This is a genomic window from Mesorhizobium sp. P2_A8 (assembly GCF_056404935.1).
This window is the reverse complement of record NZ_JBFUDB010000008.1, coordinates 227,603-284,565: the sequence shown is the minus strand read 5'-3', so window position 1 is coordinate 284,565 and position 56,963 is coordinate 227,603. Positions and strand designations below refer to the sequence as shown.

Annotated in this window: 53 protein-coding genes (1 of these 53 cut by a window edge); 29 read left to right on the top strand and 24 right to left on the bottom strand. The window is 62.7% G+C overall.

What is annotated here, in order from left to right; all coding sequences use genetic code 11:
- On the bottom strand, positions 1–1,833 hold the 5' portion of the coding sequence (locus tag AC1D10_RS24145) for a glycosyltransferase family 2 protein (protein WP_477276279.1). 48 nt of this gene lie to the left of the window's left edge; the window shows 1,833 of its 1,881 coding nt (coding positions 1–1,833); the start codon lies at positions 1,831–1,833; its stop codon lies beyond the left edge, outside the window.
- 623 nt (positions 1,834–2,456) lie between these two features.
- On the opposite strand from AC1D10_RS24145, the gene AC1D10_RS24140 reads away from it, so the two are divergent.
- Positions 2,457–3,380 (top strand): glycoside hydrolase family 26 protein, encoded by a 924-nt coding sequence (locus AC1D10_RS24140; RefSeq protein ID WP_379106304.1) that lies wholly within the window; start codon positions 2,457–2,459, stop codon positions 3,378–3,380.
- 59 nt (positions 3,381–3,439) lie between these two features.
- Positions 3,440–3,958 (top strand): DUF995 domain-containing protein, encoded by a 519-nt coding sequence (locus AC1D10_RS24135; RefSeq protein WP_477276277.1) that lies wholly within the window; start codon positions 3,440–3,442, stop codon positions 3,956–3,958.
- 126 nt (positions 3,959–4,084) lie between these two features.
- On the opposite strand, the gene AC1D10_RS24130 is transcribed toward AC1D10_RS24135, so the two are convergent.
- Together AC1D10_RS24130 and AC1D10_RS24125 are read right to left on the bottom strand one after the other, a co-directional pair.
- A complete protein-coding gene (locus tag AC1D10_RS24130; RefSeq protein ID WP_477276275.1) occupies positions 4,085–4,534 on the bottom strand; it encodes a DNA polymerase III subunit chi in 450 nt (149 codons plus the stop codon).
- Positions 4,535–4,562: 28 nt separating this feature from the next.
- On the bottom strand, positions 4,563–6,053 hold the full coding sequence (locus AC1D10_RS24125) for a leucyl aminopeptidase (RefSeq protein WP_477276632.1): 1,491 nt from the start codon (positions 6,051–6,053) through the stop codon (positions 4,563–4,565).
- A 352-nt stretch (positions 6,054–6,405) separates the two neighbouring features.
- Between AC1D10_RS24125 and lptF the strand changes: the two genes are divergently transcribed.
- The 7 genes from lptF to AC1D10_RS24090 all read left to right on the top strand — a co-directional run bounded on the left by lptF (position 6,406) and on the right by AC1D10_RS24090 (position 14,404).
- On the top strand, positions 6,406–7,608 hold the full coding sequence (gene lptF / locus AC1D10_RS24120; protein WP_477276273.1) for an LPS export ABC transporter permease LptF: 1,203 nt from the start codon (positions 6,406–6,408) through the stop codon (positions 7,606–7,608).
- The gene (lptG, locus tag AC1D10_RS24115) at positions 7,605–8,690 is read left to right on the top strand and encodes an LPS export ABC transporter permease LptG (protein WP_379106642.1); all 1,086 of its coding nucleotides are present in this window, start codon (positions 7,605–7,607) and stop codon (positions 8,688–8,690) included. The genes lptF and lptG overlap by 4 nt, the downstream gene beginning before the upstream one ends.
- Positions 8,690–11,131: an LPS-assembly protein LptD gene (locus AC1D10_RS24110; RefSeq protein WP_477276271.1), complete on the top strand. Its 2,442-nt coding sequence runs from the start codon at positions 8,690–8,692 to the stop codon at positions 11,129–11,131. Before lptG ends, AC1D10_RS24110 begins: the two co-directional genes overlap by 1 nt.
- Before the next feature lie 99 nt (positions 11,132–11,230).
- The gene (locus AC1D10_RS24105; protein ID WP_477276269.1) at positions 11,231–12,157 is read left to right on the top strand and encodes a SurA N-terminal domain-containing protein; all 927 of its coding nucleotides are present in this window, start codon (positions 11,231–11,233) and stop codon (positions 12,155–12,157) included.
- Between the two features lies 1 nt (position 12,158).
- Positions 12,159–13,187: a 4-hydroxythreonine-4-phosphate dehydrogenase PdxA gene (pdxA, locus tag AC1D10_RS24100; RefSeq protein ID WP_477276267.1), complete on the top strand. Its 1,029-nt coding sequence runs from the start codon at positions 12,159–12,161 to the stop codon at positions 13,185–13,187.
- Between the two features lie 25 nt (positions 13,188–13,212).
- Positions 13,213–14,046 carry a 16S rRNA (adenine(1518)-N(6)/adenine(1519)-N(6))-dimethyltransferase RsmA gene (rsmA, locus tag AC1D10_RS24095; RefSeq protein ID WP_477276265.1) on the top strand — a complete coding sequence of 278 codons (834 nt, stop codon included), beginning with the start codon at positions 13,213–13,215 and terminating at the stop codon, positions 14,044–14,046.
- Between the two features lie 67 nt (positions 14,047–14,113).
- Positions 14,114–14,404, top strand: a complete 291-nt coding sequence (locus AC1D10_RS24090; protein ID WP_477276263.1) for a DUF1330 domain-containing protein — start codon at positions 14,114–14,116, stop codon at positions 14,402–14,404.
- A gap of 6 nt (positions 14,405–14,410) precedes the next feature.
- On the opposite strand, the gene gmk is transcribed toward AC1D10_RS24090, so the two are convergent.
- The 7 genes from gmk to fabD all read right to left on the bottom strand — a co-directional run bounded on the left by gmk (position 14,411) and on the right by fabD (position 20,971).
- A complete protein-coding gene (gene gmk / locus AC1D10_RS24085; RefSeq protein WP_095086392.1) occupies positions 14,411–15,067 on the bottom strand; it encodes a guanylate kinase in 657 nt (218 codons plus the stop codon).
- A 3-nt stretch (positions 15,068–15,070) separates the two neighbouring features.
- Positions 15,071–15,961, bottom strand: coding sequence for a YicC/YloC family endoribonuclease (locus AC1D10_RS24080; RefSeq protein ID WP_477276260.1), 891 nt, complete (start codon positions 15,959–15,961; stop codon positions 15,071–15,073).
- Positions 15,962–16,115: 154 nt separating this feature from the next.
- Positions 16,116–17,378 carry an endolytic transglycosylase MltG gene (gene mltG, locus AC1D10_RS24075; protein ID WP_477276258.1) on the bottom strand — a complete coding sequence of 421 codons (1,263 nt, stop codon included), beginning with the start codon at positions 17,376–17,378 and terminating at the stop codon, positions 16,116–16,118.
- Between the two features lie 96 nt (positions 17,379–17,474).
- On the bottom strand, positions 17,475–18,737 hold the full coding sequence (gene fabF / locus AC1D10_RS24070) for a beta-ketoacyl-ACP synthase II (RefSeq protein ID WP_477276256.1): 1,263 nt from the start codon (positions 18,735–18,737) through the stop codon (positions 17,475–17,477).
- Between the two features lie 34 nt (positions 18,738–18,771).
- Positions 18,772–19,008, bottom strand: coding sequence for an acyl carrier protein (locus AC1D10_RS24065; protein ID WP_006203723.1), 237 nt, complete (start codon positions 19,006–19,008; stop codon positions 18,772–18,774).
- Between the two features lie 211 nt (positions 19,009–19,219).
- Positions 19,220–19,957, bottom strand: a complete 738-nt coding sequence (gene fabG, locus AC1D10_RS24060; protein ID WP_477276254.1) for a 3-oxoacyl-[acyl-carrier-protein] reductase — start codon at positions 19,955–19,957, stop codon at positions 19,220–19,222.
- A gap of 60 nt (positions 19,958–20,017) precedes the next feature.
- Positions 20,018–20,971 carry an ACP S-malonyltransferase gene (gene fabD, locus AC1D10_RS24055; RefSeq protein ID WP_477276252.1) on the bottom strand — a complete coding sequence of 318 codons (954 nt, stop codon included), beginning with the start codon at positions 20,969–20,971 and terminating at the stop codon, positions 20,018–20,020.
- A 253-nt stretch (positions 20,972–21,224) separates the two neighbouring features.
- Here fabD and AC1D10_RS24050 point away from each other — a divergent pair, with 253 nt between their 5' ends.
- A complete protein-coding gene (locus tag AC1D10_RS24050; RefSeq protein WP_477276629.1) occupies positions 21,225–23,177 on the top strand; it encodes an LTA synthase family protein in 1,953 nt (650 codons plus the stop codon).
- Between the two features lie 48 nt (positions 23,178–23,225).
- Here AC1D10_RS24050 and AC1D10_RS24045 read toward each other — a convergent pair whose 3' ends face one another.
- Positions 23,226–24,872 carry a pilus assembly protein TadG-related protein gene (locus tag AC1D10_RS24045; protein ID WP_477276251.1) on the bottom strand — a complete coding sequence of 549 codons (1,647 nt, stop codon included), beginning with the start codon at positions 24,870–24,872 and terminating at the stop codon, positions 23,226–23,228.
- Positions 24,873–25,326: 454 nt separating this feature from the next.
- Between AC1D10_RS24045 and rpsF the strand changes: the two genes are divergently transcribed.
- The 12 genes from rpsF to AC1D10_RS23985 all read left to right on the top strand — a co-directional run bounded on the left by rpsF (position 25,327) and on the right by AC1D10_RS23985 (position 37,052).
- Positions 25,327–25,818 (top strand): 30S ribosomal protein S6, encoded by a 492-nt coding sequence (gene rpsF, locus AC1D10_RS24040; protein WP_477276249.1) that lies wholly within the window; start codon positions 25,327–25,329, stop codon positions 25,816–25,818.
- A complete protein-coding gene (gene rpsR, locus AC1D10_RS24035; protein ID WP_006203718.1) occupies positions 25,818–26,066 on the top strand; it encodes a 30S ribosomal protein S18 in 249 nt (82 codons plus the stop codon). Before rpsF ends, rpsR begins: the two co-directional genes overlap by 1 nt.
- A gap of 219 nt (positions 26,067–26,285) precedes the next feature.
- Positions 26,286–26,870 (top strand): 50S ribosomal protein L9, encoded by a 585-nt coding sequence (gene rplI / locus AC1D10_RS24030; protein ID WP_477276247.1) that lies wholly within the window; start codon positions 26,286–26,288, stop codon positions 26,868–26,870.
- Positions 26,871–27,155: 285 nt separating this feature from the next.
- Positions 27,156–28,454, top strand: a complete 1,299-nt coding sequence (locus AC1D10_RS24025; protein WP_477276245.1) for a class I SAM-dependent methyltransferase — start codon at positions 27,156–27,158, stop codon at positions 28,452–28,454.
- Between the two features lie 245 nt (positions 28,455–28,699).
- Positions 28,700–29,668 (top strand): small ribosomal subunit Rsm22 family protein, encoded by a 969-nt coding sequence (locus AC1D10_RS24020; RefSeq protein ID WP_477276243.1) that lies wholly within the window; start codon positions 28,700–28,702, stop codon positions 29,666–29,668.
- A 215-nt stretch (positions 29,669–29,883) separates the two neighbouring features.
- On the top strand, positions 29,884–31,374 hold the full coding sequence (locus tag AC1D10_RS24015; RefSeq protein ID WP_258592706.1) for a replicative DNA helicase: 1,491 nt from the start codon (positions 29,884–29,886) through the stop codon (positions 31,372–31,374).
- Positions 31,375–31,431: 57 nt separating this feature from the next.
- Positions 31,432–32,835, top strand: a complete 1,404-nt coding sequence (gene radA / locus AC1D10_RS24010) for a DNA repair protein RadA (protein WP_477276240.1) — start codon at positions 31,432–31,434, stop codon at positions 32,833–32,835.
- A gap of 85 nt (positions 32,836–32,920) precedes the next feature.
- Complete coding sequence (locus tag AC1D10_RS24005) at positions 32,921–33,592, top strand: CvpA family protein (RefSeq protein ID WP_477276238.1); 672 nt, start codon at positions 32,921–32,923, stop codon at positions 33,590–33,592.
- Positions 33,593–33,696: 104 nt separating this feature from the next.
- The gene (gene purF, locus AC1D10_RS24000; RefSeq protein ID WP_477276236.1) at positions 33,697–35,166 is read left to right on the top strand and encodes an amidophosphoribosyltransferase; all 1,470 of its coding nucleotides are present in this window, start codon (positions 33,697–33,699) and stop codon (positions 35,164–35,166) included.
- Positions 35,167–35,214: 48 nt separating this feature from the next.
- A complete protein-coding gene (locus AC1D10_RS23995; RefSeq protein WP_477276234.1) occupies positions 35,215–35,955 on the top strand; it encodes an SDR family NAD(P)-dependent oxidoreductase in 741 nt (246 codons plus the stop codon).
- A 79-nt stretch (positions 35,956–36,034) separates the two neighbouring features.
- A complete protein-coding gene (locus AC1D10_RS23990; protein ID WP_477276232.1) occupies positions 36,035–36,664 on the top strand; it encodes a hypothetical protein in 630 nt (209 codons plus the stop codon).
- A gap of 169 nt (positions 36,665–36,833) precedes the next feature.
- Positions 36,834–37,052, top strand: coding sequence for a hypothetical protein (locus AC1D10_RS23985; protein ID WP_111549227.1), 219 nt, complete (start codon positions 36,834–36,836; stop codon positions 37,050–37,052).
- A gap of 51 nt (positions 37,053–37,103) precedes the next feature.
- On the opposite strand, the gene AC1D10_RS23980 is transcribed toward AC1D10_RS23985, so the two are convergent.
- Positions 37,104–37,610 (bottom strand): OsmC family protein, encoded by a 507-nt coding sequence (locus tag AC1D10_RS23980; protein WP_477276230.1) that lies wholly within the window; start codon positions 37,608–37,610, stop codon positions 37,104–37,106.
- A gap of 480 nt (positions 37,611–38,090) precedes the next feature.
- On the opposite strand from AC1D10_RS23980, the gene AC1D10_RS23975 reads away from it, so the two are divergent.
- From AC1D10_RS23975 to AC1D10_RS23965, 3 genes are all read left to right on the top strand, one after another.
- Complete coding sequence (locus AC1D10_RS23975; protein ID WP_477276228.1) at positions 38,091–39,602, top strand: S10 family peptidase; 1,512 nt, start codon at positions 38,091–38,093, stop codon at positions 39,600–39,602.
- Positions 39,603–39,776: 174 nt separating this feature from the next.
- Positions 39,777–40,664 carry a DMT family transporter gene (locus tag AC1D10_RS23970; RefSeq protein WP_477276226.1) on the top strand — a complete coding sequence of 296 codons (888 nt, stop codon included), beginning with the start codon at positions 39,777–39,779 and terminating at the stop codon, positions 40,662–40,664.
- A gap of 60 nt (positions 40,665–40,724) precedes the next feature.
- The gene (locus AC1D10_RS23965) at positions 40,725–41,633 is read left to right on the top strand and encodes a DMT family transporter (protein WP_477276224.1); all 909 of its coding nucleotides are present in this window, start codon (positions 40,725–40,727) and stop codon (positions 41,631–41,633) included.
- Between the two features lie 166 nt (positions 41,634–41,799).
- Here AC1D10_RS23965 and AC1D10_RS23960 read toward each other — a convergent pair whose 3' ends face one another.
- Complete coding sequence (locus AC1D10_RS23960; protein ID WP_477276222.1) at positions 41,800–42,663, bottom strand: LysR substrate-binding domain-containing protein; 864 nt, start codon at positions 42,661–42,663, stop codon at positions 41,800–41,802.
- A gap of 112 nt (positions 42,664–42,775) precedes the next feature.
- Here AC1D10_RS23960 and AC1D10_RS23955 point away from each other — a divergent pair, with 112 nt between their 5' ends.
- Both AC1D10_RS23955 and AC1D10_RS23950 read left to right on the top strand, forming a co-directional pair.
- Complete coding sequence (locus tag AC1D10_RS23955) at positions 42,776–43,183, top strand: tautomerase family protein (RefSeq protein WP_477276220.1); 408 nt, start codon at positions 42,776–42,778, stop codon at positions 43,181–43,183.
- 344 nt (positions 43,184–43,527) lie between these two features.
- Positions 43,528–45,750, top strand: coding sequence for an AMP-binding protein (locus AC1D10_RS23950; RefSeq protein ID WP_477276218.1), 2,223 nt, complete (start codon positions 43,528–43,530; stop codon positions 45,748–45,750).
- Positions 45,751–45,900: 150 nt separating this feature from the next.
- On the opposite strand, the gene AC1D10_RS23945 is transcribed toward AC1D10_RS23950, so the two are convergent.
- Positions 45,901–46,719 carry a CDP-alcohol phosphatidyltransferase family protein gene (locus AC1D10_RS23945; protein ID WP_477276217.1) on the bottom strand — a complete coding sequence of 273 codons (819 nt, stop codon included), beginning with the start codon at positions 46,717–46,719 and terminating at the stop codon, positions 45,901–45,903.
- Positions 46,720–46,722: 3 nt separating this feature from the next.
- Entirely contained in the window at positions 46,723–47,421 is a 699-nt protein-coding gene (locus AC1D10_RS23940) for a phosphatidylserine decarboxylase (protein ID WP_477276215.1), read from the bottom strand.
- Positions 47,422–47,659: 238 nt separating this feature from the next.
- Here AC1D10_RS23940 and AC1D10_RS23935 point away from each other — a divergent pair, with 238 nt between their 5' ends.
- Positions 47,660–48,346, top strand: a complete 687-nt coding sequence (locus AC1D10_RS23935; protein ID WP_477276213.1) for a lysozyme inhibitor LprI family protein — start codon at positions 47,660–47,662, stop codon at positions 48,344–48,346.
- A 52-nt stretch (positions 48,347–48,398) separates the two neighbouring features.
- On the opposite strand, the gene AC1D10_RS23930 is transcribed toward AC1D10_RS23935, so the two are convergent.
- The gene (locus AC1D10_RS23930) at positions 48,399–49,190 is read right to left on the bottom strand and encodes a hypothetical protein (protein ID WP_477276211.1); all 792 of its coding nucleotides are present in this window, start codon (positions 49,188–49,190) and stop codon (positions 48,399–48,401) included.
- Positions 49,191–49,259: 69 nt separating this feature from the next.
- The gene (locus AC1D10_RS23925) at positions 49,260–49,670 is read right to left on the bottom strand and encodes a DMP19 family protein (RefSeq protein ID WP_477276209.1); all 411 of its coding nucleotides are present in this window, start codon (positions 49,668–49,670) and stop codon (positions 49,260–49,262) included.
- Positions 49,671–49,866: 196 nt separating this feature from the next.
- Here AC1D10_RS23925 and AC1D10_RS23920 point away from each other — a divergent pair, with 196 nt between their 5' ends.
- Positions 49,867–50,736 carry an SMP-30/gluconolactonase/LRE family protein gene (locus AC1D10_RS23920; protein ID WP_477276207.1) on the top strand — a complete coding sequence of 290 codons (870 nt, stop codon included), beginning with the start codon at positions 49,867–49,869 and terminating at the stop codon, positions 50,734–50,736.
- 9 nt (positions 50,737–50,745) lie between these two features.
- Here AC1D10_RS23920 and AC1D10_RS23915 read toward each other — a convergent pair whose 3' ends face one another.
- From AC1D10_RS23915 to AC1D10_RS23885, 7 genes are all read right to left on the bottom strand, one after another.
- Positions 50,746–51,093, bottom strand: a complete 348-nt coding sequence (locus AC1D10_RS23915) for an antibiotic biosynthesis monooxygenase (protein ID WP_477276205.1) — start codon at positions 51,091–51,093, stop codon at positions 50,746–50,748.
- A 100-nt stretch (positions 51,094–51,193) separates the two neighbouring features.
- Positions 51,194–53,074, bottom strand: coding sequence for an ABCB family ABC transporter ATP-binding protein/permease (locus AC1D10_RS23910; RefSeq protein ID WP_477276203.1), 1,881 nt, complete (start codon positions 53,072–53,074; stop codon positions 51,194–51,196).
- A gap of 22 nt (positions 53,075–53,096) precedes the next feature.
- Positions 53,097–53,444 carry an ArsR/SmtB family transcription factor gene (locus tag AC1D10_RS23905; protein WP_477276201.1) on the bottom strand — a complete coding sequence of 116 codons (348 nt, stop codon included), beginning with the start codon at positions 53,442–53,444 and terminating at the stop codon, positions 53,097–53,099.
- 68 nt (positions 53,445–53,512) lie between these two features.
- Positions 53,513–54,577: an alpha/beta hydrolase family protein gene (locus tag AC1D10_RS23900; RefSeq protein WP_477276199.1), complete on the bottom strand. Its 1,065-nt coding sequence runs from the start codon at positions 54,575–54,577 to the stop codon at positions 53,513–53,515.
- Between the two features lie 88 nt (positions 54,578–54,665).
- Positions 54,666–55,049, bottom strand: coding sequence for a DUF1330 domain-containing protein (locus tag AC1D10_RS23895; RefSeq protein WP_477276197.1), 384 nt, complete (start codon positions 55,047–55,049; stop codon positions 54,666–54,668).
- A gap of 24 nt (positions 55,050–55,073) precedes the next feature.
- Positions 55,074–55,910 (bottom strand): SDR family oxidoreductase, encoded by an 837-nt coding sequence (locus AC1D10_RS23890; RefSeq protein ID WP_477276195.1) that lies wholly within the window; start codon positions 55,908–55,910, stop codon positions 55,074–55,076.
- A gap of 135 nt (positions 55,911–56,045) precedes the next feature.
- Positions 56,046–56,939, bottom strand: a complete 894-nt coding sequence (locus AC1D10_RS23885) for a LysR family transcriptional regulator (protein WP_477276193.1) — start codon at positions 56,937–56,939, stop codon at positions 56,046–56,048.
- Positions 56,940–56,963 lie beyond the last annotated feature (24 nt).

Here is a 56,963-nt window from a genome sequence, read left to right as displayed (position 1 = left end):
TGCCTCGCCCTGACCAGCGCCGGAAACCACATAGGCGATCCTGACGATGCGGAGGCGACCGGCGCCCTGCTGCAGGCCGTATATGCCTTCCAATCCGCGGTCGTAAAATCCCGCCACCGGAACCGAGAGCGCGACACAGGCGAGCGATGCCTGCCAGGCAAGTTTCACAGCATTGGCTCGCAGCGAAATCCTGTTCTCGATGAGGTGCCTGGTGACGATCACAACCACAAGCAGCCCGTAGAGCAGCGCATTGAATGCGGCCAGCCAGTAGAAGCCGGTGGCGTTCGAAGGACGATCCACGAGAAGAACCGGCAAAGACGCGCCAATCGCAAGCACCACATAGGGAACGATGACGCGGGCGGGCAGAAGGTCTTTGGGGCCGCTGCCCTTGGGAGTAACACGGAAATCGACGAACGATTTGGTCAGATAATCGCGGATCGACGACAGCGTGCCGGCGAGCACCCACGGCCAACGCGCGAAGAACAGGAATAGCGTCCCTTCCCAGCTGAGCGTCTTGGCGGTGATCGGGCGCGAAAGACCGAACGCCTTCAGCATCATCACGAGGAGAACCAGGGCAATCGAGTTCGGCGCGTAGTAGAACAGGAAGTCGGCATACATCACGTTGGCAAAGTTCTGGCCCGAACAAAGCGCGTAGATCGGCATGACGAACATCAGAAGCGCAAAAACGGCGAACAGCGGATACCAAAGCTGGCAAAACAGGAACTGAAATTGCAACCGTCGCGGTAGCTTGGGAAGGTAGCTCGGCGAGTATTCGAGCAAGATCGTCATCAGGCTCCGTGACCACTGGAATTCTTGCGTGACAAGATCGGCAAAAGTTTGCGGGCCATCGCCATGCGCGATGGCGTCGATGGCATGTACGCCGCGCCATCCGGCCGCATTGATCAGCATCGACGTTGAATGGTCCTCGGCCAGTTCCGGGCCAAGACCACCGGCTTGCCTCAGCGCGATGGTTCGCACGGCATAGTGCGAGCCGATGCAAAGTGGAGCCCCGCCGCCGGTATGGCCGGACTGCAACGGCCCGTGAAACATCCCTTCCGGAAACAGCCTGCCACGCGCCGACCAGCTCTCGTCGGCGTTGTTGTCGCAAATGCTGGGCGCCGAGACGTAGCCGACCGAGGGGTCGGCGAAGGGTACCAGGATTTCCCTGAGATAGGTTGGCGTCGGGACGTGGTCCGCATCCATCTGAGCGACGAAATCATAGCGCTCGTAGCCATAGTGATCGTAGAAAAATGCCAGGTTTCCCTCTTTGCAGCGCGTCCGGCGCGGCCACACCTTGCGATGATAATCTTCGCGGCCGCGCCGTGTGGAAATCATGACGTTGCGGGCATGGCACCAGGCGATCGTCTCCTCGGACGGGTCCTCGTCTGCCAGCCAGGTATCATGCGGATAATCCTGCGCCAGCATCGCTTCGAGCGTGCGCGCAACCACGGCAAACGGTTCGGACGGGGCCTTGGTGACCACCATCGCGACCCGCGAACGCTTCGGGATCATGTGAAGCTTGGACGGCTTTTTCGACGCGTGCACGTTCAAGAGGAAGTACAACGGCATGAGGGTGAGCCATACCAGAATGAGTGTCGCGAATGCGTATGGCACGACATGCTCGACATGCTCGGGCTTCAGCCACCAGAACCAGAAGAATCCGAGCGTGACGAACCAGAATGCCAGGGCCAGTCTCAAGACCCATTGCTGCCTAGTCGACAGCACGGGCACCAGAAAGGGCCCCTTCCGCGCAGCGGCGGCCAAAGCCGTATCGGACCGACGCGTCCGTCTGCTCGCATAGCCGACTATGCCTGCTCGCACAGAAGTACTCATACACTTACTCGCCGCCACTTTGGGCTTCCGCCGACAGATGGCTGAAAGCTCTCAAATCCCGGCGATAGAATCGGTCCACGCTTCTTAGAGTCAACTAAATTAAGCGTTCGCTAACCATGATTCTTGAGATCTGGTTAACCTAACGCCTTGAATCGGGAGAGGAATAACCGCCCCCTACCAACCTCGAAATGACAAGCCGGCAAATCTCTCAGCATTGGAAGTTCGCTGACGGGTCAAGGCTGTTCGGTGGGGATCCGGCTCGAGAGCAGCGTTAACCATGTTTCGAATGACAGGGTTAAGCAACCGTTAATTGTACTTGACTCCTGGCCGCGACCGGCTCTTAATTTAGCGAGGGATGATATATCGGGATATTGGCGCGAATTTGTGAGTATCGCGGCGAACCTTCTCTCTCTGTAGCTCCTTTGTGTTGGCGCCTTGAGAGAGATAGATAATCGTTTGGTGGGGTCCGTGCGAAGGTTCGCACGCCCGCCAAAAGTCGCTCAGAAATCCCGCAGATTCCACCAATAGAGCCGATTGGTTTTGGGCAATCGTGTCGATCAAGCATCGACGCGCACGGGCGAAGCTTCAACTTCCGCAGATGTTGAAGCCATGGGAGATCAAACATGAAACACTCCGCAGCAAATGCACTTGCAATCGCGCTGGTATTGGGCGGAAGCGCCGCGTTCCCCACTGCGGGAAGCGCCGGCTCGGTTGCCGCGACGGACCCCGTTCAGACGAGCAGTGCCGCTTCGGCGTTCGGATCCTATGATCCATACGGGGACTTCAGTGCCGACAAGAGTGCCAGCATCGAGGAGCTCTTCCTGCCCTGGGAAGACGTCGATCTGGCGAGCCTTCCCTTGGCCGACGCCTATGCCCTTCAGCGAGGCAGGTCGCTGTTGATCACCGTCGAGCCGTGGACCTGGTCGAAGGACTGGCGCGTCACCCCGACCGAACTGCGCAATGGCATATTGAGCGGCAAGTATGACGCCAACATGCAGGCAATCTGCAACCTGGTGGGGGCCATGAAGAGCCCTGTAACCATTCGCTGGGCGCAAGAAATGGAGGACAATAACGGCCGCTTCACCTGGGCCAACTGGGCTCCCAAGGACTGGATCGCCGCTTACAAGCGCGAGGTCGATATCTGCCGCAAGGCAGCCCCCGCCGCCAAATACATGTGGTCACCCAAGGGCGAAGCGGGTCTGGAAAAATATTACCCTGGCGACGACTATGTCGACGTCATCGGTCTGTCGGTGTTCGGCCTGCAGAAAAAGGACAATGACGAGACGGGCCACGATCGTACGTTCGCTGAAGCGCTGAAGCCCGGCTATGACCGCGTCGCTGGCTTCAACAAGCCGGTCGTGGTGGCGGAGCTCGGCTATGTCGGGAAGCAGGAATATGTTTCGAAATGGGAAATCGACACCCGCAAGTCCTATTCGGAGTTTCCGGCTCTGACCTCGGTCGTCTACTTCAACCAGAAGGAAGTGTGGCCGTGGTTGGGTGGCTATGGGCTGCCTGATTGGAGGATTACCCAGCATATCTTGCCCTAGGGGTGCTGTACCGGGTGAGGTGCAGAAGTGGGCGTGGCGTAAAATAGTGGGGTAGGGTTGTGAAACGAGTATTGGGGAATTGTGTCGGAACGGCGCTTGCCTGTTCCATTGGTGTCCTTGCCTTCCAGCTTCCCGCGACAGCCAAGACTGCGGCGCAGGTCGCTGAACTGGCCAAGCAGGCCGAGGCGGTGCCCGATGAGGGTCTCTACCAGATGTACCAGAACCGTTCGTGGCTCTGGGGTGGAAACGGCGCTGGATATTTTGCCGTGCAGCGCCGTCAGTTCAGCGCCTGGACCTCGGACAAGGGCAAGCTGGGTTACGGTGAAGGCATCTGGTTCATCCCTGGAGGCGGAAAGCTTTGCTTCCGCGCAAAATGGCACGGAGCAGGAGGCGACGCCGACGCCCTCACCTGTTTCGAGCATCGCCAGGCCGGCAGGGTGGTTTACCAACGCAAGATTCCGGATGGCGACTGGTACGTTTTCAGGAGCTCGCATCGCAACATGACGGACGAGTTCATGAAAATAAAATACGGCGACTACGCCACCCCCAAACAAAACCGGATCAAGGCAAAGCCGTAGAGCGCGTGATCCGCGACAAGCCGATAATGGCGTCGCTATAGCGGTCGCCGATATTCTTCCTGTCGGCGTTCTTGGAATCGATCCGCTTCCCGTACGGGCGCCGAGCGGTGCGCCACAGGCGCGCTCCTACGCCTTGCGCTCCCAGCGGCGGTCTGACGTCTGCTGCCAGTAGGTGACGGCATGGCCAGCGTCCTTCATCGTCTTCCAGTGCCCCCGGGCCGCCTCGACCTGGGTGGCATCGTGGCCGTCGAACAGAAACACGGCACGCTCGTAACCGCCGAGCTCGGGCGGCATGGCGCCGTCGACCAGGAAGCGGATCTTTGCCTCGTTGGGATTGCCGTCGCCGGTGGTCAGAAGGATCGGCTGGTCACCGGGATAAGCCTCACGGTCGGTCGCGTGCGCCAGGAACGAATCGTCACGGAAGGTCCACAGATGCTGGTCGAGCGCATCGCGGCGCTCCTCTGTGCCGGTCTGCACCACGGCGCGCCAGCCGCGGTCGACGCTGCGCTCCAAGAGGCCAGGCAGGGCATCCTCCAGCGTCGATTCGGTCAGGTGGTAGAACAGGACGTCGGCCATCGCTTCAGCCTATACCGGATGAACCCGCTCACTGCTCGTAATTGTCTCTTACCAGCCGATCGAGCAGCCTGACGCCGAAACCGGAACCCCAGGACTGGTTGATCTCGTTCGACGGCGAGCCGATCGCCGTGCCGGCAATGTCGAGATGCGCCCAAGGTGTCTCCTTGACGAAGCGCTGCAGGAATTGCGCAGCGATAATGGCGCCGCCATAGCGACCGCCGATGTTCTTCATGTCGGCGTTCTTGGAATCGATCAGCTTGTCGTACTCGGCACCGAGCGGCATGCGCCACAACCGCTCCTGCGTCGCCTGCCCCGCCGCCGTTAGCCTTTCGGCCAGTTCGTCATTGTTGGAAAACAGGCCGGCATAGTGCTGGCCGAGCGCGACCATGACGGCGCCGGTCAACGTCGCCAAATTGACCATGAATTTCGGCTGGAAGCGGTCGTTGCAGTACCACAGCGCGTCGGCCAGCACGAGGCGTCCTTCCGCGTCGGTGTTGAGCACCTCGATGGTCTGGCCGGACATCGAGGTGACGATGTCGCCGGGGCGCTGGGCATGACCGTCGACGGCGTTTTCGACCAGACCGATGACGCCGACGACATTGGCCTTCGCCTTGCGCGCGGCCAGCGCATGCATCAGACCGGTGACGGCGGCGGCACCACCCATGTCGCCCTTCATGTCCTCCATGCCGGAGGCCGGCTTCATCGAATTGCCGCCGGTGTCGAACGTGACGCCCTTGCCGACGAAGGCAACCGGGCTGTCCTTTGGCTTGCCGCCGTTCCACTGCATGATCGCCATGCGGGCGCCGCGCGGCGAGCCCTGGGCGACACCGAGCAGTGAGCCCATGCCGAGCTTCTTCATCTCCTTCTCGGCCAGGATCTCGACCTTGACGCCGAGCGCCTCGAGTTCCTTGGCGCGGGCGGCGAACTCAACCGGCCCAAGCACGTTTGCCGGTTCGTTGACAAGGTCGCGCGCTAGAAGCACGCCGTCGATCACCGCCTCCGCGTCAGTGAAGGCCTTTTTCGCAGCGGCCGGAGCGGCGGTGTGGATGGTGACCTTGACCGGCTTTTTCGGTTCGGCGTCGTCCTTGTCCTTGCGGGTCTTGTATTTGTCGAAGGAATAGCTGCGCAGAAGAATGCCTGCCGCTAGGCTTGCCGCGTCCTTGCCGCTCGGCGAGGCGCCAACCGCGTCGAGCACCACGGCCACCTCAGTCGCCTTGCGCAGCGACGCGGCGATGGTGCCGCCAAGCCTAAGCCAGGCATATTCGTCGAGCCCCGACACCTTGCCGACGCCGATCGCCACCAGCCGGTCGAGCGACGTTCCTTCCGGCGCCAGAATTTCGACGGCGCTGGCGAACTTGCCGGTGAACTCGGCCACCGGAAAGGCCCGTCCCAATGTCTTGCCCGGATCGCAAGCCTTTGCGGTATCGCTCAGGCCGCCCTCATCCGCCGACAGCACGAAGACTGTGCCATTCCTGGGTGCGGAAAATTTGGCGAAGGCGATCGACGGTCGTTGAGTCATCATGTCCTGCTTTCGGGGAATGCGTAGCTTTTGGGGAAGCGGTTCGAAGCGATGCGCGACATTTGGTCGTTTTCCGGCATTTGGCAAGACTTTGCCGAATTCGCATCCCATATGACCAACGGAATCGATGGTGATTCCTCGCGGCACGGCCCCGCTTTTTGCCGCAACCTGTTGTTAACCATCGATGTTCGCCCTTTCTTATCCATTCGCAACGACACTCCGGCGCACCGAGACGGGTGACTTGGGACGGGACCGGGCCGATCACCTGATGGAGCCAGTTGTGCAGGCGCCGCCGGACCGCTACCCTTGCGTGGTGGCATGATGCCGTTCGAAAAGATCGAGAAAAGCCTTCATGAAGGTCATTGAACGCTACATCATGCGCCGCGCTTTCGTGGTCTTCCTGGCCGCGCTTGTGTGGACGCTGGCCATCGTGTGGACGACGCAGGTGCTGGCCAAGATCGACCTGGTCACCGACAGCGGCCAGTCGTCGCTGACCTTCTTCGAGGTCGCCGCTCTCATCCTTCCCTCCATCATCCCGATCGTCGTGCCCTTCGCGCTGGTGGTGGCGGTGGCACAGACACTGTCCGTCATGAATTCGGATTCCGAGCTTGCCGTCGTCAACGCCGCCGGCGCCTCGCGTTGGACGATCGTGCGGCCGATCATGCTTCTGGCGCTCGCGGCAAGCGTCTTTTCCTTTGCCGTCGATAACGGCATCGACCCCTATGCACGGCAGAAAAACCGCGCCCTGGTGGCGGCGTCGCACGCGGATCTGTTGTCGCTGATCATCCAGGAAGGCACCTTCCGCAAGATCGAGGACGGGCTGTTCCTGCAGATCGGCGAGCGGCTTCCCGACAATCGGCTGGGCGGCATCTTCGTCGCGGATTCACGCGAAGAAGGGGTCAACCTCGTCTACTACGCCAAGACCGGCAACATCATCGAACGCGGCGGCGAAAAGGTGCTGATGATGAATGACGGCGTCATCCATCGCAAAACGCTGACCGGCGACCTGTCGGTCATCCGGTTCACATCCTATGCCTTCGATATGTCGGCCTTCATGGCGGCGGCTTCGGAGGTGAACCTGCTGCCGAAGGACCAGACGACCCAGTACCTGCTCAATCCAAACCCCAACGACAAGAACTACCAGCAAATTCCGCTTGAATACCGGGCCGAGCTCAACCAGCGGTTTTCGGAATGGACCTATTCCATCGTCTTCGCGCTGATCGCGCTCGCGGTCGCGGGGGACGCGCGCTCGCACCGCGAGGCGCGCGTCAATCCGCTGATCACGGCGATTTCGATATCGCTGTTCGTGCGTTGGCTGGGCTTCTTTGCCGCTAGCAAGGCCGATGAGATCCCGCAATACGCCTATATGGTCTATGGCGTGCCTATTGTGGCTTCGGCGGTGGCGATCTGGTTCATCGTCTCCAACCGGACCATGGAACTGCCGATAGCCTGGGCGGACTGGATGACAAACTTCGCCACCCGCATCGGTGACAGCTGGAACGCGCTGAAGCTGCGTCTGTCCGGGCGCGGCGCTTCTGGGCAAGGGGTCAGCTGATGGGCTGGACGCTGGGCCGCTATTTCTTCTTTCGTTACGTGACGATCACCTTCTGGTTCTTCATCGGCCTCCTGGCGCTGGTGTTCCTGATCGATTTCACCGAGCTCTCCGGTCGCACCACCGGCCTGCCGGGCTTCACCTATGGGACGGCAGTGGCCATTTCCGGGCTGCGGATGCCGATGATCATGCTGCAGACGGTGCCGTTTGTCGGCCTCTTCTCGGCTATGGCGACGCTGGTGTCGCTCAACCGGCGCTACGAGCTGGTGATCGCACGTTCCGCCGGCGTTTCCGCCTGGCAATTCCTGTTGCCGTGCTGCATCGGAGCGTTGCTGTTCGGCGTCCTGTCGGTCGGCGTCATCAATCCGCTCGCCGCGCACGCCTTTTCCTGGTCCGAGCAGATCGAAACCCAGCTGCGCAGCGGCAAATCGAACACGGTTTCTGCCGATGCGGCACCCTGGATCCGGCAGAAAACCAGTTCCGGGGACACCATCATCGGCGCACGGGCCATCCTCGACCAAGGCCTCGAGATGGCCGATGTCGTCTTTTTCATTCTCGATCCGCAAGGCAACATCGTCGAGCGCAAGGACGCCGCGCGCGCCTTCCTGCGCGACGGCTATTGGGAATTGCGGGACGTCAAAACATTCCAGAACGGCACGATCCAGGCATCGGAAAGCGATCGCGTGCCGACCAATTTGAAGCCTGAATTCGTGCAGGAGCGACTGGCGCGTCCCGAAACCATCCCTTTCTATGACCTGCCCGGAAAAATCGAGGTTGCCCGCTCCTTCGGCCTCAAGGCAAATGCCTTTGCCATGCAGTTTGATTCGCTGGTGGCGTTGCCGTTCCTTCTCGTCGCGATGACGCTGATTGCGGCAACAGTTTCAATGCGATTTGCTAGGATGGGGCAGTCGGCAACGATGATTCTGGGTGGCATCGTCGCCGGGTTTCTGCTTTATGTCGTTTCGGTGCTGGTGAAGGCATTCGGCGTGGCGGGGTTCGTGCCGACTGTCATAGCCGCCTGGGTACCGGTCGTGGTGGCTATGTTCTTCGGGGTGACTTTCCTGCTATACAAGGAAGACGGCTAGTGAGGGAGGCGTTTTTGCCCAGCAACAGGCAGGCCGGTTTGGCGCGCCTCTATGCGGCCAGCGCCTTGGCGTGCCTGCTTGCCTGCGCCGTGCCGATGCCCGCGCTTGCGCAGGACGTCGGCGACATGGCGACGACGGTTCCATCCGGCTCGCAGATGCTGCTGGCCGCCGACACGCTGGTCTACAACAACGACAACCAGACGGTGACTGCCGTCGGTGGCGTGCAGATCGACTATGGCGGCAATCGCCTTGTCGCCCAGCGGGTCGAGTACAACCGCAATACCAAGCGGATGGTCGCGAGCGGCAATGTCGAAGTCGTCAACAGCGACGGCACCAAGATCAATTCGGACCACATCGACATCACCGATGACTTCGCCGACGGCTTCGTCAACGCACTACGGGTCGAAACCATCGACAAGGCCTATTTCGCCGCCGAAAGCGCCGAGCGCATGGGCGGCGTGCTGACGACGTTCCACAACGGCGTCTATACCGCCTGCGAACCGTGCGAGGACAAGCCCGACAAGGCGCCGACATGGCGCGTCAAGGCCAGGAAGATCATCTGGAACGGCGAAAAGAAGACGGTTCGCTTCGAGAACGCGAATTTCGAATTCTTCGGCTTCCCGCTCGCCTATCTGCCTGCGTTCGAGATTGCCGACCCGACAGTGAAGCGCAAGAGCGGCTTCCTGATCCCCAGCATCGTCTACAAGAGCGATCTCGGCGTCGGCGTCAAAGTTCCCTATTATTTCGCATTGTCACCGACCTACGACCTGACCGTCACCGGCACCGGCTACACCAAGCAGGGCTTCCTCGGTGAGGCCGAGTGGCGCCAGCGCTTCAACAATGGCCAGTACAGTTTGAAGATCGCCGGAATTCATCAGCAAGATCCCGATGCCTTTCTCGACGCGTCCGGCTTTCCCGCCACCTCTGGCCACAACGTCGATTCGGGCGAAGTTGGCGATCCGAACAAATTCCGCGGCATGATGGGCACCCAAGGACAGTTCGCCATCAATCCGCGCTGGAATTTCGGCTGGGACGTATTGCTGCAGACCGACAAGAACTTCTCGAACACCTATAATATCGACAAGTATAGTTCCAGCGTCCACCAGTCGTCGGTCTACCTGACCGGTCTCAACGACCGCAATTATTTCGACCTGCGCGCCATGCATTTCGAGGTGCAGGAAGATACGCCCAACGGCAATATCGCGGCGCGCGCCAACCAGCAGCCCTGGGTGCTGCCGTCGCTCGACTATGCCTATATTCCCGACATGTCGGTGGCCGGCGGCCAGCTGTCGCTCAATGTCAACTCCCGCATCATCCGCCGCGACGATCTCGATCAAGCCTTTTCGACCCCGTATAACTCGGCCACTCCAACCGAGCGTGTCCGTGGCATCGAAGGCGAATCCGGACGTCTCACCGCCGAAGCCGAGTGGAAGCGGACATTCGTCACCGATGGCGGGCTGGTGCTGACGCCATTGCTCGCCCTGCAGGCGGACGCCGACTACCTGAACGCCTCGTCGGCCTCGCTTGCCGCCATCAACGAGATGGCGATGAACCCTGAGATAAATACCAGCGCCGACATGCGCTCGTCGTTTGCCCGCTACATGGCGACCGCCGGGCTCGAAATGCGTTGGCCTGTGCTGTTTTCGGCGACCAATTCAAGCCACGTGTTCGAGCCGATGGCGCAGGTCTTCATGCGCCCGAACGAGCAGTATGTCGGCGGTCTCGCCATTCCCAACGAAGACGCCCAAAGCATGGTCTTCGACGCGACCACCCTGTTCGAACGCGACAAGTTTTCCGGCTACGACCGTGTCGAAGGCGGTTCGCGTGCCAATGTCGGCCTGCGCTATTCCGGCTCCTACAACAACGGTTGGGGCACCAATGCCATTTTCGGCCAGTCCTATCAGATTGGCGGCGAGAACTCCTTCGCCGCGCCGGATCTGGTCAATGTCGGCGCCTATTCGGGCCTCGAAAACACCAAGTCGGACTATGTCGGCCTGGTTGGCTTCAACAGCCCCAATGGCTTCGCGGCCTCGCTCAGCGGCCGTTTCGACGAACAGAGCTTTGAAGTTCGCCGCGCCGAGGTGAAAGCCGCCTACTCCGGCCTGCCGGTGGCGCTGAGTGCCAAATACGCCTTCATCCAGGCCCAGCCACTGTATGGTTTCACGACCGACCGCCATGAGGTCACGCTTGGTGCATCGACGCATCTGGCCGAGAACTGGCGCGTCTTCGGAACCGGAACCTACGATCTGCAGGAAGCCCTGCTGGTCAAGGATGGCGTCGGCTTCGCCTACAACGATTCCTGCTTTACCTATCTGATGTCGTACTCGCAGTCGCGCGACCTGAACACCAGGGAGGTGACGCAGAGCATCGGCTTCAACCTGTCGTTCCGCACCCTCGGCGACTTTGGCTCGTCGAGCAATACCCTCGGCACGATCCAGTAACAGTCGGCGACATCGTTTCGCCGCATAGGGCTGGCACGGATTTCGCGCACCGGAAAAGATAAAATTGGGCGGGACCGGGATAGAATTGGGATACCAACGATGAGGAAATACCTCTTTTCAGCAGGGTTCGCATTGCTTGTGGCGGCGACTTCCCTGTCGATCGCCGTGATGACGCCGCCGGCTTTCGCCAGCGAGATCAAGTACGTCGTCAACGACATTCCGGTCACCACCGGCGACATCGCACATCGCGCCGCCTTTCTGAAGCTGCAGCGCAAGAAGGGCGACGCCGCCCAGGAAATGATCGACCAGACGCTGCGCATGGCCGAGGCCAAGCGGCTTGGCATCCGCATCAGCGACGCGCAGGTCGAGGCCGCCTACCAGCGCTTTGCCTCGAGCAACAAGATGCAGCTCAGCCAGCTCGACGGCGTCATGGCGAAGTCCGGGGTCAGCAAGGAACACTTCAAGGAATTCATCCGCGCCCAGATGGCCTGGAACCAGGCCTTGAGCGCGCGTTACCGTTCCGGCGACGGCACCGGCGCTGTCAGCGAACAGGACCTTGTCAGGAAGATGCTCGAAAAAGGCGGCGCCAAGCCGAGCGCCACCGAGTACATGCTGCAGCAGGTCATCTTCGTGGTGCCGGCGGCAGAGCGCAGCGCGACGCTGGCCAAGCGCAAGCGCGAGGCCGACGCCATGCGTACCCGCTTCAACGGTTGCAACACGACGCGCGAATTCGCCAAGGGCCTGATCGACGTCACCGTTCGCGATCTGGGCCGCGTGCTGGCGCCGCAACTGCCGGCGGACTGGGCCGAACAGGTCAAGGCTACCAAGGTCGGCGGCGCCACCCCCACGCGCGAGACCGACCGCGGCGTCGAATTCATCGGCATCTGCTCGTCGCGCGAAGTGTCCGACGACAAGGTCGCCCAGATGGTGTTCCAGGGCGAAAGCTCCGGTGACAAGAATGCCGACGAGCTCAGCAAGAAATATGTCGACGAGTTGAAGGCGAAAGCCCGCATCGTCAAGCGCTGACGTGGGCAGCACGGTGATTGCGCTCGCGTTGAGCGCCGGCGATCCGTCCGGCATCGGGCCGGAGATCGCGATTGCAGCCTTCATGGCGCGCGAGGCTGCCGCCTTGCCGCCCTTCTATCTGCTCGCCGATCCGGCGCTGATCGCATCCCGGGCGCGCCTCCTTGGCATTTCGCTGCCGATCGTCGAAACGACGCCAGCGCAAGCGGCGCAAGTGTTTGCACGCGCCCTGCCGATCGTTCCACTGGCCGCTCGCTGCATCGACAGCCCCGGCCGGCCGGACCAGGCCAACGCGGCCGCCACCATCGAGGCCATCGATCGTGCCGTCGCCGACTGCCTTGCCGGCGAAGCCGCAGCCGTCGTCACCTGCCCGATCGCCAAGAAACCGCTCTACGATGCCGGCTTCCGCTTTCCCGGCCACACCGAGTATCTGGCGCATCTGGCGGCCCGATACAGCGGCGTCGAGGCGATGCCGGTGATGATGCTGGCCGGCCCCGACCTGCGCACCGTGCCCGTCACCATCCACATCGCCCTGGCGGAGGTGCCGAAGACGCTGACCACCGCATTGATCGTCGCGACCGCGCGCATCACCGCCGCCGATCTGACCCAGCGCTTCGGCATAGCCCGGCCGCGGCTGGCCATTGCCGGACTCAATCCGCATGCGGGTGAAGGCGGCGCCATGGGCCTCGAGGACGAGCGTATCGTGCGCCCGGCAATCGACATCCTGCGGGCAGAAGGCATCGACGCCTTCGGGCCCTTGCCCGCCGACACGTTGTTCCACGCCCGGGCGCGGGCCGGCTACGACGCAGCCCTGTGCATGTATCACGACCAGGCGCTGATCCCGACCAAGGCACTGGCCTTCGACGAGGCGGTCAATGTCACGCTCGGCCTGCCCTTCATCCGCACCTCGCCCGACCACGGCACCGCCTTCGACATCGCCGGCAAAGGCGTGGCGCGGCCCGACAGCCTGATGGCGGCGCTGAAGCTTGCCAGGCGATTGGCCGACACCGGCACAAAGGCGGCCGCCGCATGAGCGCTTCCTGCCTGAGCCTGTGCACATGAGCATCGACGGGCTGCCGCCGCTGCGCGAGGTGATTGAGCGTCATGGGCTGCAGGCAAAGAAGGCGCTCGGCCAGAATTTCCTGTTCGACCTCAACCTCACCGGCAAGATAGCCCGCACCGCCGGCGACTTGTCCAATGCGACCGTGATCGAGGTCGGTCCCGGCCCCGGCGGGCTTACTCGCGCATTGCTCTCCAACGGCGCGCGTCACGTCATTGCCATCGAGCGCGACGAACGCTGTCTGGCTGCGCTCGCCGAAGTATCGGATCATTATCCCGGCCGGCTGGAGATTGTATCCGGCGATGCGCTGAAGACGGATTTCGCAGCACTGGCCAGTGAAGGAGCCGGCCGACCGGTGAAGATCATCGCCAACCTGCCCTACAACATCGGCACGGAGCTGCTGGTGCGCTGGTTGACGGTCGGCGAATGGCCACCCTTCTACGCATCGATGACGCTGATGTTCCAGCGCGAGGTGGCCCAACGCATCGTCGCCGCACCCGGTAGCGATGCCTATGGCAGGCTTGGCGTGCTGGCCGGCTGGCGCACGCAGGCCAGGATCGCCTTCGACGTGCCGCCACAGGCTTTCACGCCGCCGCCCAAGGTCACCTCTTCAGTGGTGCATCTGGAGCCGCGCGCGACACCCCTGCCCACCGATGTGAAAAAACTCGGCCGCGTCACCGAAGCCGCCTTTGGCCAACGCCGCAAGATGCTGCGGCAGAGCGTGAAAAGCCTCGGCGGCGAAGCCTTGCTCGAGCGCGCCGGCATCGATCCGACACGCCGCGCCGAAACGCTCAGTGTCGAGGAATTCGTACGCCTGACCAACACGGTGTAGCGCCGGCAGGTCTGGAATCGCCTCGGTCAGGGCATAGATAATCTGGCGAACATGCCGGAGAACCAAAATGCCTGCCTATGTCATTTCCGATGTCACGATCCGCGACGAAGAGGCGATCGAGATCTACCGATCCCGCGCCGCTGCCTCCATCGCCCAGCATGGCGGGCGCTATCTGCGTGGCGGCCAGGTGGAGACGCTGGAAGGCAAGTGGCATCCCGGACCGCTGATCGTCGTCGAATTTCCTGACATGGAACGAGCCAGGCGTTGGTACGCCTCCGCTGAGTATGCGGCGGCGCTGGACGTGCGCGATGCCGCGCTCAGCCGCAATCTGATCCTGGTCGACGGCATGGCGCCCTGAAGCCAGTCAGCCCGTCTTCTCGTCCAACAATCCCGAGACGAAATCGAACAGGCCGGGCCGGCGGTCGCGCCTTAGCCGCTCGGCGACGACGATGCCGCGCACTTCGGCGAAGGCGCGGTCGAGGTCGTCATTGACGATGACGAAATCATATTCCTTCCAGTGCTCGATCTCGTTGCGGGCATTCTTCAGCCGCGTCTCTATCACCGCCTCCTGATCTTCGGCGCGGCGCTTCAGCCGCGCTTTCAATTCCTTCATCGACGGCGGCAGGATGAAGATCGAGACAATGTCGGCGCGCATCTTCTCCTTGAGCTGCTGTGCGCCTTGCCAGTCGATGTCGAACAGCATATCGCGTCCTTCAGCCAGCGCCAGTTCGGCCGGCTCGCGCGGTGTCGCGTAGCAATTGCCGTGCACCTCGGCCCATTCCAGCAACGCGTCGGAATCGCGCAGCCGCTCGAAATCGCGCATGGTCCGGAAATGGTAGTGAACACCTTCGATCTCGCTGCCGCGGCGCGGTCTGGTCGTGACCGACACCGACAGTTCGAGGCTGGAATCGCTTTCAAGAAGGTTGCGCGCGATCGTCGACTTGCCAGCCCCCGATGGCGACGACAAGACGAGCATCAGGCCCCGGCGGCGAATGCGGGACCCTAAATCCTTGGCAACCATTGGCTACTCCAGATTCTGGATCTGTTCACGAAACTGGTCGACCACGGCCTTCAGCTCCAGCCCGATCGCGGTGACCGTAGCGGCGTTCGACTTCGAGCACAGCGTATTCGATTCGCGGTTAAATTCCTGTGCCAGAAAATCGAGCTTGCGGCCGACCGCACCGCCACCCTCAAGCAGTGCCCGGCCAGATGCGACATGCGTTTTCAGGCGGTCGATCTCTTCGCGGATATCGGCTTTGGTGGCGAGGAAAGCCGCCTCCATGTGCAACCGGGTGACGTCCAGATTGGCGGAAGCATCCATCAGCAGCCTGACCTGCTCGGCGAGGCGTTCGCGGATCGCTACCGTCTCGCGTGACGGATCCGCCTCGGCTTGCTGCGTCAGCGCCTCGATTGCGTCGATGTGGCCCGCCAGCAATAAGGCCAGTGCGGCACCTTCGCCCTGTCGTGCCTGTTCCAGTCCTTTGAGGGCCACCTCGAGCGCGGCCATGATCGCGATGTCGAGCGCGGCGCGCACTTCTTCGGTTTCGACAGTTTCGGGAATATCAAGCACGCCGCGCAGCGAAAGCAATCCGTCTGCCGTCGCGGGGGCAACGCCGAACTGCTCCTGCAACCGCTTGGCAAGCCCCGCCAGGTCCTTCAGGAAGGATTCGTTGACGACTGGCTGCGCCTGCGCGCCGGCGGCACGGCCGATGGTCAGTGTCGCCTGGAAATTGCCGCGCGCAAAACGCTTCTGAAGCGTCTGCCTGACGGCCGGTTCCAGTCGCTCGAAGCCTTGCGGCAGCCGCAGCCGCACCTCGACGCTCTTGCCGTTGACGGACTTGACCTCCCAGGCGATCGCGGTGCCTTCATGCTCGGCGACGGCACGTGCAAAACCGGTCATGCTCTGCAAATTCATATCGCCCACAAGTCCCTGGCGCATCAGCCCGAAACCGGTTGTCCGGAGAGGAGCACGTGCGGTTGAAATGACTGCGCCGCAGGTGCGTCGAAATCGGACGCGCGGCTCTTCCAAATGTCAGGGCGTCGCCTGTTGGGCAACGCCTTTCTTCATCCTACTGGGCAGCACCCGCATCGCCGCCGCCATCACCGCTGTCGTCGCCAGCGTCAGCCGGCTTGTCGGCATTGGTGCCGTCAGCCGGCTTGTCGGCATTGGTGTCACCGGCGCCCGCAGCCTTGGCGGCGTCATCGGCCTGCTTCTTCTGCAACGCGCGATAGCGGGCGACGTTCTCGTTGTGCTCTTCCAGCGTCGCGGCAAAGACGTGCCCGCCGGTGCCATCGGCGACGAAGTAAAGGTCGTCGGTCTTCGACGGATTGGCCACCGCCTCCAGCGCCGCACGACCCGGATTGGCAATCGGCGTCGGTGGCAAGCCGTTGATCACATAGGTGTTGTAGGGCGTCTGCTTCTGGATGTCCGACTGGTAGATCGGCCGCTCCGCTGGCTTGCCCTTGCCGCCGAACAGGCCGTAGATGATGGTCGGGTCAGATTGCAGGCGCATGCCCTTGGCCAGCCGGTTCAGAAAGACGGCGGCAACCCGCGAACGCTCGTCACCCTTGCCGGTTTCCTTCTCGACGATCGAGGCCAGCGTAACGAACTCTTCGACGTTGGCCAGCGGCAGGTCCGGCGCGCGCCGCTGCCAGACATCCTCGACCAGCTTCTTCTGATCCGCCAGCAGCTTGTCGACCATCTGCTGGCGCGTCGCGCCGCGGGTGAAGCGCAGCGTGTCGGTGGCGAGGCTGCCCTCGGGCGGAGTGGTCGCCGGCATGTCGCCGCTCAGGGCAGGCTCGTCGGCGATGCGCTGCAGCGCCTGCTCGACCGTCAGCCCTTCTGGAACGGTCAGCGAATACATCACCGACTTGCCACTCTTCAAAAGCTCCATGATGTCGCGCATGGAGGCCCTGGGCTTGATCTCGTACTCGCCGGCCTTCAGTGCTGAATCATTGCCGAAGGCGCGCACGCCAAGGCGGAAGATCCGCGCGTCGCTGATCAATCCGCGGCGTTCGAGCTGGTCGGCAATATCCTGGACGCCGGTGTTCGGCTTGACCAGGAAGGTGTCGCCATTGGCCGAGGGGCCAGCTTCAGTGAATTCCTGCTTGCCAAAATAGAGCGCGACGCCCGCCGTCAGAACCATCAGCATCACCAAGGAGATGACGAAGTTCATAAACACGACGATCTGGCTGCGCGAGGCCCGCGAGCGCTTCGGCGGTGGCGTGCCGGCCTCTGGCCGCAGCGCTTCGTTTGCAGTCTTCGGCATGATCGGACCTGATGTTGCCGGCCGTTGCCCGAATTCTCCGTTGCCCGCCGGATTTGTGTTCATTTCGCCCTACCGTTTGATCGCTCAACGAATCCCCTGCGGCAGAGTAGGGGCGAATATGGCAAAATTGACGACAAGCGTCGCCCGGCAGCCGGGCGGTCAGCCATTGTAGCGCTGGAAGACGAGCGAAGCGTTGGTGCCGCCAAAGCCGAAGGAATTGGACAGCGCCACGTCGATCTGGCGGGCGCGCGGCTTGTTGGGCACCAAGTCGATCGCGGTTTCGCGCTCCGGGTTGTCGAGGTTGATGGTCGCCGGCGCGACATTGTCGCGAATGGCAAGGATCGAAAAGATCGCTTCGGCAGCACCCGCCGCCCCCAGCAGATGACCGATCGACGACTTGGTCGACGACATCGAAATCTTGGACGCGGCATTGCCGACAAGCCGCTCGACGGCACCGAGCTCAATGGTATCGGCCATGGTCGAGGTGCCGTGCGCGTTGATGTAGTCGACATCGGCGGGCGTCAGCTTGGCCCGGTTCAACGCCGCCGTCATGCAGCGAAAGGCGCCGTCGCCGTCTTCAGCCGGCGCGGTGATGTGATAGGCGTCACCGGTGAGACCGTAACCGGTCACCTCCGCGTAGATCTTCGCGCCGCGCGCCTTGGCATGTTCGAGTTCTTCAAGCACGACGACGCCGGCGCCCTCGCCCATGACGAAGCCGTCGCGGTCGCGGTCATAGGGGCGCGACGCTGTTTGGGGCGCATCGTTGCGATCGGTCGACAGCGCCCGGCATGCCGCGAAGCCGGCAATCGACAGCCGCGTTACCGGCGCCTCGGCGCCACCGGCGACCATCACGTCGGCATCGCCCCACATGATCAGCCGGGCAGCATCGCCAATGGCGTGCGCGCCGGTCGAACAGGCCGTGACGACGGCATGGTTCGGACCTTTCAACCCGTGCCGGATCGAAACCTGTCCGGAGACGAGATTGATGATCTGGCCCGGGATGAAGAAAGGGCTGATGCGGCGCGGGCCGCGTTCTTTGAGGATCATCGCGTTTTCGGCGATGCCTTCGATGCCACCGATGCCGGAGCCGATCAGCACGCCGGTGGCGCACTGCTCGGCATGGGTCTTGGGTTCCCAGCCGGAATCCTTCAGCGCCTCGTCGGCAGCGGCAATCCCGTACAGGATGAAGTCGCCGATCTTGCGCAATTCCTTCGGCTCGAGCACGGCCTCGGGATTGAAGGTGGCATTGCTGCCGTCACCACGCGGAATGACGTGGGCGATCTTGCAGGCAAGATCCTCCACCTCGAATTCGGTGATGCGCTTTGCTGCGCTGCGGCCGGTCAGAAGTTCCTTCCAGCTGTGCTCGAAGCCCATGCCGAACGGCGACAGCAAACCAAGGCCCGTGACGACGACACGCCTCATCGCAGGTCCTCCCCGGTGATGACTGCGGAAAGCGTCAGGCCGATGCCTTGTCGATATACTTCACAGCATCGCCAACGGTCAGGATGGTCTCGGCCGCGTCGTCGGGGATCTCGACGCCGAATTCTTCTTCGAACGCCATGACGAGTTCGACCGTGTCGAGGCTGTCGGCGCCCAGATCATCGATGAAGCTCGCCTGCTCCGTCACTTTGTCGGCATCGACGCCAAGGTGCTCGATGACGATCTTCTTGACGCGCTCTGCGGTGTCACTCATTTGGGGCATCCTCGTCTTTTGTTTGTCTGTCTTCGTTAGCGGGCAGAATGCCGCTAATCAAGCTGAAAGATGGTCCTGCCGGAAACGCAACGGCCACGGACCGGTTTTTGCCCGAACCGCCGGGTTGCGGGCCGCATTACACGAAAAATAGCTGAGGTCCAAGCCGAAATGGTCTCTTTTCACAAGCCGGCAACAACTCCGCCGGACTCGTTCAAATCATCGCCATGCCGCCATTCACATGGATGGTCTGGCCGGTGACGTAGCCGGCTTCGTTGGAGGCGAGATAGGCAACGGCGGATGCGACTTCAACGCTGGTGCCCATGCGGCGCGTCGGGATCGCCGCCATGATCGCCTCCTTCTGCTTGTCGTTGAGCTTGCCGGTCATCGCCGATTCGATGAAGCCCGGAGCGACGCAGTTGACGGTGATGTTGCGGGTGGCGATCTCCTGCGCCAGCGACTTGGAAAAACCGATCATGCCGGCCTTGGAGGCGCAGTAGTTGGTCTGGCCGGGATTGCCGGTGACGCCGACCACCGAGGTGATGTTGATGATGCGGCCGTGGCGGCGGCGCATCATTGGATGGGTGAGTTCCCGCGTCAGCCTGAACACGGCGGTCAGATTGACCTCGAGCACGGTGTCCCAGTCGGCGTCAGACATGCGCACGAACAGGCCATCCTTGGTGATGCCAGCGTTGTTGACCAGGATGTCGACACCTTCCAGATCGGCCTCCGCCTTCTGGCCGAGCGCCTTGACCTCGTCGCGGTTCGAGAGGTTGGCCGGGAACAGCTTGACCCGGTCGCCAAGCTCGGCAGCCAGCGTCTCCAACTTCTCGACGCGGGTGCCATGCAGGCCGACGATGGCGCCTTGCGCATGCAGCACCCTGGCGATGGCCTCGCCGATGCCTCCCGACGCGCCGGTGACGAGTGCCTTGCGGCCAGTCAATTCGAACATTTTTGTCTCCTGATTGAGAAGAGAACACCCTTCGCACGGATGGGGTCAAATCGCATCCTATTAAGCATTCGTCGCCAGCGCCGCCTCGACCTCTGCCGCGGAGCCGACCGACGCGGTGGCGATCTCGCGGTTGATGCGCCGCGCCAGGCCTGAAAGCACCTTTCCGGCGCCAATCTCGTAAAGCGTGGTGATGCCGTTTGCGCCGAACCATTCCACCGTCTCGCGCCAGCGCACGCGGCCAGTAATCTGTTCAACCAGACGCCGCGCAATCTCGTCGGGGTCGATCGAGGTCGTCACCGACACGTTGGAGACGACTGGGACGACCGGCACATTCTTGGCCACGCCAGCCAGGGCTTCCCGCATGACGTTCGCGGCCGGCGCCATCAGCGCCGAATGGAAAGGCGCAGAGACCTGCAGCATCAGCGCGCGCTTGGCGCCCTTGTCCGTGCAGAGCCTTGCCGCCAGTTCGACCGCTGCCTTGGCGCCGGAAATCACCAGTTGGCCGCCGCCATTGTCGTTGGCGATCTGGCAGACAGAGCCGTTGCCAGCCCCTTGGGCCGCCTCGGCGCAGGCGGCCTCGACGTCAGCCTGGTCCAGTCCGATGATCGCCGCCATGGCGCCCTCGCCGGCCGGCACCGCCGCCTGCATGGCATTGCCCCGGATGCGCAGCAGCCGGGCGGCATCGGCAACCGAAACGAAGCCGGCGGCCGCGAGCGCCGAATACTCGCCCAGCGAATGGCCGGCAACATAGGCAACCTTGCCCTTCAGCGAGAAGCCGCGCGATTCCAGCGCCCTGATCGCGGCCAGCGACACCGCCATCAGGGCAGGCTGCGCATTGGCGGTCAGCGTCAACGTCTCCTCCGGCCCTTCCCAGATCAGCTTCGACAGGTTCTCGCCGAGCGCGTCGTCAACTTCCTGGAAGACCCTGCGCGCTTCGGGAAACGCTTCGGCGAGATCCTTGCCCATGCCAACAGCCTGGCTGCCTTGTCCGGGGAAAGTGAGTGCAACGGCCATGCGAGGGCTCCCAAGGGCTGGTTTTGCTTGCCTGATAGACGGGTTTTTCTTGCCTGTGACGCAAGGCAGGCCGCCAAGTCAAGCCCAGTTCGACCCCGCCGGGCGGCATCATCGCCGTCCGAATGCCTGCTCCAAAAGGCTTCCTGGCGATCACTCCTGATGAAAACCGCTCACGAATCGTTTGCTGGCTCTTCTTATTTCCGCCACAGGCGCTAGCTTTCGGTGACAATAATATGACAATCGAGTGACGTGTTTGTCGCTGGGTGGGGAAGTTAAGGTGACAAAGAGTTCGAAACGCGCCGCCAAGGCGGCGCCACAGTTCCTTGAAGACGATCCGTCCACCGGCTACCTGCCGGGCAGGACATGGCCGGTTGTGCGCTATGGACTGATCAGCCTGGCAATCGCGGCCGTCCTGGTGTTTGCCATCGAATTGATTGTGCGTGGCGACTTTGCCGGCACAGTCTCCTTCTTCCTGCAGCCGCTCAAGCCGGGCTGGACCACCATCGTCGTGTTTGCGCTGATCCTGATCGGCCTCGATGCCGTGCTCGGCCGCAGCCACCAGAGCCTGATGATCGTCGCACCGCTGACCCTTTCCCTTGCCTTCGTCGGCCACCAGAAGTCACACTATCTCGGCGATCCGCTCTATCCCACCGATTTCCTCTATGCCCGCCAGATCTTCGCGCTGCTGCCTCTTCTGGTGCGCGACCGGCCGATGACCGCGCTCGCCATGGTGGTAGGCATCGTCGCCGGCCTGTCGCTGCTCGTCTATGGCTGGCGGCTGTGGCGCCGCAAGGTTCCGGCGCTCAGCCGCAAGGGTCGCCTTGCGCGGTTGACGCTGGCTGTGCCGCTGCTCGCCTTCTTCGTTTCGATCATGGATTACGCCACCTTCTCCTGGACCAGGGACCGGCTGCAGATCATCCCGATCATGTGGGACCAGAAGGAAAACTATGCCTCCAACGGCTTTGCCCTGGCCTTTGCCCTCAACGTGCCGATGGCGCATGTCTCGGCGCCGCCGGGCTATTCCGACAAGGCAGTCGCGGCGATCGACCGAAGCGATGTGACCGCCTCGGTGCCGGCCGAGAAGCCCGACATCATCATCGTCATGAGCGAATCCTTCTGGGATCCGACCAAGCTGCCCGGCGTCACCATCACCCCCGACCCGATCCCCAATGTGCGGGCGCTGCGCTCCGGCTCGATGTTCTCGCCCGAATTCGGCGGCATGACCGCCAACATCGAGTTTGAGGCGCTGACCGGTTTCTTCAACGCATTCCTGCCGGCCGGCAGCATTCCCTATCAGCAATATGTGCGCACACCGACGCCTTCGCTCGCGACTTTCCTCAAGAGCGAGGGTTACCGGGCGCGCGCCATCCACCCCGGCACCAACTGGTTCTGGAACCGCGGCGCGGTCTATGCCGATTTCGGCTTCAACGATTTCAAATCCGAAGAGACGCTGCCGCCCATGCAAAAGCGCGGTCCGCTGGCATCCGACGCAGCGATGACCGACGAGATCATCAGCGAGGCCGACGCCAGCGACGAACCGGTGTTCTTCTTTGCCGTCAGCCTGCAAAACCACGGCCCCTACGAGCCGAACCGCTATTACAATCCGACACACACGGTGCAGGCACCGATCAGCCAGTGGGCGCGCGAATCGCTGCTCAGCTATGCCGAAGGCTCAGCCGACGCCGATCGCGGCCTTGAACGCCTTGTCGAATGGGCGAAGAAACGCTCCCGTCCCACCGTGATTGCCTTCTTCGGCGATCATCTGCCTCCGCTGGGGCCGGTCTATGTCGAGACTGGTTTCCTGAAGGACAATGTCGCGCCGCGCAAGGAACCGACGCCGGAAGCCGCACTTGAGCATCACCAGACGCCGCTGATCATCTGGTCGAACCGATCCGGTCCGGTCGAGAACCTGGGCGCGGTGAGCCCGGCGTTCCTGCCCTACCACATCCTCACCACCGCCGGCATCACCCACCCTTACTACACTGGCTTCCTGGGCGAGATGCGCGAGCGCTACCGCGTCGTCGACCGCAACCTGTTGCTGACGCCGGCGGGCGAGGCCACGCCCGACTGGGCGCGGCAGAAGGAGATCGACCCTCAGATCCGCGATTTCCGCCTGTTGCAATACGACATGATGTTCGGCAAACGCCTCGCGGCGCCGGATTTCTTCCCCGAAACGGTCGACAAGGTCGTCGCTCACACGAGTTGAGCCACTCGATCCCGTCAGGATCCCGCCCGGCGCACTCGGGTCACGCGTTCAATTCGTCAATTGCAGTTTCGAGAACTTGTTGGCGATCTGCTGGAATACGTCCGGCAGTTTGGTTGGATCGTTGACGGCATAATAGCCGCTGGGGTCCGAGGCACAGGCACTGTAAAGCGCGCGGTTGGCGGCGGTGTCGGATTGCAGCACCATTGTGTAGATCTGCACGCCTTCATTCTTCAATTGGGTACAAACGCTTTTGGTCCAGCCGTCGACATTGCGCGCCGCAGTCGTCTGGTTGTCCGATCCAAAACGGCCACCCGCCAGATAGCCATAGGATGTGTAGTCGGACTTCGTCGGCTGTTCACTGGCGCCATAGACGACGTTCTCCCCGTCGGTCAGCAACAGCACGATCTTGCTGACGCCAGGCGTCTTCCACGGCACTCCATCGGTGTAGGGCGCGCCGGGCGACAGCACCCGCATGCCCCAGGAGAGGCCTTCGGAGACATTGGTACCCGAACCGTTCCACTCGGTCATCTGGCTTGCTGCCTTGCGCAGCTTGTCGAAATCGTCGGTCAGGGGAACGACCGGTGTCGGGCAAGCGCGGTTGGGGCCGACGGTGATGGGGGAGCCCGTCTCGGTGATGAGCTCCTTGGCGGGCGCAACATATTTGGCGATCTTTTCCTTGGCGGATTTGCCGGGCGTCAACAAATCGCTGATGAGATCGCTGAGATCGATGCCGAGAAGGTTGTCCTTATTCTTGGCGAGCTTGACCTTGTCGCTGACGTCGTCGAGATACGAATTGTTGTAGTACTTGCTCGAATTGCCGTAGGAGCCAGACGGCATCTGGGCATCTTCCGGATCGTCCGGCGCGAAATACGGAACGAACAGCGTGTCGGGCTTTGCCGGGTCAGGTGGGCTGTCGGAAATGTTGTAGGTGCCCGGCCGCGCCTCGACGCAGCCTTTCCATCCGGTGCCGTTCCATCCGGGCTCGGTCCATCCGGTCTCCTTGAGCTGCTTGAAAAGCGCCATATGATGGGGACGCTTGCCGTCGATGACCGGGAAATTGAGGCCGTTGGTGGAAGACTTGCCGTCCATGTCGATCCAGGACGGGTCGAATTCGTCGCCATCGACGTTGACGGCCGTGACGAATGGGACCAGCGAGGCTCGGATATCGCGCGTCGGCGATTTTGCCGCTTCGAGGGTGTTGAGCAACGAATTCGTCGCAGTCCTCAGCGCCGTCATGCGCGCGCCGGCCATGGAGCCGGTATTGTCCAGCACCAGCACGACTTCGAGCTGGTTGTTCGATTCGACGGCGGCGGCATCGACCTCGATGCGCTTGCTGTTGCCGAACAGGAAGGCAAAGTTCAGATTGACGTCGGCTGAGGCAACCGCCTTCGTCTTGACGAAGTTGATACCCCTGTCGACGGTCAACGTCGCCTTCGCATTGCCGAGTTCGCCGTGGCCGGCGATGTTGGCCTGGAAATAGCGGTCAAAAGCGTCATTGCGGGTGATGTCGAGATCGCCAAGATGTGAAGAGGCAAGGTTTGCCGCATCGAGGGCGTTCCGCAGGTTGCTCCTGGCCCGCATGAGGGTGGAGACATCGGTTGCAAAGGCGATAGCCGTGATGATGGCCGGCAACCCCAGTCCCAGCACAAGCGTAAAATTGCCGCTCGTCGAGCGCCAGAACTTATTGAGAAGCATCTTACCCCCAAATGCTCGCCGCTTTGTGCGCGGTTGTCCGGCTTTTGCGCCTCCCATGATGAATGGGCCGTTGATGGCGGCGGTTCAACTGCGCACAACCTGGCAGTGTGGTTAAGACCTGGTTGCAGGAATCACAAAGCCTGGCCGTTGTTGCTGCTTGATTTTCAGCCCTGCGACACAAGAGAATGCCGCTTGCGCTTGCGTTGTGGGCGGATTGCTGTATAGACGCCCCCAATCTGCCGGTCCCAGCTGGGGGCTGAACGGAGGGCCGGAGGTTTTTTCGAACACCTTCGTGTGAAGCCAGAAGTGCTTCCGCCTCCCGTGTCTCCGCTCTCGACCGTCTCGACATGCTCCTTTCTTCCCCGTTCCCTTCGAGGGTTTGCGGGTCAGAGAAGTTGCAGAGGCTTTTGCCGCCGGGAACCGGGAGAGAAACGAAGAAAGGCACTGAACCATAATGGCTCTTTACGAACATGTGTTTCTTGCCCGGCAGGACCTCTCGCAGCAGCAGGTCGATGCGCTTGTCGAACAGTACAAGGGTGTCATCTCCGCGAATGGCGGGTCCGTCGGCCGGGTCGAGAACTGGGGATTGAAGTCCCTCACCTACCGGGTCAACAAGAACCGGAAGGCTTACTACACGCTGATGGACCTGAGCTGCCCGCCGGCCGCGCTCAACGAGATGGAGCGCCAGATGGGCCTGTCCGAAGACGTGCTGCGTTTCCTGACCATCAAGGTCGAGGCGCATGAGGAAGGCCCGTCGGCCATGATGCAGAAGCGCGAAGAGCGCTCGGAACGCGGCGGCTTCGGCGACCGCGACCGTGGCGATCGTGGCCCGCGCTCCTTCGGCGACCGTGATCGTGGCGACCGTCCGCCGCGCTCGTTTGGCGACGCCGGTGCTGATCGTGGTCCGCGCCGTCCGCGCGAAGGCTTTGAAGGGGGTGCAGAATAATGGTCGACATCAACCAGATCCCGACCCGGCGCCCGTTCCATCGCCGCCGCAAGACCTGCCCGTTCTCCGGCGCCAACGCGCCCAAGATCGACTACAAGGACGTGCGTCTGCTGCAGCGCTACATTTCCGAGCGCGGCAAGATCGTGCCGTCGCGCATCACAGCCGTCAGCCAGAAGAAGCAGCGCGAACTCGCCAAGGCGATCAAGCGCGCCCGCTTCCTCGGCCTGCTGCCCTACGTGGTTCGCTAGGACTTTCGAGCGGGCGGCTTGCCGCCCGCTTTTTCACCGGCCACGACGGGCGTGACCGGGTCGAACATCAAACCCCGGGTTGGATTTCAAAGAGAGATCCTAACTGCCTGAACAGGCAGGACAGCGACACCGGCGCCAATGCGCCCAAGCTTCCTGACCTGTTCCCAAGACATTCGGCGTCGATCCCGGTGATTGGCGTCCAACCGAAGGAACAAAACCATGGAAGTCATTCTTCTCGAACGCGTTTCCCGCCTCGGCCAGATGGGCGATACCGTCAAGGTCAAGGACGGCTTTGCCCGTAACTTCCTGCTGCCGCAGGGCAAGGCGCTGCGCGCCAACGAAGCCAACAAGAAGAAGTTCGAAGGCCAGCGCGCCCAGCTCGAAGCCCGCAACCTCGAGCGCAAGTCGGAAGCCACCGAGGTCGCCGAAAAGCTCGACGGCAAGAGCTTCATCGCCGTTCGCTCCGCTGGTGAAACCGGCCAGCTCTACGGTTCCGTTTCGACCCGCGACATCGCCGAGCTGCTGACGGCGGGAGGTTTCACCGTCAATCGCAACCAGATCCTGCTCAACCAGCCGATCAAGACCATCGGCCTCACCAATGTGGCAATCGCGCTGCATCCGGAAGTCGAAGTCACGATCACGCTCAACATCGCCCGCACGGCCGACGAGGCCGAACGCCAGGCCAAGGGCGAGACGCTGACCACCGCCGAAGCCATTTACGGCGACGACATCAACGACAACGCCCGGCCGGAAAACTTCTTCGACCCGAACACCGAGTTCGAAGGCGGCGAAGACAACGCCTGACGGTTCGAGTTGCCGGTGCGCGCCGCCGGGCGTGCCGCACTCAGCTTCGATCCCAGCTGGCCTCGGCCATGCTGGACCAATGCCCGGGTCTCTCGCCCGGGCATTTTTGTGCCAAATGGAACTTTTCGAACCCCTATATATTGATGCAGACTACAACGCCGCGCGTCCTTTGGACGCGCAAAGGACGCTGTAGGACTTTGGTTTGGCGCGTGATCCTGGCCGAAAATCGATTTTCGATCTTCTGGGTCAGGCGTCGAGGCAGCCTGTCTGAGGGGACATTTGGTCATGAATATCCTGTTGAAGCGCGTTCTCGACCGCCTGGTGCGCACCGGCAATCTCAAGGTAACCGGCCCCAAGGGCGCGACAGTGGTTTTCGGTGATGGCAGCGGCGAGCCGGTGCACATGCACATCAAGACCGCGCATGCCGAGCGCGCCATCACCTTCGATCCGATGCTGGCGGTGCCGGAATCCTACATGGACGGCGAGCTCGACATCCTCGAAGGTGGCGTGCTGGGTGTGATGCGCATCGCCTTCCAGAACATGGGCAGCGGCGGCATCGACGCCACCTGGTCGAAAGCCATCGAGGGCCTGCGTCACGCCTTCCGCCGCCTGCAGCAGATCAACACCGCCTCGCGCTCGCGCCGCAACGTGCAGCGCCACTACGACCTGTCCGGCGACCTCTACCGGCTCTTCCTCGACGAGGACATGCAGTATTCCTGCGCCTATTTCGAGCAGCCGGACATGACGCTCGACGAAGCCCAGGCCGCCAAGAAACGCCACATCGCCGCCAAGCTCAGGCTGAAGGCCGGCCAGACGGTGCTCGACATCGGCTCCGGCTGGGGTGGGCTCGGCCTCTATCTCGCCAAGGCCTTCGACGTCGATGTGCAAGGCGTGACGCTGTCGACCGAACAGCATGGCGTCGCCACCGACCGGGCGCATGCGCAAGGGTTGGAAAGCCGCGCGCATTTCGAGCTCAAGGACTACCGCGAGCTCAACGAGCGTTTCGACCGCATCGTTTCGGTCGGCATGTTCGAACATGTCGGCGTCAACCACTTCCGCACCTTCTTCGACAAGAGCGCGACGCTGCTCAAGCCGGATGGCGTCATGCTGTTGCACACGATCGGCCGCTCCGGCGTGCCATGGGCGACTAGCGCCTTCATCCGCAAATACATCTTCCCCGGCGGCTATATCCCCGCGCTCTCCGAGATCATGCCGGCGATCGAGAAATCGGGCCTGATCGTCACCGACATCGAAATCCTGCGGCTGCACTATGCCGACACGCTGAAGCACTGGGGCGAGCGCTTCGCCGCCAACCGAGACAAGGCCAAGGCGATTTACGACGAGCGCTTCTGCCGCATGTGGGAGTTCTATCTGGCCGCCTCGGAAGCTGCTTTCCGCTGGCAGGATCTTGTCATCTTCCAGATCCAGATCGCCAAGAAGAACGACGCCTTGCCGATGACGCGCGACTACATGGCCAAATGTGAGAAGGCGCTTGAGATGCGCGACATGGGCCACCGTGAAACGGCTCCCGTCAAGAAGAGCCCGGCTACCAGGCCAGCTCGCCGCCGCAAGGTTGCGGACTAAGGCGCGTCGCGTTTGAACGGACCCCGGCGACGCGCCTCAGGTGTCGTTCTGCCAAAACCGGGCTCCGGTTGAGCGACATGCATTGGAAATACTATTGCCGCTTGCCATTGCCTGCCCCTGCACTGAAAAAGGTCCCGTGATCGCCACGGGACCTTTTTCATGACCTATGTCCTCTACGTCGCTGCCGCTCTGGCCGAGATCGCCGGCTGCTTTTCGTTCTGCAGCGCGCCACACGGAGCCTGAGCATGGAGTTGCCGGCCCCACTTCGCCTGGGTGTCGAGCGCCTGCTCGAAAACGTCCCGCTGGCGACACTGAAGCAAGCGGCAAAAACGCTATCCGACCGCTATCGCGCCGAGTTGCGCGACGGCCGGCTGCATATGGCCGAGGACATGGCCGTGCAAGCCTATCTGGCGACGCGGCTGCCGGCGACCTACGCCGCCGTCCGCGCCAGCCTCGACGCGCTGAGCGATGCCAGGCCCGGCTTTCAACCCAGGAGCCTGCTGGACGTCGGCGCCGGCCCTGGTACGGTGCTTTGGGCCACGACCGACCTGTGGCCCGATCTCGAACAGGCGGTGTTGTTCGAAGCCAGCGCCGCAGTGCGCAAGGTCGGCGAGACGCTTGCCACTGATGCGATTGCCGCGCAGACCAGGTGGCTGGCCGGCGACGCCACCATAGACCTTGCCGATCTGGAGCCGGCCGACCTGGTCACCTGCGCCTATGTGCTCGACGAAATTGTCCCCGCTTCACTGCCAAAGCTCATCGATCGGTTGTGGCAACTCACTGGCGATACGCTGCTGATCGTCGAACCGGGCACGCCGGCCGGGTGGCAGCGCATCCTTGCCGTGCGCCGGCAACTGATCGAGGCGGGCGCGCATGTGCTTGCGCCCTGCCCGCATCAGGCGCCCTGCCCGCTCGCCCCGCCCGACTGGTGCCATTTTTCCCGCCGCGTCGCTCGCTCGCGCCTGCACCGGCTGGCCAAGGATGCCGACGTGCCGTGGGAGGACGAGAAGTTCATCTATGTCGCCGCTTCCCGAGACGGGCCCACGTCCCGCCAGCCACGGGTTCTAGCACCACCGAAATCCGGCTCCGGCAAGGTTCTGCTCAAGCTTTGCCAGCAAGACGGCACTGCCACGGAGCGATTGTTCACCAAGCGCGACGGCGCGGACTTCAAGCTGGCCCGGCGGCTGGACTGGGGCGACAGGCTGGGCAGGTGATAGACCGCAACACCCACAATTTTCCTGTTTTGTTCTTTTTTGAGAACCGCTAGGCTCGCCACTTCGATTCGAGTCAATCAGGATTCTTTCCACCGAAAAATCTTGGCTGTGAATCGCGGGCATCAAAGACGGTTGGGCGGGCACTGATGCATATAAGTCAGCATCAAATTGTCGGGTTCTGATATCGAGAAGCCGGGATCGGAATCGGGGACATCATGGCAGAAGCAGCGCGAAAATTCGGCGTCGCGGAAACACCGCTTTATCGTGAAGCGCCAAACAACATCGAGGCCGAGCAGGCATTGCTCGGCGCCATCCTCGTCAACAACGACGCCTTCTACCGCGTCTCGGACTTCCTCAAGGCCAGCCATTTCTACGAGCCGCTGCACCGCAAGATCTATGAGGTGGCATCCGAGTTCATCCGCATGGGCAAGGTGGCGACGCCGATCACGCTGAAAACCTTCCTGCCGGCCGACGAGAAGGTCGGCGACATGACGATGGCGCAATACGTCGTTCGGCTGGCGGTTGAAGCCGTCACCGTCGTCAACGCCACCGACTATGGCCGCGCCATCTATGACCTTGCGACGCGCCGCGCGCTGATCACCGTCGGCGAGGACATGGTCAACATCGCCTATGACGCGCCGGTCGACATGGCGCCCACCGAACAGATCGAGGATGCCGAGCGGCGGCTGTTCGAGTTGGCCGAGAACGGCCGCTACGATGGCGGTTTCGAGAGTTTTTCCGATGCGTTGAAGAACGCCGTCGACATGGCCAGCGCGGCCTACATGCGCGATGGCCACCTGTCCGGCATCGCCACCGGCCTGCGCGATCTCGACCATCGCATGGGCGGCCTGCAGCCTTCGGATTTGATCATCATCGCCGGCCGACCCGGCATGGGCAAGACATCGCTGGCCACCAACATCGCCTATAACATCGCTGCCGCCTATGAGCCTGCCCAGCAGGCCGACGGCTCCGTCAAGGCGGCCAATGGCGGCGTCGTCGGCTTCTTCTCGCTCGAAATGTCGTCGGAGCAGCTGGCCACCCGCATCATCTCCGAGCAGACTGAAATCCCGTCGTCGAAGATCAGGCGTGGCGATTTGACCGAAGCCGATTTCGGCAAGCTTGTCGCGTACACGCAGGAGAACCACAAGCGCCCGCTCTACATCGACCAGACGGGTGGTATTTCGATTGCCCAGCTTGCGGCTCGCGCCCGCCGCCTCAAGCGCCAGCGCGGGCTGGACCTGATGGTCATCGACTATATCCAGCTCATGCAGGGTTCGTCCGCCAAGGCGTCGCAGAACCGCGTCCAGGAAATCACCGAGATCACCACCGGACTGAAGGCGCTTGGCAAGGAGCTTGGCGTGCCGATCATCGCCCTCTCACAGCTCTCGCGTCAGGTCGAAAGCCGCGACGACAAGCATCCTCAGCTGTCCGACTTGCGCGAATCGGGCTCGATCGAGCAGGACGCCGACGTGGTGCTGTTTGTGTACCGCGAGGAATATTACATCAAAAACAAGGAGCCTGAGAAAGGCACGCCCGAGCATCTCGCCTGGGAAACAAAGATGGTCGAGGTCCAGGGCAAGGCCGAAGTGATCATTGCCAAGCAGCGGCATGGACCGACCGGCACCGTCAGCCTCGCCTTCCAGGGCGAGTTCACCCGCTTCTCCGACCTTGCCGAAGAGCATCATTTGCCGGAAAGGTTCGAGTAATTTTTTGACCTACCCTCGCGCACCGCGCCCAGGCCATTTTCAGGCGGTATCCAACTGATGGCCAAATCGCGCGTTCAGTTCATCTGCCAGAACTGCGGATCGGTGCACCAGCGCTGGGCCGGCAAATGCGATGCCTGCGGCGAGTGGAACACGCTGGTCGAGGAAGGCACGTCCGGCGGCATCGGCTCGGGACCGGCCAACACGCGCAATGCCCGCAAGGGCCGCGCGGTGGTGCTGACCACGCTGTCGGGCGACATCGAGGACGCGCCGCGCATCATCTCGGGCATTGGCGAACTCGACCGCGCCACCGGCGGCGGGTTCGTGCGCGGCTCGGCGCTGCTGGTCGGCGGCGACCCCGGTATCGGCAAGTCGACGCTTTTGACCCAGGCCGCGGCTGCGCTGGCGTCAAAGGGCCACCGCATCGTCTATGTCTCGGGCGAAGAGGCCGTCGCGCAGATCAGGCTGCGGGCGCAGCGGCTCGGTGTTGCCTCGGCACCCGTGGAACTTGCCGCCGAGACCAATGTCGAGGACATTCTCGCCACCATCGCCGATGGCAAGCGGCCGGACCTGGTGATCCTGGATTCAATCCAGACGCTGTGGACCGACCTCGCCGAGTCGGCACCGGGCACCGTCACCCAGGTGCGCGCCGCCGCCCAGGCGATGATCCGCTATGCGAAATCCACGGGGGCGGCAATCGTCCTGGTCGGCCATGTCACCAAGGAAGGCCAGATCGCAGGGCCACGCGTCGTCGAGCATATGGTCGACGCCGTGCTCTACTTCGAAGGCGAAGGCGGCCATCATTTCCGCATCCTGCGCACGGTGAAGAACCGTTTTGGGCCGACCGACGAGATCGGCGTCTTCGAGATGTCGGACAAGGGTTTGCGCGAGGTTGCCAACCCGTCCGAGCTTTTCCTTGGCGAACGCCATGCGAAATCGCCAGGTGCGGCGGTTTTCGCCGGCATGGAGGGAACAAGGCCGGTGCTGGTCGAGATCCAGGCGCTGGTCGCCCCCTCCTCGCTCGGCACGCCGCGCCGCGCCGTCGTCGGCTGGGATGGCGCGCGGCTGTCGATGATCCTGGCGGTTCTCGAAGCCCATTGCGGGGTGCGCTTCGGCAGCCACGATGTCTATCTCAACGTCGCCGGCGGCTATCGTATCTCGGAGCCCGCGGCCGATCTGGCGGTGGCTGCGGCCCTGGTTTCCTCGCTCACCGGTCTTGCCCTTCCCGCCGATTGCGTCTATTTCGGCGAAATCAGCCTTTCGGGCGCCGTGAGGCCGGTTGCGCATGCGCAACAGCGCCTCAAGGAAGCCGAAAAGCTGGGTTTTGGAAGCGCGGTTCTGCCCTTGGGCAGCGAGGAACTTGCCGGGGGGATCGGGGCCGGTGCTTTCCAGCCGACCGAGCTTGCCGACCTCGTGGCACGCATCGCCGGCTCACGCCGAAGCCGCGTGGACGAGCAAGACTAGAGCATCGGACCCAAAAGTGGGAACCGGTTTTGGGAAAACCCGATGCTCCGCGCTATAACGCGGCTCATGGAGTGAGGCGAAAGACATGCCGATTACGCTGCTTGACGGAATTCTCGTCGGCTTCACCCTGGTCTCGGCGATGCTCGCCATGGTTCGCGGCTTCTCGCGCGAAATCCTGTCCGTCGTCTCCTGGGCAGCGGCGGCAGCGGCGGCGTTCTTCTTCTACAAGCCGGTCCTGCCATATCTCAAGCCGTACATCGACAACGAAAAGATCGCCATGGCGGCCGCCGCCGGCATCGTCTTCGTCATCGCGCTGATCGTCGTCTCGGTCATCACCATGAAGCTCGCCGACTGGATCATCGATTCCAGGATCGGCGCACTCGACCGCACGCTGGGCTTTCTCTACGGCGCGGCGCGCGGCATTCTGGTCGTTGCCGTCGCACTGCTGTTCTTCAACTGGCTGGCTGGTGCCAAGGCACCGGCCTGGGTCACGGATGCCAAGTCGCGGCCGTTGCTGGAGCAGATCGGCGCCAAGCTCGAAAGCCTGCTGCCCGAGGATCCCGAAAACGCCATCCTCAAGAAGCTCAACCCGAATCAGCCGGCTACCGAGACCCCCGCGGCCCCCGACGCGCCGGCGGCGGACGCTCCGGCGGGTGGCGACGACGCCAACACGCCGGCGCCCGACGACAATGACGCCGCAACGCCGCCCGCGGACAACGCCCCGGCCAGTCCAGCACCGGCGGCACCGGCGAACTGACGCCGGAAAGGGCGTCGGGAACTGACGATCGTGTGAACGGCTGCACGGCGCGCGTTGCTTTCGACGCGAACCCGCACTATATGGCGATTTTAGCGGAGCTTAAGATGGCAGACGCAGACGACGTGCTTTCCGCCGAGGCCGACGACCATTTCCACGACGAATGCGGCGTGTTCGGCATTTTCGGCCGGCAGGACGCGGCAGCCATCGTCACACTTGGCCTGCATGCGCTGCAGCATCGCGGCCAGGAAGCGGCCGGCATCGTTTCCTATGATGGCAGCCAGTTCCATGTCGAACGCCATGTCGGCCTGATCGGCGACACCTTCACCAAGCAGCGCGTCATCGACAGCCTGCAAGGCAACCGCGCCATCGGCCATACGCGCTACGCCACGACGGGCGGCGCCGGTATGCGCAACATCCAGCCCTTCTTCGCCGAGTTGGCCGATGGTGGCTTTGCCGTCGCCCACAACGGCAACCTGACCAACGCCATGACCGTTCAGCGCGCGCTGCAGAAGCAGGGCGCCATCTTCTCCTCCACCTCCGATACCGAGACGCTTTTGCACCTCGTCGCCACCAGCAAGGAGCGCGATTTGAACTCGCGTTTCATCGATGCGGTGCGCCAGGTCGAGGGCGCCTTCTCGCTGGTGGCGATGACGTCGAAGAAGATGATCGGCTGCCGCGATCCGCTCGGCATCCGGCCACTGGTGCTCGGCGACCTCGACGGCGCCTGGATCCTGGCGTCCGAAACCTGCGCGCTCGACATCATCGGGGCGCGCTTCGTGCGCGATCTCAAGCCCGGCGAGATGGTCGTCGTCACCGCCAAGGGCATCGAGAGCCTTTTTCCCTTCGAACCGCAGAAGACCCGCTTCTGCATCTTCGAATATGTCTATTTCGCCCGGCCGGATTCCTCGGTCGAGGGCCGCAACGTCTACGAAGTGCGCAAGCGCATCGGCGCCGAACTGGCGCAGGAAAGCCCGGTCGAGGCCGACATCGTCGTGCCGGTACCGGATTCCGGCACGCCGGCAGCGATCGGCTTTAGCCAGGCCGCCGGCATTCCCTTCGAACTCGGCATCATCCGCAACCATTATGTCGGCCGGACCTTCATCCAGCCCGGCGATTCGATCCGCCACATGGGCGTCAAGCTCAAGCACAACGCCAACCGTCGCATGATCGAGGGCAAGCGTGTGGTGCTGGTCGACGACAGCATCGTGCGCGGCACCACCAGCCAGAAGATCGTGCAGATGGTGCGCGACGCCGGCGCCAAGGAAGTGCATATGCGCATCGCTTCGCCGCCGACGCGCGCCTCCTGCTTCTATGGCGTTGACACGCCGGAAAAATCGAAGCTTCTGGCATCGCGCATGTCGGTGGAAGAAATGGCCGAGTTCATCCGGGTCGATTCGCTCGGCTTCCTCACCATCGATGGCCTTTATCGCGCCGTCGGCGAGGCCAGCCGCGACAACGACCAGCCGCAATTCTGCGATGCCTGCTTCACCGGCCAGTACCCGACGCGCCTGCTCGACTTCGAAGGCCACGACAATGTGCGCACGCTGTCGCTGCTGGCGACGAGCGGGTTGTAGGATTGCCGGGCCGTCACTTTCCCTAGCCAGATTTCCGGAAGCCATCGCATGACCCTCGACCTTACCGACCGCGTTGCGGTCGTCACCGGCGCCTCGCGCGGCATCGGCTATTTCATCGCCAAGGAACTGGCTGCAGCCGGCGCGCATGTCATCGCGATAGCGCGCACCGTCGGCGGCCTGGAAGAGCTCGACGACCAGATCAAGGCGGCCGGCGGCCAGGCGACGCTGGTGCCGCTCGACCTCGCCGACATGGCCGGCATCGACCGGCTGGGCGGCGCCATCCACGAGCGCTGGGGCAAGCTCGACATTCTCGTCGCCAATGCCGCCGTGCTCGGCGTCATCTCGCCGATCGGCCATGTCGAGGCCAAGACCTTCGAGAAGGTGATGACCATCAACGTCACCTCGACATGGCGGCTGATCCGCTCGGTCGACCCGTTGCTGCGGCTCTCCGATGCCGGCCGCGCCATTTTGCTATCTGCCAACTCGGCCCACTCGGCGCGTGCTTTTTGGGCGCCCTACGCTGCATCAAAGGCTGCCGTCGAGACGATGATGCGCTCCTGGGCGCATGAGACGGAAAGCCTGCCGCTCAGGGTCAACGCCGCCGACCCCGGCGCCACCCGTACCGCGATGCGGGCGCAGGCGATGCCTGGCGAGGATCCGGCGACGCTGCCGCACCCGTCGGAGATCGCCAAACGCATCGTGCCGCTCGCCAGCCCCGACCTGAAAGAGACCGGACTGATCTTCCAGGCCAAGCACAACCGCTTCGTCGCCTATCGCCAACCGGAATAGCTGTTTTTTGCCGGAAGATTTTCGGCACCGCCGACGTTCTTCGAATGTCAGACATTCGAACCTTGAACGGAGGACCATCATGCGCAGACTGCTTCTCGCCACCGCCGCCGCCCTGATCGCAGCCGCGGGCGCCGCCTATTCGCAAGGTGCAACTATGAGCTTCTTCGTCACCAGCGTCGGTTCAGGCAAAGGTGCCGATCTCGGCGGCCTCAAGGGTGCCGACGCACATTGCGCCTCGCTGGCGGAAGCCGCTGGCGTCACCGGCAAGACCTGGGCCGCCTACCTATCGACCAGCGACACCGACGCGCGCGAGCGCATCGGGAAGGGGCCGTGGGTGAACGCCAAGGGCATGAAGATTGCCGACGACGTCGCCTCCCTGCACAGCGACACAAACGGCATCACCAAGCAGACGGCGCTGAACGAAAAGGGCGAAGTGGTCAACGGCCGCGGCGACACGCCAAACCGACACGACGTGCTGACCGGCTCCAAGCCCGACGGCACGAGGATCGCCGACCAGACCTGCGGTGACTGGACGATGAGCGGGGTGGAAGGAGCCGCGATGGTGGGCCATCACGACCGTACCGGCCTCGACGATTCGGCGGCCGCCAAATCCTGGAACTCGTCGCATGCCTCGCGTGGCGGCTGCAGCCAGGAGGCGCTGAAGGGCACCGGCGGCGACGGCCTGTTCTATTGTTTTGCCACCAACTGAGCCGATTGGGTTTCGAAAGTCGGGCTATGACCCACCGTCACATCACGCGGCTGTGATGCGACGGTGGAAGGTTGCGCGGCGGTCATGCTTTCGTCATTTCGGCGGAGTTGATAGGATCGCAACGACTCCCGCAACAAGCGCCCTGGCTGGGCAGAACAAGGAAATTCCCATGGCTTCGACCGTAGCGTTGGTCTGGTATCTGGTAATCGCCGGCCCGCAGGGCGGCATGGTCGTGCTGCCCAGCACCTTCGACAAGCGCGAGCAATGCACCGCCGCCATCACCGAATATCAGAAGCAGCCGACACCGACCGGCTGGTCGGTGCAATGCGTGCCGAGCGCCTCGCCTTTCACCGACGAGGGCGATGCGGAAGAGCCGGCGGCACAGTAAGCATCAGGCGCACGAGATCCGCGGCCCGGCGGCCGCGGATCTCGTGGCGTTTCAGCGCCCCGCGCTCACCGTAAGCTCCGGCTTCTGGTTGATGGTCTGTAACACCACGCAATAGCGTTCGGTCAGCTTCAGCAGCGAATCTATCCGCTCCTGCGGCTCATCGGTGTCGAGACTGAATTTGAGCCGGATGGCGCGAAAGCCGACCGGCGCATCCTTGGCGACGCCGAGCGTGCCACGAAAATCGAGGTCGCCTTCGGCCTCCACCGTGGCGGCGCCGAGCTTGAACTCCAGCGCCGTCGCCACCGCCTTCAGCGTCACCCCGGCGCAGGCCACCAGCGCCTCTAGCAGCATGTCGCCCGAGCAGAGCTCAAGCCCCGAGCCGCCGGTTGCCGGATGCAGCCCGGCGATTGCGAGCGCCCTGCCCGTCTCCACCTTGCAGGCAACCGACTGGTCATCGATCGAGCCCCTTGCCTTCAGCGTGATCAGCGCCTGCGAAGCGTCGTCGCGATAGGCCTGCTTCAGCGGCGCCTGCATGGCCTTCAGTTCGGTGGCATCCATGTTTCTACCCTTTTTCGTCAGTTGGTTTCATACCGCGCGATCGAGACAAGGGCGGTTGCCTACAACAAGCCCGGCAGCCCGCCATAGAGCCCGCCAAAGAGCAATTCGGCAGATACGTTCCAGAATTGGATTCTTGCCACAACCCCCAACTAATGTCGCCGTCGAGTTTGTTTGGAGGGGGCGGCATTGATTGGAACAAGGCTATTGCATGTGCTGTCGCCTGCGCTCGGAGCGCTAGCGGTCTTTTGACAGCAGCGTGCTTTGGGAGCGCGCCCTTCTTGACTATGGTCGCGGCGCTCGTGAAGCACCGCCCAAGATCAGCTCGATGTTTTGACTTTCCTGCGCCAGCATCCTGCGTCGTCGGTCCCTGTGAAACCGGAGCATGCTTCGACCGCTGACAGGCAGGAAGGACGATACTGCATTTCCTTTGACTTCGATCGCCTCGGCCATACCTATGCGACAGTCGTTCCCGGAGGCGTCATGCGTACCAGGCTGAAACTCATTCCCGCCATCCTGCTAATACTCACCGCTCTCGTGCAACCCGTCTTGGCCGAAACAGCCGAGCGCCCTGCGCCGACGGATGGCGTGCTGTCGTTGCTGCCGCCCGCGCAGACCACGGACCATTCGATCACCATCGCCGGGCGCAGCCTGCAATATCAGGCTACGGCCGGCACACTGTCGCTGCTTTCCGGCAAGGGCGCGGTCACGGCGGAGATCTTCTATGTCGCCTACACGCTGCGATCGCCGGCGGGCGCGGTGAAAGACTCGCGGCGCCCGATCACCTTCGTGTTCAACGGCGGCCCGGGCGCGGCGTCCGCCTATCTGCATATCGGCGCGCTCGGACCGCGCGTGATAACCACCGGAACCGAGGGGGAATTCCTGCCTTCGCCGCAAAAACTCATCGACAATCCCGACAGTTGGCTCGACATGACCGATCTCGTCTTCGTCGATCCGGTCGGAGCCGGCTACAGCCGCGAGGCACCGGGCCAGGACACGCACGACTTCTGGGGTGTCAACCAGGATGCCAGTTCAATGGGGGCTTTCATCCGCCTCTATCTTGCTCAGAACAGCCGCACCGGATCTCCGTTCTTCCTCGCCGGGGAAAGCTATGGCGGGTTCCGGGCGGCGCTGCTCGCCAGGACACTGCAAGAGGATATCGGCATCAGTCCAAGCGGCATCGTGCTGATCTCGCCAGCGCTCGAATTCATGCTTGTCCAGCCCGACGAATTCGAGCCGCTGCATTGGGCGCTCGAACTCCCCTCGCTGGCGGCGGTGCGCCTGCACGCCGAAGGCATTGGTGGCGATGCGCTGCGGGAGAAACTCGCCGAGGTCGAGCACTATGCGTTGGGCGAATACCTCACGGCTCTCGCCAGCGGGCTGGAGCAAGGCGGGCGGCTGGCGAGCCGGCGCGTGGCGGAGATCACCGGCCTGCCGCTCGATCTCGTCCAGCGGAACTTCGCCCGCATCCCGACCGGTCTGTTCGCAAGGGAGTTCGCCCGCGCCAGCGGCAATGTGCTCAGTCCTTATGACGGCACGATCGCGACTGCCGATATCGCGCCGGAGAGCGCCGGCATTGCCGGTCCGGATCCGGTGCTCGACCGCAGCGTCCCCGCACTGACCTCGGCTTTCGTCGGCTACGCCCGTGACGAACTGAATTTCCACACCGATGTCAGCTACCGGTTGCTCAACGGTGACATCAGCCACAATTGGGATTACGGCATCTCGCGGCAAGGCTATGCCGGCGTGATGGATGATCTGCAACGAGCGCGCTCGCTGAACCCTTCGCTCGGTGTGGTCATCGTCAATGGCTACACCGACCTTGTCACGCCATACCTGGCTTCGCGCTACCTGGTGAGCCAGATCCCGTCACTCGCCAATGCCAAGCCCATCCGTCTCGATGTCGTCGAGGGCGGGCACATGATGTATTTCAGACCCGACGGTCGTCGCGCGCTGAAAGAGGCCGCTTCGGAACTCTACCAGGCGACGCAGTAAGGCTCGCAACGCAGCTCGCCAAGGAACCCCTGCCCTAACGCAAGCACGAGGCTGGCGTAGCGCTGCGCCGGCTTTCGCCCGTATAGCTTGGTGTCAGGGAGCTGACTTCCCAGGTTCTTTACGTCGCTCCTCGCAGCATTTCTGTCGCCTTCCGCACCTTTGGTCCCGCGCCTTATGGCCGATATCGCCATTCTCGAAACACGCGAAAGGGTTCTTGCCGGAATCCTGCTGACCGGCGCGGCCTATCTGCTGTTTTCGACGCAGGATGCCTCGATCAAGCTGTTGGTCAGCGGCATGACGGTCTGGCAGATCATGTTCTTCCGCAGCATCGCCATCCTAAGTGCCTGCGCGGCGATCGGCGGGCGGCAGCTGTTTGCCGACACGGTGCGCTCGCCGATCGTGCGGCCGATGCTCGTGCGCGGCGCCTTCACGCTCGCGGCCTGGCTCTGTTACTACAACGCCGCCCGCAGCCTGCAGCTCGCCGAACTGACCACCGTCTATTACGCGGCCCCGATCATCGTCACCGTGCTTTCGGTGGTAATGCTCGGCGAAAAGGTGCCGATGCTGCGCTGGCTGGCGGTGATGATCGGCTTTGCCGGGGTCTTCGTCGCTTGCGACCCGACCCATCTCGGCCTATCCGCCCCGGTGCTGCTGGTGCTGGCGGCCGCCGTTTTGTGGGGGATCGCCATCGTGCTCTTGCGCAGGACCGCGCTTGCCGAGCGCTCGACGATCCAGCTCCTGCTCAACAATTTCTATTTTCTGCTGTTTTCAGCGGGGCCGGCGCTGCTCTGGTGGCAGACGCCGGACTGGACCCAGTTGCTGCTCCTTGCCAGCGTCGGCGCGCTCGGCGGGTTTGCGCAATACCTTCTCTTCGAAGGCATGAAGCGAACGCCGGCTTCGATCCTCGCACCGCTCGAATACACATCGCTGTTGTGGGCGTTCGCGCTCGGCTTCGCGATCTGGGGCGACGTGCCGCGCCGCGAAGTCTTTCTGGGTGCCGCCCTCATCATCGCCGCCGGGCTGCTGATCGTCGGCACCGAGCATTTCCGCAAACGGCTATGACGGGGATCGCCATCACTGCTGACGCTACGATGTCAGGACGGAACGGCGTAGGCTGGCAGCATGACTGACGTTGCAGCCCCGACCGACAGCACCGCCGAACGCACGCTGGGTATCTTGCTGGTGTCGTCATCGGCGGCGGTGTTCGGCTTGACCGGCGTGCTGACCAAGTCGATCCATGCCGACCCGCTGACCATCATCTGCTGGCGTGGCTTTGTCGGCTCGATCCTGGTCGCGCTCTATGTCTTGTGGCGGCGCCACCGCTCCGGCGGGCGCGAGACGCTGCGATTGGGCTGGCGCGGCTGGCTGCTGGCGGTGGAAGGGGCGCTGGCCAGCATCGCGTTCATCTCGGCCTTCAAGTTCACCTTCGTCGCCAATGTCGCGGTGATCTATGCTACGGCGCCTTTCGTCACCGCACTGCTGGCCTGGCTTCTGGTGCGTGAACCGTTCCGATTGCAGACGATGGTCGCCGCCGCCGTGTCGCTGTGCGGCGTAGCGATCATGGTCTGGTCCGGCTTCGGCACCGGCAATCTGTTCGGTGACGGGCTGGCATTGCTGATGACGATCGGCAGCGGCCTTTACATGATCATGGTGCGCGCCTTCCGCGACACGCCTGTGGTCTGGGCCGGTGCAGTTTCGGCCTTCCTGCTGTTCGTGCTCGGCTGGTTCGTCACCGATCCGCTGGCGGTTTCACCAAGGGACGCCGTTCTGCTCGTCACCTTTGGTGCCTCCTTCGCGCTGTCCTCGATCCTGTGGACGGAAGGCGCGCGGCTCATTCCAGCCGCCGAATCCGGGCTGCTCGGCTCGGCCGAAGTGCCGTTCGCGATCCTGTTTGCCTTCCTGTTCCTGGGCGAGATCGCACCCGCCGCCAGCATGATCGGCGGCGCCATCGTGCTGTGCGCGGTGTTTGCCCATGCGGGGCGGGATTGGCTGATGGCCCGCTCGCGACGCTTGGCGTCAAATATTTCTTGAAAAAAAGTGACACAGTCACGGAACCATCATCCGGGTCATGCATTGTTGGTGTGACGGGCCACCCCCAAGTCCCCCCAAACCCCTCGGCCCGTCCCACTTCGAAGCCGACCGCAAGGTCGGCTTTTTCTTTTGCGTTTAACCCTCAGCGATACCGGATCTCGTCGATTCAGCCGCGGAGCCCGGGCAGAGCCAGGTCACCGCTGAGCAGTGCCGCCAGATCGGCCGCCGGACCACCGGCACCGGCGCGCAGCCGAATGGCGAACTCAGCCATCGGCACCTGTGGCAGGCCAAGTTCGCGCGAGGCTTCGACAATGCCCGAATGGGCAAAGCGCGCCGTTCGAAGCGTCAGTGCAACACCCGCATTCACGGCCGTGCGCAGGCCGGCCAGGCTGGCGCTGCCGGCGGCGATGCGGTAACGGCGTCCCGCTGCATCGAGCGATGCAAGCGCGGCTTCGCGAAAGCCGCAATAGGGATCCAGCAAAGCCAGCGGCAATTCTTCCTGCCGCGAGGCCAGCCCCTTCTGCGAACACAGCCATATCATCTGCTCGCGCAGCACGCCGACTTCGTCCGGCGCAGCGACCTGACGCATGACGATCGCCAGATCGAGCCCACCGGACTGCAGCGCTTGCGCCAGTTCGGCGGAGCGGCCGACACGCAATTCGATCCTGACGCGCGGATGACTGACGGCGAAGGCGCGCAGCAGATCCGGCAAACCGCTGTCGGCGAAATCCTGCGTCGTGCCGATGGCAACGCGCCCGGCAGCCCGTGCCCCCTTCAGCGCCAGCCACGCCTCGCGATGCGCCGCCAGGATACGTCTTGCATGACCGACGAGATCCTCGCCGGCCTTGGTCAGGCCCCGGCCCCGGCCTTGCGGCGCCAGAAGCGGCTCGCCGATAATTTCCTCCAGCCGCTGCATCTGCGCGGTGACCGCCGAGGGTGAACGGCCGACGCTTGAAGCCGCCTGCGCCAGCGAGCCGCTGTCGACGAAAGCGAGGAAGGTCCTGAGCAGATCGGGATCGAGCGTTTCCATACTTCTATATTATCGAATCATCAGTTAAACACAATTCGATTTTCTTGATTCAACGATGATGACATGCTCCTTCCAACGGCGATCGGACGCCGCTCAAACCAGGAGAACAAAAATGCCCATCATCAACATCAGCGTCACCGGCAAGCCCGATGCCGCCCTGTCCGCCAGCATCGCCAGGGAAATCACCGTGATCACCGCCACGCAGCTGCGCAAGGATCCGACAATTACCGCGGTTGCCGTATCCTACATCGATCCGCAGCATTGGTTCGCCGGCGGCAAGTCACTTGCCGAGCACGGCGCCAACACGTTCTGGCTCGACATCAAGGTGGTCGATGGCACCAACACCAAGCTTGAGCTGGAAGCCTATCTGAAGGCGATCTTCGACGCTTTCGGCCGCCTGCTGGGCGGCGTGCACGAGGAAAGCTATGCCTTCGTGCATGAAGTGCCGGCAGCCGCCTATGGCTACGGCGGCAAGACGCAGGAGTTTCGTTTCATCAGCGGGCGGTTGAAGGCGGCGTGAGCTGCAGTTTGCCTTCTCCCCCTGTGGGGTGAGCGGCCGGTTCGCGGAGCGAATTCATCGTGCCGGTGGCACGATGAAAGGCCAGCGAACGCTGGGTCGCTGCAAAGCAGCGGGGACCCGGCAGGTGGCCGTCCACCACCCGGCCCTTCGCAGGCTCAGGGTGTTCGAAGTTAGATAAGCCAAGCAATTGGCTTTTCGCCCGCTGCGCGGACCACTTCTCACCCCACAAGGGGGAAGGCGAGCGACTTATTCATCCGCATTGACGTTGCTCCCACATCGTCTAGGTTCTGGCCGAAGCGGCCGCAAAAGAGCCGCGATGCTAAAATCGTTGGGAGAGAAGCGGCATGATCCTGACACTGGCGCTGCTTGCGGGTCTCGTTCTGGCCTGGCTGCTGATCGGCGTGGTGGAGAAATTCCGCCTCGGCCTCCGTTTCACCCAGGCGCTGCTCTATGTGCCGTTCAAGCTCGCCTACCGGATCGACGACAACCGCATCAGGATCGCCCGCAAGGCGCAGGTTCCCGTCATCTACGTCATCTCGCATCAATCGCGTTTCGAGCCGGCGCTGATGCTGTCGCTGCTGCCGGACGACACACTGCATATACTCGACGATGTCTCGGCGCGGTCGCCATGGCTCGAACCGTGGCGCGAGCTTGGCCGCACCATCGCCTTCAACGCCGAACATGTCTTCGTCAGCCGCCGTCTGGTGCGCGTTCTGAAGGGCAAGGGGCGGCTTGCCGTCTATTTGCCGGACGCGGTCGAGCCTGACGTCAAGACGTTTCGGCTGTTTCGCGCTGTCACCCGCATCGCCATGCAGGCCGACGCCAGCATCGTGCCGATCTTTGTCGGCGGTGCGCGCAGGCTGCCGGTATCGCTGACGCCGGCGGACAAGGCACCGCGGCACTGGTTTCCGCAGCTGTCGATCAGCGTGCTGGAGCCGATGACCATCGCCGAACTGATGGCACGCAACCCCGACCAGGCTTCGAACACCAACACGCTGTTCGACCGTGTCGCCGAAGCCCGGCTTTTCGGCACCGACCTCGATCGTGGCCTGTTCCTGGCCATGCGCGACGCCGCAGCCCGTGTCGGCGTCTCGCACCCGATCATCGAGGATGTCATCTCCGGCGCGCTGAGCTACCGCAAGATGTTCATCGGCGCCCGCGTCCTGGGGCGCCGGTTCGAGGCGGTGACGGCGCCGGGCGAGGCGGTCGGCCTGCTGCTGCCCAACGCCAATGGCGTGGTGCTGTCGTTTGTCGGCCTGCTGTCTGCCGGCCGGGTGGCGGCAATGATCAACTACACCGCCGGCCCAGCCAGCGTGACCGCCGCGGTGCGCACGGCTGTGATCCGCACGGTTGTCTCCTCCCGCGCCTTCGTCGAGAAGGCCGACCTCGCCGACATCGTCGCGGCGGTCGAAAAGGGCGGCGCCAGGCTGCTTTGGCTCGAGGATGTGCGCGAAGCCGTCACCGCGCTGGAGAAGCTTGCCGCCGCCTTGCTGTGGCGATTGCCCCTGCAGCGGCAGGACGCGGCCAAGCCGGCGGTGATCCTGTTCACCTCGGGTTCGGAAGGCACTCCCAAGGCGGTGGTGCTGTCGCACAAAAACCTGCTCGCCAATGCCATGCAGGCCGAGGCGCGCATCACCATCTCGCCTGCCGACATCCTGCTCAACGTGCTGCCGGTGTTCCACTCCTTCGGCCTGACAGGCGGCACCATCCTGCCGCTGGTCACCGGGGTAAAACTGTTCCTCTACCCCTCGCCGCTGCACTACAAGATCATCCCCGAGGTAGCGCGCAAGGTGAAGCCGACGATCATGTTCGGTACCGACACGTTCCTCGCCAATTATGCGCGCACCGCCAAGGACGGCGATTTTTCCAGCCTGCGCTTCGTCGTCGCCGGCGCCGAGGCGGTGAAGCCGGAAACCCGTCGCGTCTATCGCGAGCGCTTCCAGGCTGAGATCATCGAAGGTTTCGGGCTGACCGAAGCCGCTCCCGTGGTTGCCGTCAACACCGCAATCCATGGACGTGACGGCACGGTCGGGCGGCTGCTCCCGGCGATGCGCATGAAGCTGGAGCCGGTCGATGGCATTGCCGATGCCGGCCAGTTGTGGCTCGACGGACCCAACCTGATGATGGGCTACATGACATCGGACCGCCCCGGTGAATTGCAGCCGCTGACCGGCTGGCACGACACCGGCGACATCGTGGCCGTCGACCGCGAAGGCTTCATCACCATCCGCGGCCGCGCCAAGCGCTTCGCCAAGATCGCCGGCGAGATGGTGTCGCTGGGCGCGGTCGAGATGCTGGTGCAGTCGCTGTGGCCGGAAGAACGCCATGCGGCGGTGGCGGTGCCGGACAAGAGGCGCGGCGAACGCATCGTTCTGGTCACCACCGCCGACGATGCCAACCCCGACGAGTTGCGCAAATTCGGCAAACAGGCGGGTGCCGCCGAGCTGATGGTGCCGAACGACATCGTCAAGGTCGAGGAAATCCCGGTGCTGGGTTCCGGCAAGACCGACTATGTGTCGACGAGAAAGCTGGCGATCGACAGGCTGGGCCTCGGCGTCGCGGCCTGAGACACCGAAGACCTGATCGAGAATTCGTTCCGGTGAGTCAGATGGCGTGGTTTTCGAGAACCGGAGCGGAGGGGACCATCAATTCCGTGAGCACCGGAAGCGCAGTAAACCTTGTCAGGTGGCCGCCGGAGCGAATTCGCGACAGATCTGCTACCCGATGTCCGAAGGCGGCACCTTCTCGCCCTCCTGCTTGGCGCGCTTCGAGTAGGCGCGCACGCTGAACGGCAGGAAGAGCAGATAACCGGCGACGGAGGCGGTCAGCGTGTACCAGGGATAGGTCATCAGCAACAGCACGTAGAGCACGACAGCCAGGATGATCGGCAGCACCTTGTCGCCCGGAATTCTCAGGCTTTTGCCGGAATAGACCGGCAGCCGGCTGACCAGCAGGAAGGCAACCAGGACCGTGAAGCCGGTGGCTACGAAGGCAGCCGGGCGACTGGGCTCCAGACCCGTGCGCAGGAAATAGAGATAGAGCGGCAGCATCACCAGCACGGCGCCGGCCGGCGCCGGCACGCCGACGAAATATTCGGACTGCCACATGGGGCGTTCGGCCTTTTCGTCATCGAGCACGTTGAAGCGGGCAAGCCTGAGCCCGCAGGCGATGGCGAACAGGAGCGCGGCAATCCAGCCTGGCGATCCTGCACGGTCGAGCAGGAAGGCATAGAGCACCAGGGCGGGCGCAACACCGAAGTTGACGATGTCGGCCAGCGAATCCATCTGCGCGCCGAATTTGGAGGTCGCCTTCAGCATCCGCGCCAGGCGCCCGTCAATGCCGTCGAGGAACGCCGCGAGCAGCACCATCACCACCGCCGGTTCGAAGCGGCCTTCGAAGCCGAAACGGATGCCGGACAGGCCGGCACAGATGGCAAGCACGGTGACGAGGTTGGGCAGCACCATGCGCATCGGGATTTCGCGGATGCGCGGGCCGCCGCTGGCATGCGCTTCGAATTTTTTGTACTGCGTGCCCACCGGTCAGGAAATCCGCACGAGGGGGGTGCCGGCGACACCGCCGAATTCGGCCAGCACGGTTTCACCACCGACCGCCGTCTGGCCAACGGCAACGCGCGGCGTGGCGGTCAGAGGCAGGAACACGTCGACGCGCGAGCCGAAGCGGATCAAGCCGAAGCGCTCGCCGATGGCGATCGAGCCGCCGGCCTCAGCCCAGCAGACGATGCGGCGCGCCACCAGGCCAGCGATCTGTACAGCGGCGACGGTGCCGTTGGGGCTCTCGATGACCAGGCCGTTGCGCTCGTTCTCGGTGCTCGCCTTGTCGAGTTCGGCGTTGAGGAATTTTCCCGGCCGATGTTCGATCTTGGCGATACGGCCGCGCACCGGGGCGCGGTTCACATGGCAGGAAAACACGTTCATGAACACCGAGATGCGGGTCATCTCGACATTGCCGAGGCCGAGTTCGCGCGGCGGCACCGCCGGTCCAACCGCCGAAATGATGCCATCGGCCGGGCTCACCACAAGGCGGTCGTCGACCGGCGTGACGCGCTCGGGATCACGGAAGAAATAGACGCACCAGGCCGACAGGATGAGGCCGATCCAGAACAGGATCGAGGAGAAATAGCCGAGGAAAAGCGTAGCCGCGCCAAAGGCCGCGATAAAGGGATAGCCTTCGCGATGGATCGGTACGAACGCGTTCTTGACCGTATCGACTAGGCTCATCGGGCTGGGGCAGGCTCCGTTTCAAGTCCGGCCTCAATAGCCGAAAGCCCCCTTCGCCGCAACGCAACAATCGGCAAGGCGGCATTGGCCGCGACTGGCGGGAGCCGTGACGCTTGCCTGTCCGCATCATTGCCGCCAGAATTCAGGCTACCGCCAGGTAGTAGCCCGGAGAAAAGACCGACTGCCCATGATCCGACACCTGAACCGGGCGAACCTTGATGCCAGACGATGCGCGGCCATGAATACGGTTCTGGCCGCATTGCTGGCATCGAATGGCAGCGCAATGGCGCAAGCCAGGCCATCCTTCGACTGCGCCAAGGCCGCCAGCGCGGCGGAAAAGGCCATCTGTTCCGACCCTGCCCTGGCGCAGGCCGATGCTGATGTCGCGAAGAACTACGCGGCGGTGATGAAGATGCTCGATCCTCATGCCGGCAAGGCCTTGCGGGACGACCAAAGCGATTTCATCTTGTATCGCGACCAGATCGCCGGCTTCAACGAGAACACGCCCAAGGACCAGCAGAATCTCGATCTCGGCGAATTCCTGCGCGACCGCGCGGCCTTCCTCGCCGGCATCCGCAAGCCGGCGGACAGCCGTTTCGTCGGCACATGGAGTAGCGTTCGCGGCACGGTCGAGATCGCAGCGGCTGGCGCTGGCAAGCTCGACGTGTCGGAAGAGGTCGCCAATCCCGTCTCCGGCAGTGGTTCGTGCGAAATCGGCGGCACGGTCAAGGTCCGCAAGGAATTGCGGCTTGTCGATACCGACGACAACGACAAGCCGACCGGTTTTGTTTTCACATTCCGTCGCGACGGCGATGCGCTGGTCGCCGAACAGAGCGGCACCGGCAAGGATGGCGTTTCGGAACCGCCATCATGCGGCGCCAACGGCCATGCCGATGGCAATTTTTTCCTGAGCGAGAACCAGTAGGGCTGTTGTCGGCAAGGCGCCGCCTCGCCAGCATTCCGCCCAGAGCGGAGTTTTATTCGCCGGCTGCAGCGGCTTGGTCGAAATATTCCTCAAGCTCGGGCCGATAAGCCTCCGCCAGGCTCCCCTCGTTGTCGCCGCGCAGTAGCACCCCGCGGTCTGGGGACGACTGAAAGAGGAAGGCGTGACGGCCTGCCATCACCACCCAATTCACAATCAGGGTTCCTTCGCGCTGCACAATCGAGTTCGCCGAGACGATGGCATCGGTGGGATCAACTCCGGCCTTGCGTAAAAGCAGGTCGACGGCGACCGGTGCGTGATATTCCTCCGCCAGGTCGATCACCCTTGCTATCGTTTGCGCGTCGACATGCCCGAGCCGGCGCCCGACACGAGGAGCGCCTGCGGCAAATCGATTTTCACCCGCGCGCGCAATAGGCGGGTCTTCAGGAGCGATGTGTTCATAGACGGCAGCATGAGTGTCCGTAACAACACTTAGGCGGGGCTCCTTGCCGCTCGTGCGAAGTTGGAAAACCATCTGCTGCTCCCCCTCGACATTCTGCACCCTCGCCGTGCCGAACGCCAATCTGATCTCAGGCGGGGAGACCATGGCACAGGCAAGGCTGGCACCGACATCTCGCCAGCCGATCATCTGGCTTGTCAGCTTGGCAATCGAGCGGTGGAGAAGCCTGGATTCGCGCCGGGGATTGGCCATTGCCATCTGTAGGATGGCTTCATCGCAATCATCGTCGTCGACAATTTGCAGATCGGGCCATGAAGCGATCCAGCGCGCCAACAGGTCGAGCATCGGCGCGGCCTCGTCGGCGTCGTAGAAAGCATCGTCAAGCATGTCGAGAAAATCGTCTCGACCACCCTCGAAGCCGGCCTCTCCTGCGGCTTCGTCAGGATGCTCCGCGACCTAGACGGACATCTTTTCCAGAGTCGCCAGCTGCCCATTCGCACCAGCCGCAGTGAGACCGGCATGCGCGTTGGCAACCATAGTATCGAACTCCTGGCCGGCATTGTGGATGAACTGGCTGTGGCCGCCATTTTTCACCTCGGCGGAATACAAATCGGCGTGGGAGACCTGCATAGCCTTCGGGTTGATCTCCGGATGACGGTAGAGCCCTTTGGAAACCAAAGCGTGAATGAATTTCTCCACAGCGAAGACGAGCTCAAAGGGCTGTTCGACCGCGTTTTCCACAGTTGACCGAGGTACGATCACTGGCATTAGCAGCCCGGTTCCCGACAGGCGCTTCGTTGAAGGAGACGAAGCTCCAACCGGCTTCTCGGAGATTTTCTTGGACTTACGCGAAAAAAATCCGAACATCCAAAATACTTCCCTGCATCGCACAAGCAACTGGTGGCGAGTTGTTCCAACGAAACAATATCATCAATGCACGGAGATAAAAGGCTTCCGAGCTTGATCTGTCGCCGCTTCGTCAAGAGAAATTGCCGATGACCATGTCGGCATGCCACCTCTTCATCCGTCCTTGGGACAGTGACCAACCCCGGGGAGCCACGCAATGCATTCGTCGACGTCAGCATCGCGCACCGCCAACCTTGTAACCAGCGGCCTCGCCTTCGGCGAGTCGCCACGTTGGCGTGACGGACGCCTGTGGCTCTGCAACTGGGGCACAGGCGAGATCATCGCAGTCGATGCCGACGGCAACCGCGAGATTATGCTCACCGTACCGGCTGTCCTGCCTTACTCCATCGACTGGCTGCCGGATGGCCGCCTGCTCGTCGTCTCAGGTCGCGAGGGCTTGCTCCTACGCCAGGAACCGGACGGTTCACTGGTTACCCATGCCGATTTGCGGCCTCTGTCGAAAAGCCCGTGGAATGAGATCGTCGTCGATGGGCGCGGCAACATCTATGTCAATGGCGGCGGCCCGGCGCCGGATTCCGGCCAGCATTTCGGCCCAGGTACCATCGTGCTGATCACGCCGGACGGCGCGGTCCGGCAAGTGGCGGAAAACATCGCCTTTGCCAACGGCATGGCAGTGACGCCGGACAACAAGACGCTGATCATTGCCGAATCGCACGCCAACCGGCTGACCGCCTTCGACATCGCCGCGGACGGCACCCTGTCCAACCGCCGGGTCTGGGCCGATCTCGACGGTTTTCCCGACGGTATCTGCCTCGATGCCGAAGGCGCCGCCTGGTATGCGGATGTGCCCAACAAGCACTGTGTGCGGGTGCTCGAAGGCGGCGAGGTGCTGCAGACGGTCACTATCGATCGCGGCTGCTTTGCCTGTATGCTGGGCGGTGCGATCGGGAAAACGCTGTTCATCGCCGCCGCCGAATGGCGCGGCTTCGAGCATATGACCGGGGATGCCCGCACCGGCCAGGTGCTCAGCGTCGAAGCGCCGGCACCTGGCGTCGGCTGGCCGTAAGAGGCTAACTTACACCCGGGGTATCCGCTGATAGTTCGCGATGTCGGCCCGCACGCCGAGCCGGGCGATCGTCTCCTGCGGGTTGAAGGCGATGCGCTCGTGCGCGGCCTTGACGATCGGCACGACCCGGTCGACGGCCGCCTGGCTTTCCCATTCGACGATCGTGACGAGGTTGAATTCGCCCGGCCCCGAGAATTGCTCGAGCAGGAAATCCTGCACGAAGCCATCCTGCCGGCGCAGCAGTTCATGCGTCGTCCTGACCTTGGCGAGTATCTCCTCGCGGGCCGCGGCGGGGACGACGAACTTGTCCACCCTGAACACGCTGCCGCCGTTAACACTCTGATTTATCTTGCTCATTTTCGATTGCTCCGTTCTTGAATGCTCTTGTTATCGGGCTCCAAGATCGGTCTACGATCTCAACTTAAGTTGAGGTCAAGCGCAGAAAATCAGTTTGCCTTCAATTCACCTCCGATGTGCGGCGGCGGACGATGACGCCAAGCTCGTCACCCTCGCGGGCGATGCGCAGCCGCTCCTCGGCCTCGGTCGCTTCGCGCTGGCGGTCCCACATCGAGGCGTAGAGGCCATGTTTGCGCATCAGCTCGGCATGGGTGCCACGCTCGGCGATCTGGCCATCCTGCAGCACGATTATCTCGTCGGCCGAAATCACTGTCGACAGCCGGTGGGCGATGACAATGGTGGTGCGGCCGCGGCTGACCAGATCGAGCGCGGCCTGGATCTCCTGTTCGGTGTGGCTGTCGAGCGCCGAAGTCGCTTCATCCAGCATCAGGATCGGCGGCGCTTTCAAAATGGTGCGGGCGATCGCCACGCGCTGTTTCTCTCCGCCGGAGAGCTTCAGGCCGCGTTCGCCGACCATCGACTTGTAGCCGTCGGGCAGCCGCTCGATGAAAGGGCCGATCTGGGCAAGTTCGGCCGCCTTGCGCATGTCCTCCTCGCTGGCGCCGATGCGGCCATAGCGGATGTTGTAGGCGATGGTGTCGTTGAACAGCACGGTGTCCTGCGGCACCATGCCGATTGCCCCGCGCAGGCTCTCCTGGGTTACGTCTCTGATATCCTGGTCATCGATCAGCACCTGGCCGGCCTGGACGTCGTAAAAGCGGAACAGAAGCCGCGAGATCGTCGACTTGCCGGCGCCCGACGGCCCGACAATGGCGACCGTCTTGCCGGCCGGCACCTCGAAGCTGATGCCCTTCAGGATCTTGCGGTTCGGGTCATAGGAGAAATGCACGTCGCGGAACTCGACCTTGCCGGCGCTGACGGCGAGCGGGCTGGCGCCCGGCTTGTCGACGATCTCTTGCGGCACATCCAAAAGGTCGAACATCTGCTCGATATCGGTCAGCCCCTGGCGGATTTCGCGGTAAATGAAGCCGATGAAATTGAGCGGCACCGACAGCTGCATCAGCATGGCGTTTATGAAGACGAAGTCGCCGACCGTCTGCGTGCCGGCCTGCACTTCCAGCGCCGACATGCACATGACGATGACGGTGCCGAGGCCGAAGATGATGCCCTGGCCGAAATTCAGCCAGCCGAGCGAGGTCCAGATGCGCGTCGCGGCGGTCTCGTAGCGCGCCATCGAGCGGTCGAAGCGCTCGGCCTCCATGCCTTCGTTGTTGAAATATTTGACCGTCTCGTAGTTGAGCAGCGAGTCGATCGCCTTGGTGTTGGCGTCGGTGTCGCTGTCGTTCATGTCGCGGCGGATCGAGATGCGCCAATCGCTGGCGCGGACCGTGAACCAGACGTAGACCCAGACGGTGACCGCGACGACGACGACGTATTTCCAGCCATAGGTGTAGGCGAAGATGCCGGTGGTCAGCGCGAATTCGAGGATGGTCGGCGCCGTGTTGAGCATGATGAAGCGCACGATCGTCTCGATGCCCTTGGTGCCGCGCTCGATGATCCGCGACAGGCCGCCGGTGCGCCGCTCGAGATGGAAGCGCAGCGACAGTTCATGCATGTGGACGAAGGTGCGGAAGGCAAGCTGGCGCACTGCATACTGGCCGACGCGGGCAAACAGCGCGTCGCGCAGCTGGTTGAAGCCAAGCTGCACCAGGCGCACGACATTGTAGGCGACGACCAGCATGACGGGCGCCAAAAGGAAGGTCGGCAGCGGCGGCACGGACTTGGCGTCGCCCGCCAGAGCATCGGTCGCCCATTTGAAGAAATATGGGCCGGCGACCAGCGTCAGCTTGGCAACGACCAGCAGAAGCGTCGCCCAGGTGACCCGTGCCCTGAGATCAGCGCGGTCCGCCGGCCACATGTAAGGCCACAGGTTGAGCAACGTCTTGAAGGTCGAGGAGTCGGAGACGGTTTTTTGGGCCATTTCTTATGCCTTCTTCTTATTTTCAGCGGCCGGAGCAGCAGGAATTGACGAGCGCGGCGACCGATGCGGATACATCGGCGAGCGCGGCGTGGTCGACCGCATAGCGCGAGCGCTGGCGGTCAGGCTCGAAGCGGACCAGCCCGGCTTCGACCAATATCTTCAGGTGTTGCGACACGGTGGACTGCGCCAGATCGAAACGATCGACGACTTCGCGGCAGCAACAGGAGTTGCTGGCCGACAGATGCTTCAGGATTTCGATGCGTGCCGGATGCGAAAGTGCCGCCATGCGGGCGGCGATAGCGCGGCTGTCGGGGGCGAGTTTTTCCGGCCCTGGACAGCTTGTGCCGGCTTCAACTAGGGATTCGGTCATCGTCCATCGGCGATAAACGATGACCGGGTCTGCGGCAAGCTGCCCTTATGGGCAGATTGGCTGCGATGTCATGAAACGCGGGCGTCGAACCAATCCAGCACCAGTTGCGGGTTCTTGCCGAAGTAGTTGTAGCCTTCGAAACGCTGGTCCGTCCCTTCGATCCAGAACAGTTTCTTGTCCCTGGAGGAAATGGTGTCATAGATTTCCTGCACGTTGGAGGGCTTGGTCAGGAAATCATTGCGGACCTGCGCGACGAGTGTCGGAACCGTCACCGCCTTGGCATATTCCATTGGCCAGACGTCAGCGAGGTGGAAGCCCGTCTGCTTGTGAAAAGCCACGTCGAACAGTTCGACACCATTTGCGATTTTCTGGTTCTCCATCGCCGTTTGGACGAACACTGCCGGCGACACCGGCTGCAAGGCGATCATCGCCTTGATGTGGGCGAATTCTTCCGGGTGCTTCTTCATGCCCACGATCGTCGCATTGGCGCCTAGGCAGCGACTGTAAAGGGCGGTCTTCATGTCCTTCGTATCGGGCCGGGATTTGGCGTATTGCAATGATCCGATCACGTCACGATATTCCAGCACGCCGTGGCCATTGATGCCGCCGCTCCCCGTTCCACTGCGGCCGTGGTTGCGCATGTCGTAAGTGATGATGTTGTAGCCGGCATCATGCAGGAGCTTGTATTCCGGCAGGAAGTTCACCTCGAAGCCGCCGAAATTTGTCCACGGCTCCAGATGGCCCGGATAGCCGTAGCGATTGCAAGGCATCGGGTGATTGAAGATGAGCAATTTGTCGGAGTCGGCGGGAATGAACCAGCCCTCGATCGTCACACCGTCAATCGCCGGGAAGAAAATCTCCTCGTACTCCAGGCCATACTCGTGCGGCCACCGCAGGATCGGGGTGCGGGTCGAATGCGCCATCAAATCAGCCATGCCATTGATGAACTCGTCGGATTTGGCGTCGGTCATTGTTGCACCCGTTGTCGTCTGGTTGTCTGCAGCCGTTGCAACTGCAGATGAGGCGGCGATGATGGGGAGAGCGGCAAGCGCCACCCCGGCTTTCAGAAGCTGTCGGCGGTCATTCGAGAGAGCGCCTTCCTGCTGAACAGAATTGTCGCGCTGGTTGCCCATGTGGACCTCCTTGATGGTTGTTGAGATGTCGATGTCCGCGGGGATTTGAGGCGAGGATACACTCGGTGTTGCCCGCCCTATTCGCTCGTTATGGCTGCGGAGGGACAAACCCTCCCGTGATGACAACCGTGCCTTCGGTCGAGGCGACGCGGAACTTCCTCGCGGCCGTATACTCGGGAGAATTGTAGAAGCGCTGGGCGTCGGCCAGGCTTGGAAACTCGGCTATGGCCATGACCTTTTTCGGCTGGCCCTCCACAGCGGTCGCGTTGAGGTTGAAGACAATGATCTTGCCGCCGTATTTCGGAGCAAGCGGGCCCGCCTCTTCCATATATTTTCGGTAGCCCGCCTGATCCTTGACCGTGTAGTTGGCGATCATGTAGCCGGGCGCATGTGTGTTCTGCGCGTAGCCTGTTGCCGCGAGAGCGATGGTGACGGCCGTGGCCGCAGCCGCGCCGATGGCGAATTTCTTCATTGTATTATTCCTTTGGCTTGGGGGCTAGAATGAGCCGTCTGTCGACCTGGACAGATCCTCGTAAGCACTCAGTTCCTCAAGGCGCCCTTCGAGGACCGGCTTGAACGCCGCAAAGGCGTCGCTGCCGGCCAGGAACTGCCTTGGCGGATTCTCCATCCCGGCAAGTTTGACGAAGACAGCGCCGAGCTTGGCGGGATCACCTTGCTGTTTGCCGTCATAGCCAGACCACATGTCTTGGGCAGTCCCTTCAGCCGCGTAGTCCTCGATCGTGCTGGCGCTATATTTGGCGTTCTGCGCATCGAGGAGGTCCGTTCGAAAGAAGCCCGGTGCGACTACCACGATCTTGATGCCGAACTGTTCGACCTCCTGCGCCACCGAGAGGGAAAGGCCTTCGACCGCGAATTTGGCAGCGCTGTAGGCGCCGCAATGCTTGAAGCCCATTATGCCGGCAAGCGAACTGATGTTGATGATCCGGCCCGAGCGTCGTTTGCGCATGACCGGAAGAATCGCGCGCATGACGTGGATGACGCCGTACAGATTGGTCGAGATCAGTCCCTCGATCTGGGCGCTGCTCAGCTCCTCGAAATTGCCGAGCAGGCTGTAGCCGGCATTGTTCACCAGGACGTCGATGCGTCCAAAGACCTTCATCGCCTCATCGACCGCAGCCCTCGCCTGCGCTTCGTTGGCGACGTCCAACTGGACGCACACGAGCCTGTCGCCTGCGACATCGCTCAATGCATTGCGGACCTTATCGAGATTGCGGCCAGTCGCGATCACCCGATCGCCGGCCTTCAGGGCCGCCCTGGCGGTGGCGGCGCCGATGCCGCTGCCGGCACCTGTGATGAACCAGACCTTGCTCATTTCTAACTCCTGTTTTCGATGAACAGGAAGATAGGCCACGCTGCTCTATCCGATTAGACGGCACAATTCGCATGTAGTTAGAAATGAAATAGATAAATGTACAGTCGCGTTTCAGAACCGTATCACCAAGTCGCACTAGCCTCTGTAACGAAGCGCTTCGACCAGAACGGCGAAGGCTGGCGTATGTTGTCGTCTGCTAGGATAGTAGAGGTGATAGCCGGAGAATGGCGGGCACCAATCCTCCAGCACACGAATCAGGCGTCCGTCGGCAACGTGCCGGGCAACCTGAGTTTCGAAAGTGTAAACCAGCCCCAGTCCGCCGAGGGCAGCGTTTACCAGCATCTCATTGTCGTTGATGACGAGCGACCCGCTGACCCGGACCTCAAGCTCGACGCCATCGCGCTCGAACTCCCAGGCATAGAGCCCACCCCCTGCGCTCTGCCGGTAGCTGACGCAATTGTGGTTGCTCAAATCACGCGGCGTTTGTGGAACCTCACGGGTGGCAAAGTAGGTTGGGGAGCCGACCACCGCCATGCGGATATCGGCGCTCACCCGAACCGCAACCATGTCTTTCTCGATCTGCTCTCCGACGCGGATGCCCGCGTCGAATCGCCCGGCGACGATGTCGGTGAGCCCTTCATCAACATTGATTTCGACAGCGATGTCCGGATATTCCGGCAGGAGCTTCAGCAGGACAGGCCAGAGCACCGTTCTTGCCGCATGGCGGAAGGTGGTGATGCGGATCGTGCCCGCAGGCCTATCACGAAGTGCGGTGAGCTGAGCGATTTCATTGTCAATATGGTCGAATGCCGGACGCAGGCTGTGAAGCAACCTTTCTCCTGCGTCGGTCAGCGACAGGCTGCGCGTCGTTCGTGAGATCAATCTGACCTTGAGCCGCTCCTCGAGCATGCGGACGGCATAGCTGAGTGCCGACTGGGACAGGCCAAGCCTTGCGGCGGCACGTGTAAAGCTTCCCTCTTCGGCGACCGCGATAAACATGGCCAGCTCGCTGAAGTCGCCTTTTCTCATTTATAAGCCTTGCTTCTGACTGCG

Bases quoted from the DNA above. Each gene is read 5' to 3' on its own strand.
- mltG (WP_477276258.1), bottom strand. From the start codon at position 17,378: ATGAACACAAATCCGGCGGGCAACGGAGAATTCGGGCAACGGCCGGCA.
- AC1D10_RS23885 (WP_477276193.1), bottom strand. From the start codon at position 56,939: ATGAGAAAAGGCGACTTCAGCGAGCTGGCCATGTTTATCGCGGTCGCC.
- rpsR (WP_006203718.1), top strand. From the start codon at position 25,818: ATGGTCGACATCAACCAGATCCCGACCCGGCGCCCGTTCCATCGCCGC.
- AC1D10_RS24005 (WP_477276238.1), top strand. From the start codon at position 32,921: ATGCCGATTACGCTGCTTGACGGAATTCTCGTCGGCTTCACCCTGGTC.
- AC1D10_RS23930 (WP_477276211.1), bottom strand. From the start codon at position 49,190: ATGCTTGACGATGCTTTCTACGACGCCGACGAGGCCGCGCCGATGCTC.
- AC1D10_RS23905 (WP_477276201.1), bottom strand. From the start codon at position 53,444: ATGACCGAATCCCTAGTTGAAGCCGGCACAAGCTGTCCAGGGCCGGAA.
- AC1D10_RS23995 (WP_477276234.1), top strand. From the start codon at position 35,215: ATGACCCTCGACCTTACCGACCGCGTTGCGGTCGTCACCGGCGCCTCG.
- AC1D10_RS23985 (WP_111549227.1), top strand. From the start codon at position 36,834: ATGGCTTCGACCGTAGCGTTGGTCTGGTATCTGGTAATCGCCGGCCCG.
- fabD (WP_477276252.1), bottom strand. From the start codon at position 20,971: ATGGCCGTTGCACTCACTTTCCCCGGACAAGGCAGCCAGGCTGTTGGC.
- AC1D10_RS24080 (WP_477276260.1), bottom strand. From the start codon at position 15,961: ATGAATTTGCAGAGCATGACCGGTTTTGCACGTGCCGTCGCCGAGCAT.
- gmk (WP_095086392.1), bottom strand. From the start codon at position 15,067: ATGGTTGCCAAGGATTTAGGGTCCCGCATTCGCCGCCGGGGCCTGATG.
- AC1D10_RS23910 (WP_477276203.1), bottom strand. From the start codon at position 53,074: ATGGCCCAAAAAACCGTCTCCGACTCCTCGACCTTCAAGACGTTGCTC.
- AC1D10_RS24105 (WP_477276269.1), top strand. From the start codon at position 11,231: ATGAGGAAATACCTCTTTTCAGCAGGGTTCGCATTGCTTGTGGCGGCG.
- AC1D10_RS23920 (WP_477276207.1), top strand. From the start codon at position 49,867: ATGCATTCGTCGACGTCAGCATCGCGCACCGCCAACCTTGTAACCAGC.
- AC1D10_RS24090 (WP_477276263.1), top strand. From the start codon at position 14,114: ATGCCTGCCTATGTCATTTCCGATGTCACGATCCGCGACGAAGAGGCG.
- AC1D10_RS23980 (WP_477276230.1), bottom strand. From the start codon at position 37,610: ATGGATGCCACCGAACTGAAGGCCATGCAGGCGCCGCTGAAGCAGGCC.
- fabF (WP_477276256.1), bottom strand. From the start codon at position 18,737: ATGAGGCGTGTCGTCGTCACGGGCCTTGGTTTGCTGTCGCCGTTCGGC.
- AC1D10_RS23965 (WP_477276224.1), top strand. From the start codon at position 40,725: ATGACTGACGTTGCAGCCCCGACCGACAGCACCGCCGAACGCACGCTG.
- AC1D10_RS23900 (WP_477276199.1), bottom strand. From the start codon at position 54,577: ATGGGCAACCAGCGCGACAATTCTGTTCAGCAGGAAGGCGCTCTCTCG.
- AC1D10_RS23970 (WP_477276226.1), top strand. From the start codon at position 39,777: ATGGCCGATATCGCCATTCTCGAAACACGCGAAAGGGTTCTTGCCGGA.
- AC1D10_RS24045 (WP_477276251.1), bottom strand. From the start codon at position 24,872: ATGCTTCTCAATAAGTTCTGGCGCTCGACGAGCGGCAATTTTACGCTT.
- rplI (WP_477276247.1), top strand. From the start codon at position 26,286: ATGGAAGTCATTCTTCTCGAACGCGTTTCCCGCCTCGGCCAGATGGGC.
- AC1D10_RS23990 (WP_477276232.1), top strand. From the start codon at position 36,035: ATGCGCAGACTGCTTCTCGCCACCGCCGCCGCCCTGATCGCAGCCGCG.
- AC1D10_RS24065 (WP_006203723.1), bottom strand. From the start codon at position 19,008: ATGAGTGACACCGCAGAGCGCGTCAAGAAGATCGTCATCGAGCACCTT.
- rsmA (WP_477276265.1), top strand. From the start codon at position 13,213: ATGAGCATCGACGGGCTGCCGCCGCTGCGCGAGGTGATTGAGCGTCAT.
- AC1D10_RS23950 (WP_477276218.1), top strand. From the start codon at position 43,528: ATGATCCTGACACTGGCGCTGCTTGCGGGTCTCGTTCTGGCCTGGCTG.
- AC1D10_RS23890 (WP_477276195.1), bottom strand. From the start codon at position 55,910: ATGAGCAAGGTCTGGTTCATCACAGGTGCCGGCAGCGGCATCGGCGCC.
- rpsF (WP_477276249.1), top strand. From the start codon at position 25,327: ATGGCTCTTTACGAACATGTGTTTCTTGCCCGGCAGGACCTCTCGCAG.
- AC1D10_RS23915 (WP_477276205.1), bottom strand. From the start codon at position 51,093: ATGAGCAAGATAAATCAGAGTGTTAACGGCGGCAGCGTGTTCAGGGTG.
- AC1D10_RS24140 (WP_379106304.1), top strand. From the start codon at position 2,457: ATGAAACACTCCGCAGCAAATGCACTTGCAATCGCGCTGGTATTGGGC.
- lptF (WP_477276273.1), top strand. From the start codon at position 6,406: ATGAAGGTCATTGAACGCTACATCATGCGCCGCGCTTTCGTGGTCTTC.
- fabG (WP_477276254.1), bottom strand. From the start codon at position 19,957: ATGTTCGAATTGACTGGCCGCAAGGCACTCGTCACCGGCGCGTCGGGA.
- AC1D10_RS24125 (WP_477276632.1), bottom strand. From the start codon at position 6,053: ATGACTCAACGACCGTCGATCGCCTTCGCCAAATTTTCCGCACCCAGG.
- AC1D10_RS24130 (WP_477276275.1), bottom strand. From the start codon at position 4,534: ATGGCCGACGTCCTGTTCTACCACCTGACCGAATCGACGCTGGAGGAT.
- purF (WP_477276236.1), top strand. From the start codon at position 33,697: ATGGCAGACGCAGACGACGTGCTTTCCGCCGAGGCCGACGACCATTTC.
- AC1D10_RS23940 (WP_477276215.1), bottom strand. From the start codon at position 47,421: ATGAGCCTAGTCGATACGGTCAAGAACGCGTTCGTACCGATCCATCGC.
- AC1D10_RS24025 (WP_477276245.1), top strand. From the start codon at position 27,156: ATGAATATCCTGTTGAAGCGCGTTCTCGACCGCCTGGTGCGCACCGGC.
- AC1D10_RS23960 (WP_477276222.1), bottom strand. From the start codon at position 42,663: ATGGAAACGCTCGATCCCGATCTGCTCAGGACCTTCCTCGCTTTCGTC.
- AC1D10_RS24015 (WP_258592706.1), top strand. From the start codon at position 29,884: ATGGCAGAAGCAGCGCGAAAATTCGGCGTCGCGGAAACACCGCTTTAT.
- AC1D10_RS23895 (WP_477276197.1), bottom strand. From the start codon at position 55,049: ATGAAGAAATTCGCCATCGGCGCGGCTGCGGCCACGGCCGTCACCATC.
- AC1D10_RS24020 (WP_477276243.1), top strand. From the start codon at position 28,700: ATGGAGTTGCCGGCCCCACTTCGCCTGGGTGTCGAGCGCCTGCTCGAA.
- AC1D10_RS23955 (WP_477276220.1), top strand. From the start codon at position 42,776: ATGCCCATCATCAACATCAGCGTCACCGGCAAGCCCGATGCCGCCCTG.
- AC1D10_RS23935 (WP_477276213.1), top strand. From the start codon at position 47,660: ATGAATACGGTTCTGGCCGCATTGCTGGCATCGAATGGCAGCGCAATG.
- AC1D10_RS23925 (WP_477276209.1), bottom strand. From the start codon at position 49,670: ATGTTCGGATTTTTTTCGCGTAAGTCCAAGAAAATCTCCGAGAAGCCG.
- radA (WP_477276240.1), top strand. From the start codon at position 31,432: ATGGCCAAATCGCGCGTTCAGTTCATCTGCCAGAACTGCGGATCGGTG.
- AC1D10_RS23975 (WP_477276228.1), top strand. From the start codon at position 38,091: ATGCGTACCAGGCTGAAACTCATTCCCGCCATCCTGCTAATACTCACC.